The organism is Kitasatospora humi, from assembly GCF_020907985.1.
GTDB lineage: Bacteria > Actinomycetota > Actinomycetes > Streptomycetales > Streptomycetaceae > Kitasatospora > Kitasatospora humi.
This window is the reverse complement of the sequence record NZ_JAJJPA010000008.1, coordinates 115,344-170,390: the sequence shown is the minus strand read 5'-3', so window position 1 is coordinate 170,390 and position 55,047 is coordinate 115,344. Positions and strand designations below refer to the sequence as shown.

61 protein-coding genes, 1 tRNA gene and 1 pseudogene (2 of these 63 running past the window's edge) are annotated in these 55,047 nt (G+C 72.3%); 29 read left to right on the top strand and 34 right to left on the bottom strand.

Annotated elements, in window-relative coordinates:
- The 9 genes from LN042_RS11280 to LN042_RS11240 form a co-directional block, all read left to right on the top strand.
- Positions 1–1,119: the 3' portion of a hypothetical protein gene (locus LN042_RS11280; protein WP_230051001.1), read on the top strand. 2,337 nt of this gene lie to the left of the window's left edge; only the last 1,119 of its 3,456 coding nucleotides appear in the window; the start codon falls outside the window, past its left edge; the stop codon is at positions 1,117–1,119.
- A 48-nt stretch (positions 1,120–1,167) separates the two neighbouring features.
- Positions 1,168–1,662 carry a hypothetical protein gene (locus tag LN042_RS11275; RefSeq protein WP_230051000.1) on the top strand — a complete coding sequence of 165 codons (495 nt, stop codon included), beginning with the start codon at positions 1,168–1,170 and terminating at the stop codon, positions 1,660–1,662.
- Positions 1,663–2,040: 378 nt separating this feature from the next.
- Positions 2,041–2,487, top strand: a complete 447-nt coding sequence (locus LN042_RS11270; protein ID WP_230050999.1) for a hypothetical protein — start codon at positions 2,041–2,043, stop codon at positions 2,485–2,487.
- Positions 2,484–2,774, top strand: coding sequence for a hypothetical protein (locus tag LN042_RS11265; protein WP_230050998.1), 291 nt, complete (start codon positions 2,484–2,486; stop codon positions 2,772–2,774). The genes LN042_RS11270 and LN042_RS11265 overlap by 4 nt, the downstream gene beginning before the upstream one ends.
- A complete protein-coding gene (locus LN042_RS11260) occupies positions 2,771–3,436 on the top strand; it encodes a glycoside hydrolase domain-containing protein (RefSeq protein ID WP_230050997.1) in 666 nt (221 codons plus the stop codon). Before LN042_RS11265 ends, LN042_RS11260 begins: the two co-directional genes overlap by 4 nt.
- Positions 3,437–3,443: 7 nt before the next feature.
- Complete coding sequence (locus LN042_RS11255; protein WP_230050996.1) at positions 3,444–3,827, top strand: hypothetical protein; 384 nt, start codon at positions 3,444–3,446, stop codon at positions 3,825–3,827.
- Positions 3,824–4,189 carry a hypothetical protein gene (locus LN042_RS11250; protein ID WP_230050995.1) on the top strand — a complete coding sequence of 122 codons (366 nt, stop codon included), beginning with the start codon at positions 3,824–3,826 and terminating at the stop codon, positions 4,187–4,189. Before LN042_RS11255 ends, LN042_RS11250 begins: the two co-directional genes overlap by 4 nt.
- Before the next feature lie 197 nt (positions 4,190–4,386).
- Entirely contained in the window at positions 4,387–5,172 is a 786-nt protein-coding gene (locus LN042_RS37675; protein ID WP_230050994.1) for a phage antirepressor KilAC domain-containing protein, read from the top strand.
- 30 nt (positions 5,173–5,202) lie between these two features.
- Positions 5,203–5,595 (top strand): hypothetical protein, encoded by a 393-nt coding sequence (locus LN042_RS11240; protein ID WP_230050993.1) that lies wholly within the window; start codon positions 5,203–5,205, stop codon positions 5,593–5,595.
- A gap of 71 nt (positions 5,596–5,666) precedes the next feature.
- Here LN042_RS11240 and LN042_RS11235 read toward each other — a convergent pair whose 3' ends face one another.
- Both LN042_RS11235 and LN042_RS11230 read right to left on the bottom strand, forming a co-directional pair.
- Positions 5,667–6,959: a UDP-N-acetylglucosamine 1-carboxyvinyltransferase gene (locus tag LN042_RS11235; RefSeq protein ID WP_230050992.1), complete on the bottom strand. Its 1,293-nt coding sequence runs from the start codon at positions 6,957–6,959 to the stop codon at positions 5,667–5,669.
- Positions 6,959–7,876, bottom strand: a complete 918-nt coding sequence (locus LN042_RS11230) for an NAD-dependent epimerase/dehydratase family protein (RefSeq protein ID WP_230050991.1) — start codon at positions 7,874–7,876, stop codon at positions 6,959–6,961. Before LN042_RS11230 ends, LN042_RS11235 begins: the two co-directional genes overlap by 1 nt.
- Before the next feature lie 270 nt (positions 7,877–8,146).
- Between LN042_RS11230 and LN042_RS11225 the strand changes: the two genes are divergently transcribed.
- Entirely contained in the window at positions 8,147–9,517 is a 1,371-nt protein-coding gene (locus LN042_RS11225) for a tetratricopeptide repeat protein (RefSeq protein WP_230050990.1), read from the top strand.
- On the opposite strand, the gene LN042_RS11220 is transcribed toward LN042_RS11225, so the two are convergent.
- The 5 genes from LN042_RS11220 to LN042_RS11200 form a co-directional block, all read right to left on the bottom strand.
- Positions 9,505–10,005 (bottom strand): NUDIX hydrolase, encoded by a 501-nt coding sequence (locus tag LN042_RS11220; RefSeq protein WP_230050989.1) that lies wholly within the window; start codon positions 10,003–10,005, stop codon positions 9,505–9,507. The genes LN042_RS11225 and LN042_RS11220 overlap by 13 nt on opposite strands.
- A gap of 130 nt (positions 10,006–10,135) precedes the next feature.
- Positions 10,136–10,453 (bottom strand): hypothetical protein, encoded by a 318-nt coding sequence (locus LN042_RS11215; RefSeq protein WP_230050988.1) that lies wholly within the window; start codon positions 10,451–10,453, stop codon positions 10,136–10,138.
- A 37-nt stretch (positions 10,454–10,490) separates the two neighbouring features.
- On the bottom strand, positions 10,491–10,784 hold the full coding sequence (locus LN042_RS11210) for a hypothetical protein (RefSeq protein ID WP_230050987.1): 294 nt from the start codon (positions 10,782–10,784) through the stop codon (positions 10,491–10,493).
- A gap of 131 nt (positions 10,785–10,915) precedes the next feature.
- Positions 10,916–11,365, bottom strand: a complete 450-nt coding sequence (locus LN042_RS11205; RefSeq protein WP_230050986.1) for a GNAT family N-acetyltransferase — start codon at positions 11,363–11,365, stop codon at positions 10,916–10,918.
- Positions 11,366–11,376: 11 nt separating this feature from the next.
- Positions 11,377–12,546, bottom strand: coding sequence for a helix-turn-helix domain-containing protein (locus tag LN042_RS11200; protein WP_230050985.1), 1,170 nt, complete (start codon positions 12,544–12,546; stop codon positions 11,377–11,379).
- A gap of 280 nt (positions 12,547–12,826) precedes the next feature.
- Between LN042_RS11200 and LN042_RS11195 the strand changes: the two genes are divergently transcribed.
- The 4 genes from LN042_RS11195 (at position 12,827) to LN042_RS11180 (ending at position 14,818) form a co-directional block, all read left to right on the top strand.
- Positions 12,827–13,351, top strand: coding sequence for a hypothetical protein (locus tag LN042_RS11195; RefSeq protein WP_230050984.1), 525 nt, complete (start codon positions 12,827–12,829; stop codon positions 13,349–13,351).
- Entirely contained in the window at positions 13,348–13,536 is a 189-nt protein-coding gene (locus LN042_RS11190; protein ID WP_230050983.1) for a hypothetical protein, read from the top strand. The genes LN042_RS11195 and LN042_RS11190 overlap by 4 nt, the downstream gene beginning before the upstream one ends.
- A 94-nt stretch (positions 13,537–13,630) precedes the next feature.
- Positions 13,631–13,876, top strand: coding sequence for a DUF397 domain-containing protein (locus tag LN042_RS11185; protein ID WP_230050982.1), 246 nt, complete (start codon positions 13,631–13,633; stop codon positions 13,874–13,876).
- Positions 13,877–13,969: 93 nt separating this feature from the next.
- Positions 13,970–14,818, top strand: a complete 849-nt coding sequence (locus tag LN042_RS11180) for a JmjC domain-containing protein (protein ID WP_230050981.1) — start codon at positions 13,970–13,972, stop codon at positions 14,816–14,818.
- A 590-nt stretch (positions 14,819–15,408) separates the two neighbouring features.
- Here LN042_RS11180 and LN042_RS36910 read toward each other — a convergent pair.
- Both LN042_RS36910 and LN042_RS11170 read right to left on the bottom strand, forming a co-directional pair.
- The gene (locus tag LN042_RS36910) at positions 15,409–15,645 is read right to left on the bottom strand and encodes a helix-turn-helix transcriptional regulator (RefSeq protein WP_230050980.1); all 237 of its coding nucleotides are present in this window, start codon (positions 15,643–15,645) and stop codon (positions 15,409–15,411) included.
- A gap of 486 nt (positions 15,646–16,131) precedes the next feature.
- Positions 16,132–16,205, bottom strand: a tRNA-Thr gene (locus LN042_RS11170).
- A gap of 256 nt (positions 16,206–16,461) precedes the next feature.
- On the opposite strand from LN042_RS11170, the gene LN042_RS11165 reads away from it, so the two are divergent.
- The 3 genes from LN042_RS11165 to LN042_RS11155 all read left to right on the top strand — a co-directional run bounded on the left by LN042_RS11165 (position 16,462) and on the right by LN042_RS11155 (position 19,097).
- On the top strand, positions 16,462–17,553 hold the full coding sequence (locus LN042_RS11165) for an ABC transporter ATP-binding protein (protein WP_230050979.1): 1,092 nt from the start codon (positions 16,462–16,464) through the stop codon (positions 17,551–17,553).
- Positions 17,554–17,683: 130 nt separating this feature from the next.
- A complete protein-coding gene (locus LN042_RS11160; protein WP_230050978.1) occupies positions 17,684–18,139 on the top strand; it encodes a hypothetical protein in 456 nt (151 codons plus the stop codon).
- 211 nt (positions 18,140–18,350) lie between these two features.
- Positions 18,351–19,097 (top strand): nucleotidyltransferase family protein, encoded by a 747-nt coding sequence (locus tag LN042_RS11155; protein ID WP_230050977.1) that lies wholly within the window; start codon positions 18,351–18,353, stop codon positions 19,095–19,097.
- A gap of 61 nt (positions 19,098–19,158) precedes the next feature.
- Here the strand turns inward: LN042_RS11155 and LN042_RS11150 are convergent, their stop codons facing one another.
- The 6 genes from LN042_RS11150 to LN042_RS11125 form a co-directional block, all read right to left on the bottom strand.
- Positions 19,159–20,883 (bottom strand): DoxX family protein, encoded by a 1,725-nt coding sequence (locus tag LN042_RS11150; RefSeq protein WP_230050976.1) that lies wholly within the window; start codon positions 20,881–20,883, stop codon positions 19,159–19,161.
- Between the two features lie 243 nt (positions 20,884–21,126).
- Positions 21,127–22,119 carry a 23S rRNA (guanosine(2251)-2'-O)-methyltransferase RlmB gene (rlmB, locus tag LN042_RS11145; protein ID WP_230050975.1) on the bottom strand — a complete coding sequence of 331 codons (993 nt, stop codon included), beginning with the start codon at positions 22,117–22,119 and terminating at the stop codon, positions 21,127–21,129.
- A gap of 159 nt (positions 22,120–22,278) precedes the next feature.
- On the bottom strand, positions 22,279–23,673 hold the full coding sequence (cysS, locus tag LN042_RS11140; RefSeq protein WP_230050974.1) for a cysteine--tRNA ligase: 1,395 nt from the start codon (positions 23,671–23,673) through the stop codon (positions 22,279–22,281).
- Between the two features lie 174 nt (positions 23,674–23,847).
- Positions 23,848–24,354, bottom strand: coding sequence for a 2-C-methyl-D-erythritol 2,4-cyclodiphosphate synthase (gene ispF / locus LN042_RS11135; protein WP_230050973.1), 507 nt, complete (start codon positions 24,352–24,354; stop codon positions 23,848–23,850).
- Positions 24,344–25,066, bottom strand: a complete 723-nt coding sequence (gene ispD / locus LN042_RS11130) for a 2-C-methyl-D-erythritol 4-phosphate cytidylyltransferase (protein WP_308191792.1) — start codon at positions 25,064–25,066, stop codon at positions 24,344–24,346. The genes ispF and ispD overlap by 11 nt, the downstream gene beginning before the upstream one ends.
- Positions 25,067–25,358: 292 nt before the next feature.
- Complete coding sequence (locus LN042_RS11125; RefSeq protein WP_030244332.1) at positions 25,359–25,841, bottom strand: CarD family transcriptional regulator; 483 nt, start codon at positions 25,839–25,841, stop codon at positions 25,359–25,361.
- Positions 25,842–26,242: 401 nt separating this feature from the next.
- Between LN042_RS11125 and LN042_RS11120 the strand changes: the two genes are divergently transcribed.
- Positions 26,243–26,935, top strand: a complete 693-nt coding sequence (locus LN042_RS11120) for a putative periplasmic lipoprotein (protein ID WP_230050972.1) — start codon at positions 26,243–26,245, stop codon at positions 26,933–26,935.
- 94 nt (positions 26,936–27,029) lie between these two features.
- Here LN042_RS11120 and phoP read toward each other — a convergent pair whose 3' ends face one another.
- On the bottom strand, positions 27,030–27,725 hold the full coding sequence (gene phoP / locus LN042_RS11115; RefSeq protein ID WP_230050971.1) for a two-component system response regulator PhoP: 696 nt from the start codon (positions 27,723–27,725) through the stop codon (positions 27,030–27,032).
- Positions 27,722–28,999: a sensor histidine kinase gene (locus tag LN042_RS11110; protein WP_230050970.1), complete on the bottom strand. Its 1,278-nt coding sequence runs from the start codon at positions 28,997–28,999 to the stop codon at positions 27,722–27,724. The genes phoP and LN042_RS11110 overlap by 4 nt, the downstream gene beginning before the upstream one ends.
- A 273-nt stretch (positions 29,000–29,272) precedes the next feature.
- On the opposite strand from LN042_RS11110, the gene phoU reads away from it, so the two are divergent.
- Both phoU and LN042_RS11100 read left to right on the top strand, forming a co-directional pair.
- Entirely contained in the window at positions 29,273–29,965 is a 693-nt protein-coding gene (phoU, locus tag LN042_RS11105; protein ID WP_230050969.1) for a phosphate signaling complex protein PhoU, read from the top strand.
- A gap of 135 nt (positions 29,966–30,100) precedes the next feature.
- The gene (locus tag LN042_RS11100) at positions 30,101–30,259 is read left to right on the top strand and encodes a hypothetical protein (RefSeq protein WP_230050968.1); all 159 of its coding nucleotides are present in this window, start codon (positions 30,101–30,103) and stop codon (positions 30,257–30,259) included.
- Between the two features lie 177 nt (positions 30,260–30,436).
- Here LN042_RS11100 and LN042_RS11095 read toward each other — a convergent pair whose 3' ends face one another.
- Positions 30,437–31,195, bottom strand: a complete 759-nt coding sequence (locus LN042_RS11095) for a phosphoglyceromutase (protein WP_230050967.1) — start codon at positions 31,193–31,195, stop codon at positions 30,437–30,439.
- 305 nt (positions 31,196–31,500) lie between these two features.
- Here LN042_RS11095 and LN042_RS11090 point away from each other — a divergent pair.
- A pseudogene (locus LN042_RS11090) lies at positions 31,501–32,547 on the top strand (MDR family MFS transporter); the annotation flags it as partial.
- A gap of 112 nt (positions 32,548–32,659) precedes the next feature.
- Here LN042_RS11090 and LN042_RS11085 read toward each other — a convergent pair.
- Together LN042_RS11085 and mshA are read right to left on the bottom strand one after the other, a co-directional pair.
- Entirely contained in the window at positions 32,660–33,217 is a 558-nt protein-coding gene (locus LN042_RS11085; RefSeq protein ID WP_230050966.1) for a type III secretion system chaperone family protein, read from the bottom strand.
- Positions 33,218–33,520: 303 nt separating this feature from the next.
- Positions 33,521–34,891, bottom strand: coding sequence for a D-inositol-3-phosphate glycosyltransferase (gene mshA / locus LN042_RS11080; RefSeq protein ID WP_372495711.1), 1,371 nt, complete (start codon positions 34,889–34,891; stop codon positions 33,521–33,523).
- A 164-nt stretch (positions 34,892–35,055) separates the two neighbouring features.
- Between mshA and LN042_RS11075 the strand changes: the two genes are divergently transcribed.
- Positions 35,056–35,889 carry a class I SAM-dependent methyltransferase gene (locus tag LN042_RS11075; RefSeq protein WP_230050965.1) on the top strand — a complete coding sequence of 278 codons (834 nt, stop codon included), beginning with the start codon at positions 35,056–35,058 and terminating at the stop codon, positions 35,887–35,889.
- A 196-nt stretch (positions 35,890–36,085) separates the two neighbouring features.
- Here LN042_RS11075 and LN042_RS11070 read toward each other — a convergent pair whose 3' ends face one another.
- Positions 36,086–36,646, bottom strand: a complete 561-nt coding sequence (locus tag LN042_RS11070) for an O-acetyl-ADP-ribose deacetylase (RefSeq protein WP_230050964.1) — start codon at positions 36,644–36,646, stop codon at positions 36,086–36,088.
- Positions 36,647–36,870: 224 nt separating this feature from the next.
- Between LN042_RS11070 and LN042_RS11065 the strand changes: the two genes are divergently transcribed.
- Complete coding sequence (locus tag LN042_RS11065) at positions 36,871–38,589, top strand: PP2C family protein-serine/threonine phosphatase (protein WP_230050963.1); 1,719 nt, start codon at positions 36,871–36,873, stop codon at positions 38,587–38,589.
- Positions 38,590–38,618: 29 nt separating this feature from the next.
- On the opposite strand, the gene LN042_RS11060 is transcribed toward LN042_RS11065, so the two are convergent.
- The 6 genes from LN042_RS11060 to LN042_RS11035 all read right to left on the bottom strand — a co-directional run bounded on the left by LN042_RS11060 (position 38,619) and on the right by LN042_RS11035 (position 45,120).
- Entirely contained in the window at positions 38,619–38,957 is a 339-nt protein-coding gene (locus tag LN042_RS11060) for a DUF2516 family protein (RefSeq protein WP_230051088.1), read from the bottom strand.
- Between the two features lie 179 nt (positions 38,958–39,136).
- Positions 39,137–39,679: a hypothetical protein gene (locus tag LN042_RS11055; RefSeq protein WP_230050962.1), complete on the bottom strand. Its 543-nt coding sequence runs from the start codon at positions 39,677–39,679 to the stop codon at positions 39,137–39,139.
- A gap of 28 nt (positions 39,680–39,707) precedes the next feature.
- Positions 39,708–40,064: a helix-turn-helix domain-containing protein gene (locus LN042_RS11050; protein ID WP_230050961.1), complete on the bottom strand. Its 357-nt coding sequence runs from the start codon at positions 40,062–40,064 to the stop codon at positions 39,708–39,710.
- Between the two features lie 546 nt (positions 40,065–40,610).
- Positions 40,611–41,738, bottom strand: coding sequence for a DNA polymerase III subunit beta family protein (locus LN042_RS11045; protein WP_230050960.1), 1,128 nt, complete (start codon positions 41,736–41,738; stop codon positions 40,611–40,613).
- Between the two features lie 47 nt (positions 41,739–41,785).
- Entirely contained in the window at positions 41,786–41,959 is a 174-nt protein-coding gene (locus LN042_RS11040; protein WP_230050959.1) for a hypothetical protein, read from the bottom strand.
- Positions 41,956–45,120: a DEAD/DEAH box helicase gene (locus LN042_RS11035; RefSeq protein WP_230050958.1), complete on the bottom strand. Its 3,165-nt coding sequence runs from the start codon at positions 45,118–45,120 to the stop codon at positions 41,956–41,958. The genes LN042_RS11040 and LN042_RS11035 overlap by 4 nt, the downstream gene beginning before the upstream one ends.
- A 157-nt stretch (positions 45,121–45,277) precedes the next feature.
- Between LN042_RS11035 and LN042_RS11030 the strand changes: the two genes are divergently transcribed.
- From LN042_RS11030 to LN042_RS11015, 4 genes are all read left to right on the top strand, one after another.
- Complete coding sequence (locus tag LN042_RS11030) at positions 45,278–45,913, top strand: YceI family protein (RefSeq protein WP_230050957.1); 636 nt, start codon at positions 45,278–45,280, stop codon at positions 45,911–45,913.
- A gap of 108 nt (positions 45,914–46,021) precedes the next feature.
- Positions 46,022–46,945 carry a LysR family transcriptional regulator gene (locus tag LN042_RS11025; protein WP_230050956.1) on the top strand — a complete coding sequence of 308 codons (924 nt, stop codon included), beginning with the start codon at positions 46,022–46,024 and terminating at the stop codon, positions 46,943–46,945.
- A complete protein-coding gene (dmpI, locus tag LN042_RS37975; protein ID WP_372495710.1) occupies positions 46,905–47,240 on the top strand; it encodes a 4-oxalocrotonate tautomerase DmpI in 336 nt (111 codons plus the stop codon). Before LN042_RS11025 ends, dmpI begins: the two co-directional genes overlap by 41 nt.
- A gap of 127 nt (positions 47,241–47,367) precedes the next feature.
- Positions 47,368–47,589, top strand: a complete 222-nt coding sequence (locus tag LN042_RS11015; RefSeq protein ID WP_230050954.1) for a hypothetical protein — start codon at positions 47,368–47,370, stop codon at positions 47,587–47,589.
- Between the two features lie 20 nt (positions 47,590–47,609).
- Here the strand turns inward: LN042_RS11015 and LN042_RS11010 are convergent, their stop codons facing one another.
- Entirely contained in the window at positions 47,610–48,578 is a 969-nt protein-coding gene (locus tag LN042_RS11010; protein WP_230050953.1) for a LysR family transcriptional regulator, read from the bottom strand.
- Positions 48,579–48,715: 137 nt separating this feature from the next.
- On the opposite strand from LN042_RS11010, the gene LN042_RS11005 reads away from it, so the two are divergent.
- The gene (locus LN042_RS11005) at positions 48,716–49,912 is read left to right on the top strand and encodes an MFS transporter (RefSeq protein ID WP_230050951.1); all 1,197 of its coding nucleotides are present in this window, start codon (positions 48,716–48,718) and stop codon (positions 49,910–49,912) included.
- A gap of 198 nt (positions 49,913–50,110) precedes the next feature.
- Here the strand turns inward: LN042_RS11005 and LN042_RS11000 are convergent, their stop codons facing one another.
- Positions 50,111–50,644, bottom strand: a complete 534-nt coding sequence (locus LN042_RS11000) for a GNAT family N-acetyltransferase (RefSeq protein WP_230050949.1) — start codon at positions 50,642–50,644, stop codon at positions 50,111–50,113.
- Positions 50,645–50,854: 210 nt separating this feature from the next.
- Between LN042_RS11000 and LN042_RS10995 the strand changes: the two genes are divergently transcribed.
- Positions 50,855–51,661: a TetR/AcrR family transcriptional regulator gene (locus tag LN042_RS10995; protein WP_230050947.1), complete on the top strand. Its 807-nt coding sequence runs from the start codon at positions 50,855–50,857 to the stop codon at positions 51,659–51,661.
- Positions 51,662–51,664: 3 nt separating this feature from the next.
- Here LN042_RS10995 and LN042_RS10990 read toward each other — a convergent pair whose 3' ends face one another.
- From LN042_RS10990 to LN042_RS37670, 5 genes are all read right to left on the bottom strand, one after another.
- Positions 51,665–52,303, bottom strand: a complete 639-nt coding sequence (locus LN042_RS10990; protein WP_372495709.1) for a PHP domain-containing protein — start codon at positions 52,301–52,303, stop codon at positions 51,665–51,667.
- Between the two features lie 56 nt (positions 52,304–52,359).
- Positions 52,360–52,440 (bottom strand): hypothetical protein, encoded by an 81-nt coding sequence (locus LN042_RS37970; RefSeq protein ID WP_372495716.1) that lies wholly within the window; start codon positions 52,438–52,440, stop codon positions 52,360–52,362.
- A 250-nt stretch (positions 52,441–52,690) separates the two neighbouring features.
- Positions 52,691–53,953, bottom strand: coding sequence for a GNAT family N-acetyltransferase (locus LN042_RS10985; protein WP_230050943.1), 1,263 nt, complete (start codon positions 53,951–53,953; stop codon positions 52,691–52,693).
- A gap of 95 nt (positions 53,954–54,048) precedes the next feature.
- The gene (locus tag LN042_RS10980; RefSeq protein ID WP_230050942.1) at positions 54,049–54,552 is read right to left on the bottom strand and encodes a hypothetical protein; all 504 of its coding nucleotides are present in this window, start codon (positions 54,550–54,552) and stop codon (positions 54,049–54,051) included.
- A 366-nt stretch (positions 54,553–54,918) separates the two neighbouring features.
- Positions 54,919–55,047, bottom strand: the 3' end of a protein-coding gene (locus tag LN042_RS37670; RefSeq protein WP_308191790.1) for an MBL fold metallo-hydrolase. Its footprint extends 306 nt past the window's final position; the window shows 129 of its 435 coding nt (coding positions 307–435); its start codon lies off the right edge, out of view — the gene reads right to left on this strand; it ends in the stop codon at positions 54,919–54,921.

Here is a 55,047-nt window from a genome sequence, read left to right as displayed (position 1 = left end):
GAGACATCGGCGGCCCGCGCCCAGCGGATCCTGACCATGGCGGGGTACGGCGGCACACTGTCCGCGCAGTCCGCAGCAACGCCCATGGGCGGAGCCAACCTCGGCGGCGTGGACGCGATGTCGGCCCTCCAGCTGGTCGGTGACACCGAGGCCGGGCAGGTCTACGTGGATGCAGCCGGGACGCTGTGGCTGACCGGCCGCCGGTGGCGATACCTCCAGACCGTCCCCGCTGTGGTCCTCGGCGAGCACCAGGCCGCCGGAGAGGTGCCGTACCTCGGTGACTTGCACCTCGACTACGACACCACTCACATCTACAACCAGGCGCAGATCACCAACGTGGTGCCGCCTGGGGCTCCCGAGCAGGCAGTGGCCAGCGCAGTGAACACGGCGTCGGTGACCGCCTACCTGCCGCGGACGCTGCAGCGCAGCATCAACGTGCAGGACTCGACGCAGCCGCTGAGCGCCGCGCAGTACCTGGTGCAGCAGTACGGGCAGCCGCAGGGCCGCGTGCAGCAGCTGACGATCAACGCGTCAGCGAACCCCGCCCTGTGGGCCACCGTGTTGGCCTTGGGCTTCGGACAGCTGGCCACGGTCAACAGGCGGCCGCCGTCCGGCCCGGGCGCGGCAGCGATCAGCCTGTCGCAGTTCGTCGAGAAAATCACCTGGCACGGCGACGACCAGGGCGCGCTGACCCTGGAGTTGGAGCTCACCCCGGCTGCACCGTTCATGGGCTGGTGGGTGCCAGCGCCGATGCACACCACTCTCGCCCTGGCCGCGACGGCCGGCAGCAACACCATCACCCTGTCCCCGCTCAACGGGGCCGCGAGCAACCCGGCGTCGGCGGCGTTGCCAGCGGGCACCGTGCTGACCGTCGGGTACGGCACGGCGACAGCCGAGCAGGTGACGGTGCTGTCGGTCGCCGCGACGAGCCCGGGCTACACCAGCGTCGCGGTCACCCTGACCGGCAACCTCGCCTCCAACCACGCCGCCGGACTTGTGGTGTGCCAGCCGGTGCCAGCCGGGGTGACGCTGCCCGCCGCAACAGCCGCCGCCTACCCGACCGCGTTCGACGCCCTCAACACCATCACCACGACCACCGGCCCGCGAGCCGCCTACTGACCTGGAGGCCCGATGGCCCTGGCCCGCCCTACCCCGTACAGCTGGTCCATGGGGGACATCGGGACCATTCCGATCCTCAACGGCATCCGCGACGGGTTGCTGTGGGGCCAGAATCCGCCGGACTTCGTGGGCTCCCAACTGTCGGCGCAGGCCATCCCCAATCTGACATGGACGCCGATCGCGATCGACACGAACGTGTTGGATAGCTACGGCGGCCACTCCACCACCACCAACAACAGCCGTTACACCTGTCAGAGCGGCGCGGCGGGCTGGTACACGGTCTGCGGCGTCGTGGCCTACGTGCCGAACAGTTCGGGCTTCAGGACGGCGCGGATCCAGGTCAACGGGTCGTCCATCAACGGCCTGATCGCGTACGGCCCAAACGACGGTACAGCCGAGGCAGCAGTCATCACCCCGACCCGGGACGTTTTTTTGAACGCCGGCGACTATGTGGAGGTGGCCGGCTGGCAGAACTCCGGTGGCTCCCTGAATACGGCTGTGACCCTGTCCAGTGGGCTGTGGGTGAGGTGGTCTCATGCCTGACGCGCCGTTTGCTCTCACTGTCGGTCCTCGGTGCGGCGCGTGTGGTGCTGCTGCGGTGGTGCAGTGGCAGCGTCGTGCAGCGTCAACGGAGTTGGGGTCGATGCCCGACGCCGACACCGTGATCGCCGTGTTCGGGTGCGCTGAGCACGCGATCGACGTGGACCACGCCGCCCGGGTGCACGCCGCCAACTGCTCGGCGCCGTGCCCTGATCACCTCCCGCTGTGCGACTGCGAGCCCGAGCCACTCCCCGCTCCGGAACCTCACAGCGGTCCGACGGTCACGCTCCCATCCGGCTGGACCATCCCAGCCCCACCCACCGCCTGATCTGACCCACCTGCCGCCCCGCACGCTGGCGGGGCTTTCGCATGCCCGGAGGCATGATGCCCACCCATGACCACGAGGTCGCTGCGCACGACCAGGCGGCCACCCACCGGTACGTGATGCACTACCCGGCCCACGCCCCGCGCGCGGGCGATCCGCACTACGCCGCGTTCGAGGCCTACCGGCGACACACCAAGGAGTCTGCGGTGTGCTTCGTCGGCGAGCGCGCCGGCAGCGGCTCGTGCTCGGCGGGCCCGCTGGAACTGCACCACGCGGTGCTGGAGTTCGCGACCGCGAATGCGGCTGACCCGGCCGCACTGCACCGGGACTTTCCGGAGATCGCCGAAGACGCGACGGCCGAGGAGATCGCCACCTGGCTGGAGTCGAGCCCCGGCGAGTTCCGCTGGCTGTGTGCCTTCCACCACCGCGGGCACGGCGGCGCGCACACCGCGTCACACGCGGACTGGACCGCGCAGTTGTACGTGCCAGGACTGATCTCGTGATCCGGGTCGCGGCGGCCGTGGACCGCCTGCTCGCGGCGGTGGAGCGGGTGTCCATCTCCCGTTGGCACATCCTCGCGCTGCTCGCCCTCGGGGCCGGCCTGCTGACCCAGGGCGGCAACCAGGCGTTCGAGTCGGTTGGCGGCAACTACACCAACGTGATCTCGGCGACCGTGTCGTTGCTGGTGCTGGCCGAGGCAAAGGCGGCCGAGCGGCGCGCCGCCGATCGGCACGAGGACATCAAGAATCACGTCACCAGCACGTCGCAGGGTGAGGAGGCAGCGGAGTGACCGCAGGTGTCGACTATGCATGGGGCCATCCGGGCGGTGCCGCGCTCCAGGCCGCGGGCATCCAGTTTGCGGCCCGCTACCTGAGCCACGACCAGTCCAAGGCCTTGGACAGGGCGGAGGCCGACGACCTTGCGGCGCACGGCGTCTGGAGCGTCGTCGTGTTCGAGGACGCCGCCGAGCGGCCGCTGTCCGGGCGGGCCGCGGGTGTGGCCGATGCCCAGATGGCGTCCGCACAGGCGATCGCCGCTGGCATGCCGGACGGCCGCCCGATCTACTTCGCCTGCGACTTCGACGTGACGCCGCAGCAGCAGACCGCGGTGAACGACTACCTGGCTGGCGCGGGCAGCGTGCTCGGCCCCGGCCGAGTCGGAGTCTACGGCGGCTACTGGACCGTCTCCAGGGCGCTCGACGCCGGTGTCGCGATGTGGGGCTGGCAGACGGTCGGCTGGTCCGGCGGCCAGTGGGACCCGCGGGCCCAACTCCGCCAGCTCGGCAGCACGGTGACGATCGGCGGCGTCGACTGCGACACGGACACCGCACAAGCCGAGGACTACGGCCAGTGGATGCCTGGCCGGGTGCCCAACCCGCCTGCGGCGCCGGTCCCCGCCCCCAAGGCTGTTCCAGCGCCCGATCGGCGCCGTCTCGACGAGGAAATGAGGTGAGCCCCCGATGGCTCTGATGATGGGCAAGGTCGAGCCCGGGTTCGGCTGCGATGCGGCCGGCAACCCGCAGCCCGGCCTGGTGCACAATGCCACCGTGCTGGTGCTGCCGCCGGTGTGGGACACCGATCCCGAGATTGGTTGGGGCCGGGTGTTCTACGCCTTCGGATCGGACTTCGGTGACGCCCACCTGCGGGTCGCGGTGCACAACTCCAACAGCAACGGCGGCTGGCGGGTCAGCACGATCACCGTCAAGTCGACGGACCCGGTGGCCAGGGTTGATGCCTGGGCGGGTGACGACAAGATCAGCATCTGCCGTATCCCGACCAGCGCAACCGACAAGGCTGACGCGGTGCCGGTCGGCTACCGGGTCGAGGCGGTGCTGAGGGCATGACGGCACCGGTCCCGGAGGATCCGGCGACCGCCCTGGCACTGGAGCGACTGCGGGGTGTGGTGGGCGAGTCCTTCGCCGAGATCAAGGGCAGCCTCGCTCTGCTCGTCCAGCGTTCGGATCAGCACGACCAGGCCCTCAGGCAGCACCGGGCTGATACAGAACGGGCGTTGGACCAGCAGCGCGCTGAGCTCACCGGCCTCGACCAGCGTCTTGGTGAGGTGGAGCGGGTGCAGGCGGCCAGCGCCGATGTGCGGCCGCGGGTTGATGCGCTTGAGGAGCGTCGCTGGCCCTTGGGGCCGATCGTCGCTCTCGCGGCGGTACTTGCTGTTGTGGTGGCCGTGGTCCCGTTGCTGCTTCGCTGAACTACCTGCCCCCGCCTCGGCTTCGGCCGGGGCGGGGGCAGCTTCGTCATGTTCGGGCCCGCGCGGGGCCTCGTGTAACAGTTCGGCCGCTCGGTAGTTGAGAGGGGGTGCGGGTGTTCGAACACCCGAGGCGGCAAGGGCCGCCCGCTTCACCGGACGGCCCGAGCAGTCCCACCTACGCGACAGGGAGGACCACCGTGAGCACCATCATCCCCTACACCTTCCCCGAGACCAACCAGCCGGTCCGCGTCGTCGTGATCGATGACGAGCCGTGGTGGCTCGCGGGTGACGTGTGCGCCGCGCTCGACCTCACCAATGTGGGCAATGCCCTTGCGCGGCTGGACGACGACGAGAAGGGTTCCATCCGCCTGGCGGATGGAACCCCGGGCAACCCCAACCGGGCGATCGTGAACGAGCCGGGCCTGTACTCGCTGATCCTGCGGTCCGACCGGCCGGAGGCGAGGGCGTTCAAGCGGTGGGTCACGCACGAGGTGATCCCGTCGATCCGCCGCACCGGTTCGTACAGCTCGGCGGCGCCCCGGGAGATGACGAAGTTGGAGGCGCTTCGGGCGGCGATCGAGTCGGAGCAGGCCCGCTTGGAGGCGGAGGAGCGGGTGCGGGCGCTGGAGCCGGCCGCGGCGGCGTGGGATGCGCTGGCGTCGGCGGCCGGCGACTTCTCGCTGCGGGATGCGGCGGCCATCCTGTCCCGGGACCCGGCGATCAGCACGGGTCAGAATCGGCTGATGGTCAGTCTGCGGGGGCTGCGGATGGTGGACGGTAGCGGCGTGCCGTACGCGCGGCATGTGGATGCGGGCCGCCTGGTGTCGCGGGTCCGGGCGTACGAGCACCCGCACACGGGGGAGGCAACGCTCGGCCGGCCGCAGGTGAGGGTGACGGTCCTCGGCCTGCGGTATCTGCACGGGCGGCTGGGTGGCGCGGCGCCGCTGCGGTTCGACCAGCTCCCGCTCGATCCGGCAGCGTGAGGCGAGGTTGGTTACGGCTCGGCCACGGCTGTGGCGATCTGGCTGACGACCGGCGGCGGTGGCGCGACGATGCGGGGCATGACCTCGAAGCCGCCGAAGCCACCGTCCGGTTCATACATCCGCATCTCCCCGTCGGGAGAGCTGAGCGCGCCGAAGGGTTGGGGGCAGTGGCGGGCGCCGGCCGCCGAGGTGACGGTGCAAACCGTGGACAACACCGGCCGCCGGGTGACGGCGACCCGGGCCGTGATGATGGGACCTTTGGCGTTGGCTGCCAAGAAGCGGTCCGGCACGGTCTCCGTCATCCTCACGCGGGCGAGTGATGGCGACACGCTGGTGCACGAGGTGAGGGCCAAACTGGCGGAGGCGGTGCTGACGTGGGCGGTGGCGTTCAACGCCTGGCGCGACGCGGTCGCTGACGGCTGACAGTTACGCCGGCGCCCCCGTCGCGGCACTGGCCGGGCGGGGGCGCTGCGTAATTTCCGTCCTGCGACCGCCTACATCACCCTGGCGCCAAGCGCGGCAAGCTTGGGCAGCAGGCCGGCGTAGCCGCGTTGCAGGTGGTACATACCTCGGATGGTAGACGTACCTTCGGCTGCGAGTGCGGCGATGAGCAGAGCAGCCACCGCGCGGATGTCCTCCCCGGCCACATCGGCGGCGATCAGCGGGGCCGGGCCGTGAACGATGATGACCGGGCCGTTGGCGGAGACGTTGGCGCCGAAGGCCCGCAGCGGGCCGACGTGAGTGGCGCGCTGGGTGTAGATCCGTTCCTCGATCCGGGACGTGCCCGCGGCTTGGGTGAGGAAGGCGGTCAGCTGGGGCTGCATATCGGTGCACGTGGCGGAGTTGGTGGCTGTCTGCACGGCTCGGGGGCCGCCCGGGCAGCGTGCGAGCGTGCCACCGTTCACCGGGGCCAGCTCGATTCCGGCGTCTGCGAGAACAGCCACCAGCCCGGCGGGGAATCCGCTGATCGGGAAGTTGTCCAGGTGGACGGTGCCGCCGGTGATTGCGGCGGCCAGGGCGAGGGTGGCGGCCTCCAGTCGGTCCGGTGGGACCTGGAAGACGCCGCCGGTGATCCGGTCGGTTCCGGTGACGTGCAGGGCTGTGGTGCCGTCCCAGGTGATGCCGACCCCACCGGCCGCGAGCATCGAGGCGGTGATCATGACCTCGGGCTCGGTGTTGGGGTTGAGGATGGTGGAGGTGCCGCGGATGCGGGCGGCCAGCAGCATCGCGGTGACCGTGGCCCCGAGGCTTGGGCCCCAGGAGCGGGTGGCGGCGTCGGTCGTGAACGGTGCCGAGGCCCAGCTGTTGATGTGGGCCTTCACGTGGGTATTGGTGATAGTCAGGGTGGCGCCTGCGGCTTCCATGGCGGCCAGGTGCCGGTCGATCCGGCGGTGGCAGAAGGCGTCGCCGCCGGGGAGGGGGAAGGTGACGTGTCCCGCTCGGGCGAGCAGGGCGGCGGCTATGACGGCGGTGGTGCGGATGCGCCCGCCGAGTTGATCCGGGATGGCGGGGTACCAGGCGGCGGCCGGGGTGGTCTGGAAGCGGTCACCGATGGCTTTGGTCGGGGTGCCGGTGTGGTTGAGGATCTCGGCGCAGACCAGGGTGTCCAGGATCTCCGGGGTGCCGGTCAGGGTCAGCGGTTCGTCGGCCAGCAGGGCGGCGGCGTACAGGTGCAGGGCGATGTTTTTGCTGCCCTGCACCGACGCCGTGCCCTCCAGCCGGTGGCCCCCGGTGATGTGGATGGCGGGGTTGTCGGTGATGAGCGGCGGATGGGCCTGGTCGGTCATCAGTCCGTGCCTCCGACCAGGGTCGACATCGCGGCGCGGGAGCGCTCATGGAGGCTGACGGCCAGGGCCTGATCCAGGGGGAGGTAGTCGATGGCCCCGTAGGTGATGTTGAAGAGGGCCATGTCGGCGGTGAACGACTGGATTTCGTTGATCCGGGCGGCGGCGTGGGTGATGGTGCCGCGGCCGGCGGTGCGGATGACCGCATCGGCGAGCGCTCGGACGCTCACCGCGCGGCCGGAGCCGCAGTTCACCACGGGCAGCAGCGCCGGGGTCTCGAGGATGCGCGTGAGCATGCTGATCGCGTCGCCGATGTAGGTCAGGTCCCTGGACTGGGTGCCGTCACCCTCGATCGTCAGCGGGCGATCCTGGACGGCGGCGTCGATGAAGGCTGGGACCACGGCATCGGCGCCTTCGTCGGGGCCGAAGGTGTTAAAGAAGCGGAGGACGCCGATCTGGCGCCCCTGTGCGAGCTGAGGCCGGTAGACGTCGGCCAGGTGCTCGGTGGTGACCTTGCCTGCAGCGTACGGGGAGCGGGGGGCGTAGGGCGCGGTCTCGGCGAGCGGGCCGGGTTGCTGCCCGTAGACCTCGCAGGTGGACGCCAGCAGCAGGCGCCGGGCTCCGGAAGCGGCGAAGGTGTGGATCACGTGCCGGTCCACGGCCGTGTTGTGTTCCAGGGCGCCGACGTCGAAGCTCGCCGGGACGGACTTGAGCGCGGCCAGGTGCACGACCGTGTCGACGTCGTCCAGCTCCTGCGCGGTCAGCGACCGGACGTCGCGGGTCTGGAGGCCGTCCGGGTGCTGACGCGGGGAGTCGACCGAGAGGTTGTCCAGCGGGGTGACCGCGTGCCCGGCGGCGCGCAGGTGCGCGGTGAGGGCGGAGCCGATGAAGCCTGCGGCTCCGGTGATCAGGAGGTTCATGGTGGTCTCCCGTGATGTGGTGGGCGAGGCCCTCGCCTCGACGGCGTGCCGGTCCTCGCAGACCGGATAATGACCACAGGACGTAGTCGGCCGTCAGCTGGCTGTGCCTGTTCAGGGGGATAGGAGACCGCGTGTCCGCCCGCGGCCGGAAGACGGCGGAAGTTGCCCTGGGGTGCCCGCAGTTGCCTCCGGTTGCCTTGCTCGTCCGACCCCTTGCCCGCTCGCACGCACCGCATGAGACTGGTTGGCCATCCGTGTGCGGGAGGATCGATGACTACCAGCGTCGGCAGGAAACTCGCCTACGTACTGGCACGCCGCAACAGCACCGCCGAGGCCTACCTGGCCCGCATCGCCGCACGACACAAGGCGCTTGGCCTGGGGACCATGGCCGCCGGCAAGTCGAAATTCACCCGCTGGAAGAGGGGCGTCGTACCCGAGCTGCACGCGCAGCTGGCGATGGCCAGCTTGGAGGGCGTCCCGGAGCAGGAAGTCCTCGACCGTGGCTGGCCGGCGTGGCTCGACCTGGTCGTCGCCGATCCCGACGACGGTCTGCTCCTCGATTCCCCTTGGACCACCGCGGGTACCGTCACAGCACTGGAGAGGGTGGGAGCACAGATGGACGGTCGCGATCGCAGGAACTTCCTCATCACCTCGGGCGCGGCGCTGAGTTCTGTCGCCACCAGTTGGGCGGCCGCGCCGCCGGCCCGCATCGCCCTGCCCCGCCAGGGACGGCGTATCGATGCCGCCGTTCCGGCATCCTTCCACGCGCGACTGGCCGCGCTGCGGCGTCTGGATGACCAGGTCGGCTCCGGCCAGGTCTACGGATCGGCGGTCGGTGAGCTCAAGATGATCACTTCCGTGATCAAGGAGTGTTCCTACACTGAGGTCGTCGGCCGCCGACTCTTCGCCGCCGCTGCCGAGGCCTCACGTTCAGCGGGCTGGACGGCCTACGACAGTGGCCACCACGCCGTCGCTGAGCGGCACTTCGCTGCCGCCCTACGTGCCGCAGCCAGTGCCGGGGATCCGACCGTCGGGGCCAACACACTCGCTTTCTGGGCTATCCAGCACTACAGCACGGGAGACCCGCGCGGCGCCGTCGCGCTGGTCGAGGCCGCCCAGACGAAGGCCCCCCAGGTCGGCTCCGCGCGGATGACCGCGATGCTCCACGCGCGTGCATGCCGCGCCTACGCCCACGCTGGCGACCAGCGGGCTGCCGACCGTCAGGCCAATGCCGCACTCGATGCCTATAGCAACGCCGGCCCGCTCAGCGAAGATCCCGACTGCGTCTACTGGTTCAACCTGGGCGAAGCGCTCCAGTTGCTTGGCTCGTCCGCGTTGAATCTCGGGCAGCCCCGCCGTGCTCTGCAGCACTTCGAGGAGGCCACAGCCCACAGCAGCGGTGACGCCTACGATGGAGCCGCGTTCCCTCGTGGCTTCGCCATCTACCTCGCCCGCCAGGCCGACGCCCGACTCGCGCTCGGCGACGTCGATGGCGCCGTACATACCGCTCATCGGGCTGTGGAGCACATGGGCGGTGTCAGTTCCTCGCGCGGCACCAACACGCTCAGCGACCTGCGGGCCAAACTCGCCGCACATCAGGATGCCGCGAGTGTTCGGGACTTCCTCTCCTACACCAGCTGAGCCGAAGCGGAGGCCGGCACAAACCAGGCCGCGGGTTGGTCCTCCTCGGCCAGCGTGATGAAGTTCCGCATCCGCTGGCTCATCGGCGGCAGGGCGTCCAGAGCAAACCAGCCAACCTCCACTGACTCGTCGTCCGCGACGCGGGGCACCTGCCCCGGTTCTGTGGGACGGCATGCGAAGACCAGCTCCAAGTACTGGGCCAGGTCACCGTTGCCATGCCGCACCTGCGGGGAGACCGTCGCGGCCACCAGCCGCTCCACCTCCACCCGGATGCCGGTCTCCTCCTCTACCTCGCGGACCACCCCTGCGGCCGGCTGCTCACCCGGCTCCAGGATCCCGCTCAGCGGCGTCCAGAGGCCGGCGGCTGAACGGCGCTGCAGCAGAACCTGGCGGCACTCGTTGATGACGACCGCGTCCACCCCTGGGAGCCACAGCAGGTGATCGGGGCCGACTGCAGCTCGTAGAGATGACACGAAATCAGGAATCATGAAGCCACCGTAGACCGGGAAGGGCCCTCGGGCGGGGCGTTCGCGGCACTCCCCGCAGGCGGACGACGGTCGCCGAGCAATGTACGAAGCGCCCGGCTCGGCCGGGGGCGCACGGGGCGCATCGTTGTACTCAACTGCTGCTGGCCCGGGCCGCGGCCTGGAGTGCTTCCCAGGTCTGCGGCCAGCAGCGCTCCTCGAAGGCTCGGGCGATGGTGGGGTGCCGGCGGACCTGCCACATGAGGTCGTCGCGCGCGGCTCGGAGTTGCTTGTAGCGGGCGCTCTCTTCGTCGGTCCAGGTGACGCGATGGACGACTTGCTCGGGCTCCGGGTAGGCGGCGCGGCGGCGGGTTTCGACGGCTGTGACGTATTCGGCCAGCGCGTTTTCGGCGGCGATGCGGTCACGCTGGAGCTGGACCAGGTCGTCGGGGATGGGCAGGGCGTCGGGCACGGTCGGATCCTAGGGTGCGGGTCGGACGGGTGAGCGGCTACGCGCCGAGGCCGGCGGCGTCGATGCCGTCTGGGGTGAGGGGCTGGAGGGTGGTGGGGTCGTGGCGGAGCCAGGCCCAGCCGTCGCCGGGATCCTGCGTCTGCCGCCAGCGGACGTGCGCGACCCAGCCGGTTGGGAGCCGCCGCCACTGGGTGAGCAGGGCGGGCTGCCAAGCGCCTTCGACGTGCACAATCACGATCTGCCATGCGTCCACGGTGGGGTGCTGGCCGGGTCCGGCCATCTCGGCGCGGTCGGCCGGTTGTGCGTCGGCGGGGCAGGTCGGGCGGTACACGCAACCATTATCGCTCAATCGTTCGAATGCATCTGGCGCCCTTGCCCGACTAACCGGCTGAGTGGCACCAACGCCAGACGCCCCGCCCGGCTTCGGCCGGGCGGGGCGCTTCGTCGTGCCCGCACGCCACTTCAGACGGTCGAGCGGTAGAAGACCTTGCCCTGGTGCGGCTCGACGCCGAGTGCGGCGTACAGCTGCAGCGCTGGCGGGTTATCCCGGTCGGCCGTCCACTCAACACGACGGCAGCCAGCAGCACGGGCCTCAGCATGCACGGCGTCCATCAGCTGTCGGGCGACACCACGGCGCCGGTGGCCAGCGCGCACGTACAGCTCCTTCAAGTACAAGCTCACGTCCGCGCCGGCGGCAGGCCAGAGACGGCTGACCGATGCGAGCCCCACGACCTGGTCGCCGTCGCGCGCCAGAAGGACTCGTGCGGCTGGCCAGTCGCTGAAGAGCGCCGCCGCGACGTCGGTAGCCGGCGGCGCGATGCGCTCCCCGCCGTAGTACTCCTCGACCTCGCCGAGGATGGTGGCGATCTCCTCGGCGTCGCCGGCGGTCGCGAGCGTGATGTCGAATCCCATCTGGCTGCCTCTCATTCAGCGGAGGGCAGTGCCAGCAGATCATGCAGCACCCGCACCTCCGGCAGTCGTCGGTCGGTCGTCGGCACGCTATCCGCAAGTTCACGCGCGCGGTAGAGCAGAAGCGCCGACCGGTGCTCGACCGGCATCGCCTCAATCGTCTCGACAGCCAGGGCGGCACCGTCTGCCAGGCGTCCGTCATGCGTGAGGCACTCGGCCCGGTCGAGCTGGACCAGGGCGCGGTCCAGCCGCTGTTCGGCCGGGTACAGCTCCAGGGCCCGCTGCTGCTGCTCCCAAGCGCGGCTGGTTTCGTGTAGGAGCGTCCAGGCACTCCCGCTGTGGAAAGCCAGTTGGGCGCCGTCGTAGCCGAGCGCGCTTTGCTGCTGGTCCTCGGGGGCGAGCCGGGACAGGGCACGCTCGGCGCGGCGCAGCGCCTCCGCGGTATCGTCCCTGCGTCCGGCGCGAGCGTGAACCCGGGCCTCCAGGGGTGCAGCGAGCGCGTCAGCGACGCACGGCAGGCCGCCGGCCAACTGCTGGGCACGTACCGCGAGCTCTAGGGCACCAGCGAAGTCACCGCCGTAGTACAGCTGGTAGGACTCCTGAGCATAGATCCAGGCGAGTACCGGTCGGTCCTCGGCTTGAGTGGCGGCGGCCCGGCCAGTGCGCCACCAGTCTCGGGCGCCCGGGTCGCCGAGCCGGAGCAGGGTGAGAGCGAGAAGGCCGGAGAGGGATGCGCAGGCGGCGAGCAGTCGGCGCCGTATGGGTGGTGGCTGTCGGTGCGCCAGGAGCGCACGCAGGTCGCCGAAGTCGGCCAGAAGGTCGTCCAGCAGCTCGCCCTCGGGGCGGTAGCGAGTGGCGCGGCCGTGCCGGGCGATGGTGAATTCCCACTCGTCCAGGGATACGGTCGTCACCTCGCCGGCGGCGAGCTGATCGGCGAATCCCGCCTGTAGCTGGGCGGCACGAGTAGCGGCTGGCGTGCCGGGCGGTGACGCGGCCAGCGCGATGAGCTGACCGCCCGCATCCAGCGCGTCGTCCAGGGCCTCCGCCATGGTGGTGGTGGGCTGTCGCCGACCACTCTCCAGGTCGGAGACGGTGCTCTTCCCGCAGTTCGCGAGCCGGGCGACGTCCCGCACGGACAGCGTGCCGCGGAGCCGGCGCAGTGCTTCGCCGAAGGTCTCGGCCATCGTGGTGCCCCCTTGTCCCGCGTGTCCGCACCGGTGCGGACAGGTGCGGACAGCTCGCCCATCGTCACGGCGCGTGTCCGAGTCGAGACTACTCCCGAGGCCGCGGTGAGGCGGCGATCTCGCCTGGAGGTAGGTTGATATGACGGCTGATCACCAGCCTGACACTGCACTGCCGGGCCCGGTCCATCTCCTGAGGCCCGACCAGCCCCTGTGCGCCTGCGGCAATGAGGACGCGCCCTTCCGCGGCGAGCTGCGGACCGTCCGGGTTCCGCCTGGCGCGGTGCGGGACGAGCGTGTCTGGCGGTGTGCGGAATGCCACCGGCAGCACCGCGCCGAACTGGCGGCCGCACAGTGGGCGGGAATGCCGGCGGCCAACTGGCTCGCTGGGGTGGCCGGTCCGGGGAAGCACGACGTCGTCATCGCCTGGGGCAGCAAGCCCGAGCAGCCCGAGCTGCTGCCGTGCGGGGTCCGCTGGCACGCGGTACGCATGGCCGGACACATCGGCAAGCCCGTACTCGACCGGCTGCTCTCCGACGGCGCTTCCGTTGGCCCGGTTCTGCGTGCCGGTCGCACCGGCGCCCTGTACTGGCTGCTGCCGGTAGAGGTCGACGCCCGCGCCCGCTGGGCCCAGCTGCCCGTCCGACTCCTCACCAGCAGCAGCTACCTGGCCGCCCCGAGTCCGGACAGCCACGCTCATGAGCCGGCTGGGTGGGTGCACTGGCCGGAGGTCACGGGGACTCTGACGTCGCCAGAGCTGCTTGCCACCGCCATCGAGCGCGAGCTGTATGCCGGGGCCAGCCGATGAGCAAGAACAGAGCCACGAAGCCGGTGATGACCGGCTACTGCTACGACTGCAAGGAGTACACGGAGGGCACCTACCACTCGATGGTGGGTGACCAGTACGCGTACGTCGTCGACCACCCCGGCTGCCCCGGGAAGCCGCCGCCGGAGAGCACTCGACCGCGCCGGTACCAGCACAGCACGAAGTGACTGCGCCTCAGTCGCGCCAGATCTCCCGTGTCGAACCCGGCGCGGGCCCGGCCTGCCCAGCCGACAGGCCGGATCACACTGACGTAGGAGCAACATGAGCACCGCCATCACCGTTGAGGGCTACGACCCGACCGGCGCGCCCGGCCTGACCTGGATCAAGTCCTCCAAGTCCAACCAGCAGCACCTCGACGACTCGATCGGGTTCGCCGTCGAAGGTGACAACTTCCGGATCGGCGTCACCACCGACCCGACCCAGGTCCCGCTGACTGTCACCAGGGCCAAGCTCCTGGCCATGCTCGAAGGCGCGAAGGCCGGCGAGTTCGACCACCTGGTCGCCTGATCATCCGGCAGTGAACGGGGTGGCCCCGGAGGCGGAAGTCTGCGGGGCCACCCCGTGCCACCGACCCCATCACACTGCGCGGAGGAATTCCACGTGAGCGTGCTCACCCAACTCGTCGACAACCCCCGAGAGTTCCTGACCGGTTGGCCGACCGAGCCGACGGTCTACGAGCGTGACGCCGATGAACTGGCCCAGCTCTTCAGCCGCAACGATGCGCGCCGGATCATCGCCGACCCCATCCTGCGCTCGATCGAGCTCGGTCACGTCCGCGATGGCGCGCTCGTGGCGGACGCCCCCGATGCCGACCACCCGACTGCAACCCTGGTCCTCAACGGCCTGCACCTCACCTGGCCCCCGTTGCGCGACGCTTCACGGCAACTGGCTGCCGAGCTGGGCCACCCGGTCACCGCGAACGTCTACAGCACCCCGCCGCACGCCTCGGGTTACGGGCCCCACTGGGACACCCACCACGTGCTGCTCGCCCAAGTCGAGGGCGCCAAGACGTGGCGGCTGCACCCGCCGATCGTCGCCGACCCCCTCGATATCGTCCACCGCTGGACGAAGGTCGGGTTCACCCCGGAGCAACTGAAGCAGGTCCGCGCGGACGCCGACACCATCACCCTCACCGCCGGCCAGGTGCTCTACATCCCCCGCGGCTGGGTTCACTTCGGACACACCACCGAACGGCACGCCCTACACATCACCTTCGGCGTCCAGCTTCTGACCCGGCACTGGGTCCTTCGCCAGTTGCTGGACCAGGCCACGGAGCACCCTGCGCTCCGCGCAGCGTTGCCGCCGGGGCTCAGCTCGCGGCCGGCCGAGAACGTCGCGAGGGACTCGCTGACGACGCTGGCGGACTGGCTTGACCTCCTGGACCCAGCGGTCGTCGGCCGCCGACTCCAGAGTGATCAGCAGCTCGCCGTGCTTGGGGTGACCCGCTGAACAGCCGTGGCCCGTCCTCGTCCAGCTGGGGCAAGCACCGCCGCAAGTGCGCCGGCTGCGGCGCCTCCGGCCCCCGCTTCCGCGACCACCACGCAGGCGCCGATTGGTGCGAGGGCTGCATGCGCACCGTTGTCCTCGGCCCGAAATGCTTCTGGTGCAAGAGAAAGCCCCCCGATCTGCGGGATCTGGACACGGGCCACCAGTGGTGTGCGGGATGCGCCAGGGACACCGTGCACGCTGGGGATCCGTTCCTGCTGTACGAGGAGCTGACCCCGGAGGCAGCGCAGTACACCGCGGTGCTGGGGCAGTGGGGATACCACCGTCAGCCGCCGGCCGAGTAAGAACCTGACCTCTAGGAACGGAGTACCGCCACCATGGCCACCCCACCCCCGCCGTCTCCGCCGGAGCTGTGTGCCGTCTGCGGACGCCCCGTCAGCGAGTGCGGTCGGCAGCACTTCGTGTGACCTTATGGCCAACTGGGGCCCTGCGGACCTGGGTGTGGCCGTCGTGCATCGTGGGGTGCGCTGGCTGCTCGGCCGAGCGGGCGGCCAGACTGCGCGCGTGTCACAGCGCGTCGTAGGCGCAGGCGGCTACTCGTCTCGGAAGAGCCGCCACAGCGGCACCCCCAGGGTTTCAGCGATGAGGCCGAGCGCATCGAGTGACGCCGAGTGGGTTGCCAGCTCGGTGCGGTAGACCGTGTGGCGGGCGATCCCTGCCTCGTGGGCGAGCTGCTCTTGGGACAGGCCGCGCTGGATGCGCAGGTCGCGGATGCGGTGTCCGACCTGGACACGCTGCGCGATCAGCCAGTCGGGCAGGTCGGAAGGCACCTAGTCACGCTGGCTGGTCCATGATCGAATGTCTGCCGCAAATATGCGGCAAATGCCCACCTGAGGGGACATGAGCTGCCCTGCTGGCACAGCCGGCGGGGCTACGGAGCGGGTGGTGGAGGTTGCGTATCCCCTGCCGCCCGTTAGATGCCGCAAGTCGGCATCCCGCCCCGGCACCGAAAGGCGCCGGGGCGGTCTAGTCTTTACGCAAGAGGACCCCCGTCGCTTTGCTCGACGGGGGTCCTCACGTGGTCCGGCCCGGTTGTCCTCCCCAGCCGTCCCACGGTACGCGAAGGGGGCGTATCCGGCCGCACACGGCCGCCCCTACGGTCATCACTCTACGCGATCTTTCCAAATTGAACAGGGGGATGGTTGAACCGTGTCCAACTCCCCAGGGGCGTTGTGGATTCTTTGCGGACTCTCAAGATCAAAAGGAGCCTCGAATCATGATCGCGTTCGAGGCTCCCCGGCTGATCAGATGCCCTGAGCCCCCTGTCGGGTTCGAACCGACGACCCCCGCTTTACAAGAGCGGTGCTCTGGCCAGCTGAGCTAAGGAGGCACGGTGACCGTCCGCTGCGAGCCACGGCGGCACCGGGTGGCAGTCTACCGGGGAAGCCGGGGCGGCGGGGGCGGATTCGGGGTGTGATCGGACTGGTACGCGATTGGTGGGGAAGCGGGGGCTGACAGGGGGCGCAGTGGCGGGTAGCCTCAGCCGGAGCCGTTCACATACTGGTCTAGACCACTATGGGCGGCGGACAACCCAGCCTTTACTCGGATCGTCCGGCACGTTCCTGCCGGTGAAGGAGAGCACCATCATGGCTTCTGTCACCTACGACAAGTCGACCCGCCTCTACCCGGGCAGCACCAAGCCCGCGGTCGACGCCCTGGACCTGCACATCGAGGACGGCGAGTTCCTGGTGCTGGTCGGCCCCTCGGGTTGCGGCAAGTCGACCAGCCTGCGGATGCTGGCCGGCCTGGAGGACGTCAACTCGGGCGCCATACGGATCGGCGACCGCGACGTGACCAACCTGCCGCCGAAGGACCGGGACATCGCCATGGTGTTCCAGAACTACGCGCTCTACCCGCACATGACGGTCGCCGACAACATGGGCTTCGCGCTCAAGATCGCGGGCGTCAACAAGGCGGAGATCCGCAAGAAGGTCGAGGAGGCCGCCAAGATCCTCGACCTCACCCAGTACTTGGACCGCAAGCCCAAGGCGCTCTCCGGCGGTCAGCGCCAGCGGGTCGCGATGGGGCGCGCGATCGTCCGCGAGCCGCAGGTCTTCCTGATGGACGAGCCGCTCTCCAACCTGGACGCCAAGCTGCGCGTCTCGACCCGCACCCAGATCGCCGGCCTGCAGCGCCGCCTGGGCATCACCACGGTCTACGTCACCCACGACCAGACCGAGGCCATGACCATGGGCGACCGGGTCGCGGTGCTCAAGGACGGCCTGCTGCAGCAGGTCGACACCCCGCGCCGGATGTACGACAAGCCCGCCAACGTCTTCGTGGCCGGCTTCATCGGCTCGCCCGCGATGAACCTGATCGACGTTCCGCTCGTGGACGGCGGCGTGAAGTTCGGTGGCTCGGTGATCAACATCGACCGCGAGCACCTGGCCGGGGCCGGCAACGACAAGAACGTCACCGTCGGAATCCGCCCGGAGCACTTCCAGATCGTCTCGGGGGGCGGCATCGAGGGCGTGGCCGTCACCGTCAACGTGGTCGAGGAGCTCGGCGCGGACGGCTTCGTCTACGGCACCACCAAGGTCGGCGGCGAGGACAAGGACATCGTGGTGCGGGTCAACGGCCGCCAGGTGCCGCAGAAGGGCGAGACCATCCACGTGGTGCCGGCCGGCGACGAGACCCACGTCTTCTCCACCAGCACCGGCGCCCGCCTCGGAAACTGACTGAGCGTCACCATTCGGGTCGAACACAGACCCTGGCCCCGTCGGACATCCGTCCGGCGGGGCACCGTGTTGTCACTCATACGTGTGACGGAGTGTCCGCAAACCCTCACTCGGCGCTACCCTCACTGGCGTGAAGCAGCTCGTGCGCCGCATCGGCCAGACCATCGCCCTCACGCTGCCCGTGGTCCTGGTGACCACCGGCACGCTCGCCGTGACCCGGGTCGCCTGGGCCCCGCCGACCAGTGACGACCAGCAAGTGGTCGCCGCCGCCAGCGGCACCGCACCGGGCATCGGCAAGGTCGGCCCGGCCGGCGCAGGCAGCACCGCCGACCACGGGTCGCTCTCCCCGGTGGACGCGCTCCGCACCGATCTGCTCTCCGAGCTGCGCTCCCAGGGCGCGCCCGCGGCGCTGGACCTGCTGGAGCGCAGCATGCAGCAGCAGCCCTCGCTCACGCCCTACTGCACCACGCTGGCCAAGGAGTTGGGCCGGGCCACCGTGAAGCTGTACCAGGGCGACGTGCAGCGGGCCCGGTCCTTCGCCCGCCCGGTCTGCGACGGCTCCTTCGCCGCCGGCCTGCAGGGCTGAACTCGCCGGGAGCCAGCGCCCCAGGAGGGTCGAAGGTCTGAACCCGCCGGGGGCCGAAGTCCACGTGGGTCGAAGGCTCCCGGAGCCGGCTCCCCACGCGACCTGGGGCCCTCGGTGCGCGCCGGTGCCCCAGCGCCCCGGCGCGCACCGAGGGCCACAGGTTGGACCCGAAGGCCTGATCCGCCGGGCCCGGTGGAGCTACCCTGCCCCCATGACCGGCACCCCGACCCCCTACGCGCCCGGCACTCCCCCCGTCACGCAGGCCGTGATCCTCGCGGGCGGCCAGGGTTCCAGGCTGCGCCCGTACACCGATGACCGGCCCAAGCCGCTGGTCGAGATCCCCGGCACCGGCACCCCGATCCTCGGGCACCAACTCGCTTGGCTGGCCGCGGAAGGCGTGACGGACGCGGTGGTCTCCTGCGGCCACCTCGCCGACGTGCTGCAGGACTGGCTGACCGCGGCCCAACTGCCGCTGCGGGTGAGCACGGTGGTGGAGTCAGAGCCGTTGGGCCGGGGCGGCGGGCTGAAGTTCGCCGCCGCGGCGCTGCCCCGCCCCGAGGAGCCCTGGTTCGCCACCAACGGGGACATCTGGACCAGGTTCAGCCTGCGCGAGATGGCCGACTTCCATCATGAGCGAGACGCCCTGGCCACCTTGGCCCTGGCCCGGCCGCGGATCCCCTGGGGAGCCGTGCAGACCGACCGGTTCGGCAATGTGCTGGACTTCATCGAGGCGCCGCCGTCGCCGTTCCTGATCAACGCCGGGCTCTACGTCTTCGCGCCGGGCTTCGCCGAGTTGCTGCCGGACGCGGGCGACCACGAGCGCACCACCTTCCCGCAGTTGGCCCGGGCCGGGCGACTGGCCGGCTACCAACTCCCGCAGGGCGTCTACTGGCGCGCCATCGACACCGCCAAGGACCTCATCGAGGCGGCCAAGGAGCTCGCTGATTCGAGTAATTGACGGCTGGACGAACGCAGTCGGTCCCTCCTGCGGACAGGAGGGACCGACTGCGTTCCCGGCGTCAGACCACCGGCCGGGCTCCCGAAGTGCCCTGCGACATCCCCAGGGTGGAGGGCAGCAGTCCGCTGCCCAGCACCCCGCCGATCAGCCCGCCGCTGCTCGGACTGGGCTTCGCCGTCCGGGTGCCACCGGCGGTGCCGGCGGTGCCGGGGGAGGTGACCGGCGCGCTGCCGGCGCTGCCCGTCGAGCCGGCCGAACCGGTGCTCTGGGTCGCGCCGCCGCCGTTGCCCGAGCCCTCGGTGGCACGGGCGCTGCCGGACGGATGCGGCCGCCGGGAGCTGTTGGGCGAGGCCGGGGTCGACGGCGACGGACTGGCCGAGCCGGACGGGGAGGACGAGGCCGCTCCGGACGGCTTGGCGGCGGCACCGCCCGTGGGCGCGCTCGGGGCGTGCGGATGGTCCGTCCCGGGCGCGCTGGTGACGGCGGGCCAGACCGGTGTGCCGTAGTCGCTCGACGGCACCTGGCCCGGCCGGGGCTGCCCGTTGCCGCGCACCGCCGCACCGAGCAGCGAGCCGAACAGCAGGCTCACGCCGATCACCACGGTGGCCACCACGGTGCCGCGCCGCAGCACCCGGCGGCGCAGCGCCCCGGGCGCCTGCGGCCCGTAGCGCCGCCAGGCCTCCAGCGCCAGCCGGCCGTCCAGCGAGGCGTACGGCGCGCCGGCGATCAGCAGCGGGCTCCACGCCGCCAGCAGGATCAGGTCGGGCGTGTCGTACGCGGGGACGGCCTGCCAGCTGACCGTGAACAGCAGTGCCGTGGAGAGCAGCATCGACGCCCCGGCCGCCAGCCGCTGCCACAGCCCCAGCAGGGTGAGCACCCCGACGACGACCTCGGTGAACGACACCCCGAGGCCGGCCCCGACGGGGTGCGCCATGGCGAACTCCAGCAGCGGCTGGGCCGCCTTCCACGGGTGCAGCGAGGCCAGCCAGCGCATCATCGAGCCGCGGTTGCCGCCGTCGAAGTACACCGGGTCGCAGAGCTTGCTGAGGCCGGCGTAGACCGAGAGCGAGCCGAGCAGCACCCGCATCGGCAGCAGCACCAGACCGAGGTCGACCCGGCGGCCCGGGTACCAGGCGTGCCGACTGGGCTCCCCGGCGGTCGCCGAGTGCTCGGGCAGCTCGCCGCTGGGCTGCCAGCCGGGCCGGGGCAGTCGGGTCGGGGTCGAGCCGCCATCACCGGACGACTGGCGCGGCACGCCGCCGCGCGCCGGACCGGGGCGGTAGCCGCCGCCGACCGGCGCGGTGTCCCAGCCGGGCACCGTGTCCAGCCGCTGGGTGGTCTCGGCGTCGGCGTCGACCAGGCCGACCGAGCCGACCGGTTCGGCCAGGCCGACCGAGCCCATCGGTGTGCCACCGCCTCCGCCCACGGCGGCGGCGCCGCTGCGGGCGGGCCCGCCGACGGAGGCCATCGAGTGCAGCCGTACCGCGTCCAGCAGCTGAGTGGCCGCCAGGTCACCGGGGGCAGCTTGGCCGCTCCAGGTCACCGCGGTCACCCGGCCCTTGCGCCGGCCCGCGCCGCGGCCGACGGCCGGTGCGCTGTCCGCCGCGCCGGCCCTGACCAGGCCGGGCCGGCCGCCGTAGCTCATCGAGGCGTACGGCCGCCCGAAGGAGTCCGCGTACGGCACGGCGGGGGCCGGTGGCGCGTCGATCAGGGGCGCGACCGGTCCGGCCAGCCGGATCCGGAAACTGACCTGGGTGCTGCTGAGCCGGGACGGATCGCTAGGCACCCGGACCGTGCTCAGGGCGGGCTCTTCCGCTATCCCTGCCGCTTGGCCCAGCCGCGGGCGACGACGTGTTCTGGTGTCCACACCAGCTCTAACCGGGTGTCGCCCGGTTAGGACACTCCTGAGAGTGCAACCGCAAAGATCGCTGACGGATGCTGTCACCCTCGCGCACGACGGTGACAGCATCCGTCAGAGGCGAGCGGAATCCGGACTCAATCGAACTCGGGTTCCGCAAACGCCAGAACGTCAGCTCTTGGCGCGCAGCCGGGCCGCCTCGTAGAGCACGATGCCGGCGGCCACACCGGCGTTGAGCGACTCGGTCTCACCCGGCATCGGGATCCGCACCCGCAGGTCGCAGGTCTCCGAGACCAGCCGGGAGAGCCCGCGGCCCTCGCTGCCCGCGACGACCACCACGGGGCCGGTCAGCGCGTCCAGGTCACCGATCTCGGCCTCGCCGTCGGCGGCCAGTCCGACCACCATCAGTCCGGCCTTCTGGTAGGCCTCGAGCGCCCGGGTCAGGTTGGTCGCCCGGGCCACCGGCAGCCGGGCCGCCGCACCGGAGGAGGTCTTCCAGGCGCCGGCGGTCATGCCGGCTGCCCGCCGCTCCGGGATCACCACGCCGTGCGCGCCGAACGCGGCGGCCGAGCGGACCACGGCGCCCAGGTTGCGGGAGTCGGTCACCCCGTCCAGCGCCATGATCAGCGCGTCCTGGCCGGCGTCCGCGGCGAACTCCAGCAGGTCATCGGGGTGCGCGTAATCGTACGGCGGCACCTGGAGCACCAGGCCCTGGTGGTTGAGGCCGCCGGTCATCTGGTCCAGCTGCGGGCGCGGGGCCTCCATCAGCGGGATGCCGCGCTCATTGGCGGCGTGGAACGCCTCGCGCACCCGGTCGTCGGTGTCGATGAACTGCATCACGTAGAGCGCGGTGGCGGGCACCCCGCCCTGCAGCGCCTCGACCACCGAGTTGCGCCCGACCACGAGCTCCGCGCTGCCCGCGCCGCCGCGACCGCCCCGGCCGGCACCGCCGGCCCGGCGCATCCCGGCGCGGGCCTTGGCGTCCCGCTCGCGCTTGAGCGCCGCGTTGGCGGCACGCTGCTTGGGGTGGCCCTTGCGGGCCTCGGCGGGCGGGGTCGGCCCCTTGCCCTGGAGTGCCTTCCGGCTGTGGCCGCCGGTACCGACACTCGCGCCCTTCTTCGATCCGGGGTTGCGGCGGTTCCTGCGCTGGCTGTTGCCGGCCATGGTGTGGCTTCCTGTCTTTCGCCGAAAATCTGTCTGCGTCATGCCGAAGGGCCGTACTCCTGGAGAGTACGGCCCAGCGGCGCCCAGTGCGCGAGCGCGGGGCTACTGGTCGGCGCCCGGCGCACGGCACCTACGGGGTTCCGTGGGTGCCGGGCGGGGCTACTGGTTGTTGAGCGTCCAGCGGGGGCCGGACGGAGTGTCCTCGATCGCCAGCCCGGCCAGCCCCAGCTGGTCGCGGATGGCGTCCGCGGTGGCGTAGTCCTTGCGGGCCCGGGCCGCCTGGCGCTGCTCCAGCACCAGGTGGACCAGCGAGTCGACCACGCCGTGGAGGTCTTCGCCCTGCTCGGTGCCGGCCCACATCGGGTCCAGCGGGTCGAGGCCCAGTACACCGAGCATCGCACGGACCTCGGAGACGCGGGCGACCGCGTTCTCCTTGTCGTCCGCGGTGAGCGCGCTGTTGCCCTGCCGGACCGCGGTGTGCACCACGGCCAGCGCCTGCGGCACGCCCAGGTCGTCGTCCATCGCCTCGGCGAAGGCCGGCGGTACCTCGGCGGCCGGCTCCACCGGGCCGCAGCGCTCCACGACGCGCTGGATGAAGCCCTCGATCCGGCTGAAGGCGGCCTCGGCCTCGCGCAGCGCCTCCTCGCTGTACTCGATCATCGAGCGGTAGTGCGGGCTGCCCAGGTAGTAGCGGAGCACGATCGGCCGCCAGCGCTTCACCATCTCGGAGACCAGCACCGAGTTGCCCAGCGACTTGCTCATCTTCTCGCCGGACAGGGTGACCCAGGCGTTGTGCACCCAGAAGTTGGCGAAGTCGTCGCCGAACGCCTTGGACTGGGCGATCTCGTTCTCGTGGTGCGGGAAGATCAGGTCCAACCCGCCGCCGTGGATGTCGAAGGCGCGGCCCAGGTACTTGTGCGCCATCGCGGAGCACTCCAGGTGCCAGCCCGGACGGCCGGGGCCCCACGGGGTGTTCCAGCTCGGCTCGCCGTCCTTCGCCGCCTTCCACATGGCGAAGTCGCGCGCGTCGCGCTTGCCGGTCTCGCCCTCGCCCTCGGGCTGCAGCAGGTTCTCCAGCTTCTGGTTGGAGAGCCGCAGGTACTCGGGGAACGACTTGACGTCGAAGTAGACGTTGCCGTCGGCCGCGTAGGCGTGGCCCTTGGCGATCAGCGCCTGCATCATGTCGATCATCTCGGGGACGTGACCGGTGGCCCGCGGCTCGACGGTCGGCGGCAGGCAGCCGAGGGCGGTGTAACCGTCGTCGAAGGCACGCTCGTTGGCGTAGGCGATCTGCCACCAGGGCAGACCGAGCTCCTGCTCCTTCTTGAGCACCTTGTCGTCGATGTCGGTGACGTTGCGCACGTAGGTCACGTCGTAGCCACGGTGGGCGAACCAACGGCGCATCATGTCGAAGTTGAGGTTGGAGCGGATGTGCCCGATGTGCGGGGCGCTCTGCACGGTCGCGCCGCACAGGTAGATCGAGACGCAGCCCGGTACAAGCGGGACGAAGTCGCGTACCTGGCGGGTGCTGGTGTCGTACAGGCGAAGGCTCACAGCGTCCAGGGTAGTGGGAAGCGGGCAGTGCCCCGCCACCTTTGCGGACGGACGTGACGTCCGCGTGAACCGGAATGACGCACCGTGGCCGACCGGAGCCTCCCCGCTCCGGTCGGCCTGCGCGGTTCCCTCCGGTCGGCCCGCACGGTCAGCCCCTCGGTGCGACCGGCACGGTCAGCCCCTCGGGTAGACCAGCGCGGTGGCCAGTCCGACCAGCCCCTCGCCGCGGCCGGTCATGCCGAGCCCGTCGGTGGTGGCGGCGGAGAGCGCCACCGGCGCCCCGGCCGCGGCCGACAGCACCTTCTCGGCCTCCGCCCGCCGGCTGCCGATCCGCGGCCGGGCCCCGATCACCTGGACGGCGATGTTGCCGATCTCGAAGCCGGCCTCGCGCACGATCCGGGCCGCCTCGGCGAGCAGCGTGGTGCCCGCCGCACCGGCCCACTCGGGGCGGTCGGTGCCGAAGTGCGTTCCCAGATCGCCGAGTCCGGCCGCCGAGAAGACGGCGTTGCAGGCGGCGTGCGCCACCACGTCGCCGTCCGAGTGGCCGGCCAGCCCCCGCGGGGCGTCCTCCCAGTGCAGTCCGGCGACGTGCAGCGGCACCCCGTCGGCGAATGCGTGCACATCGGTGCCGATCCCGACGCGCGGCATCACGAAGGGAGTTGACACGGATTCAGAAGCCATCGGAAGCCCTCCGTCGGGTGAGTACCGCCTCGGCCAGCACCAGGTCCAGCGGCCGGGTCACCTTGAACGCCTCCTCGTGGCCGGGCACCACGACCACCTGGCCGCCGTACCACTCGACCAGCCCGGCGTCGTCGGTCACCGCGGGGCCGCCGCCGGACTCCGCCTCGGCCAGCGCCTTGGCGTGCACCTCGGCCAGCAGCTCGCGGCGGAAGCCCTGCGGCGTCTGCACGGCCCGCAGGGTGGCACGGTCCGGCGTGTCGAGCACCGGCTCGGGCCGGCCGGGCCCGGCGGGCCCCACCCGCTTGACGGTGTCGGCCAGCGGCACCGCCGGCACCACCGCCCCGGCACCACCGCGCACCGCGCCGATCACGGCGTCCACCACCTCGACCGGCACCAGCGGCCGGGCCGCGTCGTGCACCAGCACGATCTCGGTCTGCTCGGGGATCGCCGCCAGGCCCAGGCGCACCGACTCCTGGCGGGTCGCCCCGCCGGCCACCACCCGGATGTCCTTGCCGTCCAGCCCGTGGCTGTCCAGCAGGCCGACCACCTCGGCCACCCCGGCCGGCGGCGCGGCCACCACGACCAGACCGACCGACCTACTGCGCGCCAGCGCCCGCACGGCGTGCACCAGCAGCGGCGCACCGCCCAGTTCGCGCAGCGCCTTGGGCGCTCCCGGCCCGAGCCGCTCGCCCCGCCCGGCGGCGGGGACCACGGCAGCTGCCACTACTCCTGTGGTGTTCAGGTTTCACTCCTTCGCCGAAGTGGGTATGGCCCTGGCGTACCCGTCAGACGGTGCACCGGACCCCTTCCACCCGGCGCCGCCTCTCGGGTACCGGGCCGCATCTCGGGCTTCGAGTCGACTCTCGGGCACCGAGTCGATGTGCCCCCGGGCATGCCGCAGCGCCCGGACTGCCACGGCATCACATCTGGACCAGCTGATCCACAGTGACACAGCAGCACCGGGCGCTGTGCTGACGCACGGCAGCGCGCGGGCGCCCTGCGTACTACGAGGCGAGCACCTCGTCGAGCAGCGTCTCCGCCTTGTCCTCGTTGGTGTTCTCCGCCAGCGCCAGCTCGCTGACGAGGATCTGCCGCGCCTTGGCGAGCATCCGCTTCTCGCCGGCCGACAGGCCGCGCTCGCGCTCCCGGCGCCACAGGTCGCGGACCACCTCGGCGACCTTGATGACGTCACCGGACGCGAGCTTCTCCAGGTTCGCCTTGTAGCGGCGAGACCAGTTGGTGGGCTCTTCGGTGTACGGCGCGCGCAGCACCTCGAAGACCCGGTCCAGACCCTCCTGGCCGACCACGTCGCGCACGCCGACGAACTCCGCGTTCTCCGCGGGGACGCGCAGCGTGAGGTCTCCCTGCTGAACCTTCAGCACCAGGTAGGTCTTGTCCACACCTTTGATCTGGCGAATTTCGATGGCCTCGATCAGTGCAGCCCCGTGATGGGGGTAGACCACCGTGTCGCCAACCTTGAACGTCATGTGACAGGACCCCTTCCGTGGCTTTCCAGAATAACACGCTTTTCCGTCCACCCGAAGGGCGTTTTCGCAGGTCAGGGCCGGTCTCGGGGCTTGACAAGGACCCCTGCGGCATGCTGCGGCCACCGCCTTGGAGCGGCTTCTCGCAGGTCGGAGGCCCTTCCCGGCGCGAGCCAAACCTCACGCAACAGCCCGGAAACCCGGCATTCGATCTTGAAGTCGTCACCGGATATTCACCGTTTCACGATCGTGATCTGATCCCACGGCGGTTCCGGAACCCCTGCCACCGCCACAGGCCGGGTGCTGCGCCCGCGACACGGGGACCACCCCGTGAGGGGCGGATAAGTGCTGTCGGTACGCTGGGCGCTGACCAACCGACACGCGATCAAGGAGATACCGCCGCCGTGAGCCGCAGCCTTCGACGCGGTGGCAGTGCCGCCATCGTTCTCGCCTTCGCCGCCGTCTCCCTCTCCGCCTGCGCCGCGGGCCCCAGCTCGGCCACCCTGCAGGTCAAGCCGAACACCCCGGCCACCTCGATCGGCTCCACCCTGAAGCTGAACGGCATCGTCGTGGTCGTCGACCCGTCGCAGACCAGCGGCGAGGCCGGCCCGGCGAACGTCACGGTGAACATCAGCAACACCGGTGCTGCCCCGGAGACCCTGCAGTCCCTGACGGTGGCCGGTACTGCCGCGACCTTCCAGGACGCCACCGGCGCCGCCCTGCCCGGCGGCATCGTGATCCCGCCGCTGGGCGCGGTGGCCATCGGCGGCCAGGGCCAGCCCACCGCCCGCCTGGCCAACGCCACCCTGACGGCCGGCGGCTACGCGCCCGCCACCTTCACCTTCTCCTCGGCCGGCAAGGTCGACGTCAACGCCGCGGTCGCGCCGGCCAACGGCCCCTACGAGTCGTACGGCCCGTCCTCGCCGTCGGCCTCGGCGAGCGCGTCGGCGTCCGCCAGTGCTTCCGCGACCGCCTCCGCCACGGCCCCGACCACGCCGAACGGCCCGACCGCCACGGCGAGCGCCACGGGCTCGGCCCCGGCCTCCCCGAGCGGCAGCTCCTCCCCGAGCGGCAGCGTGAGCCCCTCGGCGCACTGAGCAAGAAGTGCGCGGGGGCTCATCCGCCCCCGCGCACGCCAAGGGCCGCACCCCTTTCGGGAGCGGCCCTTGACCGTTCGTCGCCCGATCCGGCTTACGGCTCGAACTTGTAGCCGAGCCCACGGACCGTCACCAGGTAGCGCGGGGCCCCCGGGTCGGGCTCGATCTTGGCGCGCAGCCGCTTCACGTGCACGTCCAGGGTCTTGGTGTCGCCGACGTAGTCCGCGCCCCAGACCCGGTCGATCAGCTGCATCCGGGTCAGCACCCGGCCGGCGTTGCGCAGCAGCATCTCCAGCAGGTCGAACTCCTTGAGCGGCAGGTCGACCTTGGCGCCGTCGACGGTCACCACGTGCCGGTCGACGTCCATCCGCACCGGGCCCGCCTCCAGCGCGCCCGGGCCGCCGCCGTCGTTGCCGATCCCGCCGTCCTCGCCGCGGCGGCGCAGCACCGCGCGGATCCGGGCGACCAGCTCCCGGGTCGAGTAGGGCTTGGTGACGTAGTCGTCGGCGCCTATCTCCAGGCCGACCACCTTGTCGATCTCGCTGTCCTTGGCGGTCACCATGATCACGGGCACGTTGGAGCGCACCCGCAGCTGGCGGCAGACCTCGGTGCCGGGCAGCCCGGGCAGCATCAGGTCGAGCAGCACCAGGTCGGCGCCGTTCCGTTCGAACTGCTCCAGCGCGTCGGGGCCGGTGGCGGCCACGGCCACCTCGAAGCCCTCCTTGCGAAGCATGTACGACAGGGCGTCGCTGAACGACTCCTCGTCCTCGACCACCAGTACTCGGGTCACGATCGGGCCTCCGGGGCAGGAAGGGGGGTGGGTGTTGCGGGTTCGTCGGGCGCCGCCGAAGCCGGCGCCGGGTTCTGACCGGCGGGCAGCCGGATGGTGAAGGTGGAGCCCTGTCCCTCGACGCTCCAGACCGAGACGGTGCCGCCGTGCGAGGCCGCCACGTGCTTGACGATGGACAGGCCCAGGCCGGTTCCGCCGGTGGCCCGGGACCGGGCCGGGTCCACCCGGTAGAAGCGTTCGAAGATCCGCTCGCGGTCCTTCTCCGAGATGCCGATGCCCTGGTCGGTCACCGAGATCTCGATCAGTTCGCCGTCCGCCTCGCCGATCGCGGCGGCGCTGGCGATCCGCCGGGTGGCGATCGCCACCCGCGTCCGCGGCGGGCTGTAGTTGACGGCGTTCTCGACGAGGTTGCCGAGTGCGGCGGCGAGCTGGCCGCGGTCGCCGTGGATGTGGAGGCCGGCGATGCCACCGGCCGCGATGTGGATCTGCTTGGCCGCGGCCTGCTGGCGGCAGCGGTCGATCGCCTCGGCGATCAGCTCGTCCACCGCCACCGGCTCGGGTTCCATCAACAGCCGGTCGTCCTGCACCCGGGAGAGATCGATGATCTCCTGCACCAGGCTGGCCAGCCGGGTCGCCTCGATCTGCATCCGGCCGGCGAAGCGCTGCACCGCCTCCGGGTCGTCGGCCGCGTCCGCGACCGCCTCGGAGAGCAGCGACAGGGCGCCCACCGGCGTCTTGAGCTCATGGCTGACGTTGGCCACGAAGTCGCGGCGGACCGCCTCGATCCGGCGCCGCTCGGTGAGGTCCTCGACCAGCACCAGGACCAGCCGGGAGCCCAGCGGGGCCACCCGGACCGAGACCGAGAGCGGCTCGCCGGAGCGCTGCACGCCCGGGCGCGGCACGTCCAGCTCGGCCTGGCGGATCTCCCCGTCGCGCCGGGTGGAGCGGGCCAGTGCGAGCATCGGCTCGACGGCCACCGCGCCGCCGCGGACCAGCCCCATGGAGTAGGCGGCCGAGCTGGCCTTGACCACCTCGTCACCGTCTCCGAGCACGATCGCGCACGAGCGCAGCACCGAGAGCACGGTGTCCACGCCCGGTGGGAGCGCCGGTTCCTGGAGCGGCGAGCTCATCGCCGCGGTACCGCCGTTCCGCCTGCTGCTACCGCCGCCGCGGTGCTGCTCGCGCTCGCTCCAGCGGAATGCGATGGAGGCGGTGAGGCCGACACCGAGCCCGGCGATGGCGCAGGCAGCGGCGGCAGCCACATTCACGTCCATGCGGACCAGCGTAAGCGCATCCGACCGGCGCTTTGAAAGCCAGGAAACAAGGCATCGGCCACGCGTTGCCGAGAATTCACCTTCAGGTAGCCGCTGATTCACCGCCCCGGCCGTGCCGCGTCGTTCGGACGGCCCACTCTGGTGGAACGCAGCCCGTGTGGGTCCTTGGCGCGCGTACCATGCGCGCCACCAGCAGCGGCCGACCCGCCCCCGGGGGCGCGGCGGCCAGGTCGGCACCGCCACCGACACAGCTAGTGAGGAGAAGAGAAGCGCATGCGCGACACGTACCACGAGGAACTCGACTCGATCGGTGACGGCCTGGTCGAGATGGCCCGGCTGGTCGGTTCGGCGATGGGCCGGGCCACCACCGCACTGCTCGACGCCGACCTGACCCTCGCCGAGAGCGTGATCGCGGCCGACGAGAAGGTCAACGCCCTCCACCACGACCTGGAGAACCGGGCCATCGACCTGCTGGCCCGGCAGCAGCCGGTCGCCACCGACCTGCGGATCGTGGTCACCAGCCTGCGGATGAGCGCCGACCTGGAGCGCTGCGGCGACCTGGCCCGGCACGTCGCCAAGGTGGCGCGGCTGCGCTACCCGGCCCACGCCGTCCCCGGCGACCTGCACCCGATCGTGCTGGAGATGGGCCAGCTCGCCCAGCGGCTGGTCGCCAAGGCCGGTCAGGTCATCGCGACCAAGGACGTCGAGGCTGCGCTGCAGCTGGAGCGCGACGACGACGCGATGGACGAGCTGCACCGCGAGCTCTTCGCCCACCTGATCGACGACCGCTGGCAGCACGGCATCGAGACCGGCGTGGACGTGACCCTGATCGGCCGCTACTACGAGCGGTTCGCCGACCACGCGGTCTCGGTGGCCAAGCGGGTGGTCTTCCTGGTCACCGGCGAGCACGCGGGCGAGTACGTGCCGGACGACTACCCGGTGGACGCCGACGCCCCGGCCGAGTAGCGCCCGGCTGGGGGCGCACGCCCGGCCGACTCTCCACCTCGGTGCGCCCGTTGACGCTCCATCAGGGACGGGTCTTCACTCGATGTCAGACATCGCCGAACAGGCCGTCTGTTCGATCGAGGAGGGCACCTCATCATGACCACCAACCACGCCCGACCCACCTCCGCCGAGACGGCGCCGCAGGAGATCCTGCTCGGCGCCTGCGGCTGCAGCCCGGGCTGCGGCTGCGGCTGCCAGTCCGGTGCCCCGTGCCAGTGCGGCGGTGCCGACGGCGGCTGCTGCGGCGAGCACTGAGCCCGAACGACAACGGCCCCCGGTCCCGCGCGAAGTGCGCGCAGGTCGGGGGCCGTTCCACGACGCGCCGGTGGGCGGCCGGCCGGCCCCGGAAACGCGCCCGCAGACGCCCCGGAACGCACCCCGGCCCCCGATCCGCGCCATCCGCGCAGGTCAGGGGCCGGGTCGGCAAGTGGCTTACTTCTTGCCCTGGTTCTTGACCGCCTCGATCGCGGCGGCGGCTGCCTCGGCGTCCAGGTAGCGGCCGCCGGCGGTGACCGGCTTGAAGTCCGCGTCCAGCTCGTAGACCAGCGGGATGCCGGTGGGGATGTTCAGCCCGGCGATGGCCTCGTCGGAAATGCCGTCCAGGTGCTTCACCAGCGCGCGCAGGCTGTTGCCGTGCGCGGTGACCAGCACCGTCTTGCCCGCGGCCAGGTCCGGCACGATCGCGTCGTACCAGTAGGGCAGCATCCGGGTGACGACGTCCTTCAGGCACTCGGTGCGCGGCCGCAGCTCGCTGGGGATCTCGGCGTAGCGCGAGTCGCGGGCCTGGGAGTACTCGGAGTCGTCGGACAGCGCCGGCGGCGGGGTGTCGTAGGAGCGGCGCCACAGCTGGAACTGGTCCTCGCCGAACTCGGCCAGGGTCGCCGCCTTGTCCTTGCCCTGCAGCGCGCCGTAGTGGCGCTCGTTCAGCCGCCAGCTGCGGCTGACCGGGATCCAGTGCCGATCGGCCTTGTCCAGCGCGATCTGCGAGGTGCGGATCGCCCGGCGCAGCAGCGAGGTGTGCACCACGTCGGGGAGCAGGCCCTCGGCCGCCAGCAGTTCGCCGCCGCGCGCCGCCTCCTTCTCACCCTTCTCGTTGAGGTCGACGTCGACCCAGCCGGTGAAGAGGTTCTTCTGGTTCCACTCGCTCTCGCCGTGGCGCAGCAGGATCAGTCGGTAGGTCGTGTCAGCCATGGCCGACAGCTTAGTCCGTCGGAATAAATCACTGGCCTGACCCCGGGGCCGCTTGTAATGTGTGCTCGTCAGCTGAGCCACTTACATGAGCCACCTACGCCAGCTCCGTGTCCCGACTGCGGCGCCCCACTCGCCCGTCGGGGCACCCGCCACCCCGGGAGCCTTGTGTGACCACCGCCGCCCCAGCCCTGCCGACCCGGCTGCGCAGCGCCCTGACCGAGTCGGTCGGAGGGCTGCCGGCCGAGTTCTGGTGGCTCTGGCTGTCCACGCTGGTCAACAAGCTGGGCGCGTTCGTGACCACGTTCATGGCGCTCTACCTGACCACGGAACGCGGCTACTCGGCCTCGTACGCGGGCATGGTGGTCGCGCTGTACGGGCTCGGCGCGGCGGTCGGCTCGCTGATCGGCGGGGTGCTGGCGGACCGCCTCGGCCGGCGGCCCACCGTGCTCGCGTCCCAGCTGCTCACCGCCGGCTGCACGGCGGCGCTGGCCTACACCAGTGGCCGCCTGCTGATCGCCGCCGTCGCCCTGCTGACCGGCCTGTGCGCCAACGCCGGCCGCCCCGCCATCTCCGCGATCATCGCCGACGTGGTCCCGGCCGCGGACCGGGTGCGGGCCTTCTCACTCAACTACTGGGCGATCAACATCGGCTTCGGGGTCTCCGCGGCGGTCGCCGGACTGATCGCACTCGGCGGCTTCCGGCCGCTCTTCCTGGCCGACGCCGCCACCACCGCGCTCTGCGCCATGGTGGTGTTCGCCAAGGTCCGCGAGTCGCGGCCGACCGCGCCCGAGCCCGGGCGACGGGACGAGGCGCCGCAGGTCAGCCTGGGCACCGTCTTCCGCGACCGGCGGTTCACCGCGTTGGTGTCCATGACCTTCCTGTTCGCGGTGATCATGCAGCAGGGCAGCAGCACGCTGGCGGTGGTGATGGGCCGGGAGGGCCTGAGCACCACCCAGTACGGCCTGGTCATCGGGCTCAACGGACTGCTGATCGTGGTGCTGCAGATCCCGGTCACCCGGCTGATCCGGGGCCGGGACCGCGCCCGGGTACTGATGACCGCCGCGCTGCTGGCCGGCTGGGGCGCGGCGCTCACCGCCCTGGCCGGCACCTCGGTGCTGCTCTACGCGCTGAGCGTGGCGGTCTGGACGGTCGGTGAGGTGGTCCAGGTGCCCACCAACATGAGCCTGGTGGCCGAGCTCTCGCCGACCCACGCCCGCGGCCGCTACCAGGGGGTCTCCTCGCTGGCCTGGTCCGGGGCGTCCTTCGTCGGCCCGGCGGCCGGCGGGCTGCTGTTGGACCACGCGGGAGCGGGCGCGGTCTGGGGCGGCTGCGCGCTGATCGGCACCGCCGCGGGCGTGGGCTACCTCCTCGTCGGCCGCCGGGCCGACGCCACGGCGACCGCCCGCACCACGGCGACCGCCGCCCGGACCACCACGGCGGCCGCCGACCGACGACCCGGAGCGGCTACGCCTGCTGCTCCGGTGCGGTCGCCTGCTGCTCCGGGCCGGTGGGCTGCCGTTCCGGGCCGGCCAGGTGGGCGAAGGCGGTCAGGTTGCGGGTGGACTCACCGCGCTTGGTCCGCCACTCCCACTCCTTCCGGATCGCGGTGGCGAAGCCCAGCTCCAACAGGGTGTTGAACGGCTCGTCGGCCGCATCCAGCACGGTGCCGAGCAACCGGTCCACCGCCTGGGCGCTCAGCGCCTCCAGCGGCAGGCGACCGGTCAGGTAGACGTCCCCCAGCGAGTCCAGCGCGTAGGCGACGCCGTACAGCCGGGTGTTGCGTTCCAGTAGCCAACGGAACACCGCCTCGTGGTTCTCGTCCGGGCGGCGGATCACGAAGGCGTTCACCGAGAGGGTGTGGTCGCCGATCCGCAACGCACAGGTGGTGCTGAGCTTGCGGGTGCCGGGGAGGGTCGCCACCAGGGTGTACGGGTCGGCGGCGGCCGGCTCCCAGCTCACTCCGGTCTCGTCCAGCGCGGCGGCCAGCAGGCCGCGGGCCTCGTCCTTGGTACGGGTTGCCATGGCGGTGACGCTACCGGCTGGTAGGCGCCGCTGCCGCCGTTTGCGACCGGCGTCCCACCGCTCGGCGTGTCACACGCTTGGCGGCTCGCGCGACCGGCCGTCCCCCACCCGACGGCCCAAGCGCTCAACGTCCGTACACGACCGGCCATCCCCCGTCCGACGCCCCAAGCGTTCAACGTCCGTGCACGACCGGCCATCCCCCGCCCGACATCACAACCGACCAGCACCCGGCGACCGACACCCTGGTCCGGCCTCCCCGTCCGGCAGCTCCGGCAGCACACACCGTCGGCGGCCTCACCGCGGTCAGCCCGAGCGCCGCCGGGCCAGGCTGAGCAACCCGGCCGGTCTGCTCATCGCGCCCGAGTAGACCTCGGCGGTGGCCGCGGCCGCCGCGCCCCAGCCGAAGCCCGACGCGTGAAGGGCCGCCGCCGCGCCCTGCCGGGCGACCAGCTCGGGACGGGTCAGGTACGGTTCCAGGGCCCGCGCCCAGTCGACCGGGTCGTGCCCCGTCACCAGGGTGCCCGTCTCGCCGTCCTGCACCGCCACCGGCAGCCCGCCGACCGCGGCCGCCACCACCGGCGTGGCGCACGCCTGGGCCTCCAGGGCCACCAGGCCGAAGGACTCGCTGTGGGAGGGCATCACCAGCGCCGTCGCGGCCCGGTACCACTGGGCCAGCTCGGACTGGCCCACCGGCGGATGGAACCGCACCACGTCGCAGAGCCCGAGCTGGGCGGCCAGCTTCTGCAGGCCCTTCGGCTCGGCCAGGCCGCTGCCGGACGGACCGCCCACCACGGCCACCACCAGCCGCTCGCGCAGCTCGGGACGGCGCGCCAGCAGTTCGGCGACCGCCTTGAGCAGCACGTCCGGCGCCTTCAGCGGCTGGATGCGGCCGGCGAACAGCAACACGACGGCGTCCTGCGGCAGGCCCAGCCGGGCGCGGGCGGCCTGCTGCCCGCCCGGGCCGCCGGGCTCGAACCGCTCCAGGTTGACCCCGGGGTGCACCACGGCCAATTGGTCGGGCCTGGCCGCGTAGTGGAAGGCCAGCTCGCGGGCCTCGTCGGCGGTGTTGGCTATCAGCCGGTCCGCGGCCTCGACCACCTGGGTCTCGCCGATCACACGGGCCGCCGGTTCGGGGGTGTCGCCCTCCGCCAGCGCGGCGTTCTTCACCTTGGCCATGGTGTGCATGGTGTGCACCAGCGGCACCCCCCAGCGCTCGGCGGCCAGCCAGCCGACCTGCCCGGAGAGCCAGTAGTGCGAGTGCACCAGGTCGTAGTGGCCCGGCCGGTGGCCCGCCTCGGTGCGCAGCACGCCGTGGGTGAAGGCGCACAGCTGCGTCGGCAGGTCCTCCTTCACCAGGCCCTCGTAGGGGCCGGCGGTGACGTGCCGGACCAGCACGCCGGGGGCCAGCTCGACGCTCGGCGGAAGGTCGGAGGAGGTGCTCCGGGTGAACACCTCCACCTCTATGTCGAGCGTGGCCAGCCGTTTGGCGAGCTCGACGATGTAGACGTTCATCCCGCCGGCGTCGCCCGTGCCCGGCTGGTGCAGTGGAGAGGTGTGGACGCTCAGCATCGCGATCCGGCGCGGCCGGCGGCCGCGGGTGGCGAAGGCGTGCAGTCGCCCGCGCGACGCGGACTGCCGGTCGCGCCTTGCCGTCGACACGGGGTGCTGGATCACCTGACTGCAACCTCTCTCGTCTGGCCCGACCCCTCTACTGGGTTCAACAGGCGCACAACCCCCTGAGGGGAGCCGGAATTCCCGCACGCCTCCGTGACCCTCGACTCAGTCGCCCGGCGCACCGGGCGGATGGCGGCCGGCCCGCCGCCGCGTACCCTGCGGGCATGGCTTCATCGTTCGACCCGGGCGCGTTCGGGACGCGGACCGCCCGGCCCGGCGCCCGGCCGGTGGGAACCGTCACCCGGGGGACCACCAACACCAACCGGCTGCGTCGGATGGACCGCTGGATCGTGCACACCCTGGGCGGGCGGTTGCGCCGCGCCGACGCCGCCCCGGTCGCCGTGGACCTGGGCTACGGTGCGGCGCCGTGGACGGCGGTGGAGCTGTACGGCCGGCTGCGCACGGTCCGGCCGGACGTGCGGATGGTCGGCATCGAGATCGAGCCCGCCCGGGTGGCGGCCGCGCTGCCGTACGCCCGGCCGCCCGGCCTGACCTTCCGCCGGGGCGGCTTCGAGGTGCCGCTCGACGGGGCCGACGCCCAGCTGATCCGGGCCGCCAATGTGCTGCGCCAGTACGACGAGGAGGCGGTGGAGGCGGTCTGGCAGCGGCTGTGCGGTCGGCTGGCGCCGGACGGGCTGCTGGTCGAGGGCACCTGCGACGAGATCGGGCGCCGGCACGTCTGGGTGGCGCTGGGGCCGCAAGGACCGCGCACGGTGACCTTCGCGGCGCGGCTGGCCGGCCTGGAACGGCCCTCCGACCTGGCCGAACGGCTGCCCAAGGCGCTGATCCACCACAACGTGCCGGGCCGGCCGGTGCACGCCTTCCTCACCGACTTCGACCGGGCCTGGGCGGCCGCCGCGCCGTACGGGGCGTTCGGGGCGCGGCAGCGCTGGGTGGCCGCGTGCACCGCGCTGGGCGGGCACTGGCCGCTGGTCGACGCGCCCTGCCGGTGGCGGCAGGGCGAGGTCACGCTGCCCTGGTCAGCGCTGGCGCCCTGACGCCACCGCGGTGCCCGGCGGGCTCGAAGCTTCGAGCGGCTCCGCCAATTCACTCGAACGAGTTATCGAATTGCCCTGGCATGTTGACGCCCCGTCAGGCCACCATGGAGGCAGTTCACCTGACGCTCCTTGATTCGAACAGAACGTTTGGGCCAGCCCGCCCCACCAGATGGCATGGGCGGGCCCGCCCGCGCGACTACTCCCGCACCACCGCCGGGCCGCCCAGCAACTCGTCCCGCACCCGCTCGAAGGTCCCGTGGGCCTCGGCTCCGAACAGCACGAACCGCACCTCCTCCAGTCCGCCGGCACTCCCTGCCACTTCGGCCAGCACGGTCGACAGCGCGATCCGTGCCACCGACTCCATCGGCCAGCCGTACACCCCGGCCGAGATCGCCGGAAAGGCCACCGATGCGGCCCCCAGCTCCACCGCGAGTCGGAGCGACTGCCGGTAGCAGGACGCCAGCAGCTCCGCACCCTGCTCGAACGCGTACGCCCCGTAAACCGGGCCGACGGTGTGCACCACATGCCCGGCCGGCAGCTTCCCGGCCGTGGTCGCCACCGCTTGCCCCGTCGCCAGTCCACTGCCGTAGTGCCCGGCCCGCAGCGCCCGGCACTCGGCGAGGATCTCCGGGCCACCCGCCCGATGGATCGCTCCATCCACGCCACCGCCGCCCAACAGGGACGAGTTGGCGGCATTGACCACCACATCGACGCTCTGCTTCGTGATATCACCCTGAACAAGTGTGACCTGTGTCACCGTCAGCTCCCCGGGCTCGGTCACGGGTCCGCCCGACCCGAGTCCCCACACGCTAGCCGTCAGCCCCGCCACCAGCGTGGCAATAACCACATCCACGCCGACCAGCCAAGGAAATCCCCGGAGATCACGTTATGGTCGCGAAAGGCTCCCTGACTCGCGGTGCCGCGCGGGCACTACCCGTGGACCGCAGCCGTTACCCCGTCAGGGAAGAGGAGGAATCATCCGTGCCCGCTACGGGAGACGGGCAAGGACACGGCTCCAACAGCCGGTCCGGCGCCCCGGCCACCGCTGGCGTCCGCCAGCGCGTCGCCGCGCCATGCCCTGATCCGACCGCCACGGTGGTCGGCGAGGACGAGCTGAACGGCATGAACGGACTGCACTCCATCCACGGCCTCGACTCCCTCGAGGAGCTGGGCCGCCTCGGCAGCACCGCGGCGCTCGGCGACCTGAGCGGGGTCGCCGACGCGGCCCGGCTGCCCCGTCGTGCCGCCGACGGCGCGGGCGCCCCCGAGCCGACGGCCGGCGTCGCGCTGCCCGCTCCGCGCGCCACCGCCCGCCCGGTGACCGGGGACCGCGCGGCGGGCCCGCTCAAGCTGCTGCTGATCGAGAACGACACCACCGACACCCGGCTGATCCAGGAACTGATCGCCACCGGCGGCACCACCTTCGAGCTGCACCGGGCGCACGGGCTGACCGCGGCCGCCGGACTGCTGGCCGGGCAGCGGCGCGGCCGGCCGGCACTGGTCGACTTCAGCTGCGTGCTGCTCGACCTGGGCACCCCGCCCACCGACACGCCCGGCGGCCCCGGCGCCACCGACCGGACGGACCCGCTCGACGGGCTGCGCGAGGTGCTCCGACTGGCCCCCAATGCGGCCGTGGTGGTGCTCACCGACGCCGCCGACAACCAACTGGGCGCCGCCGCCGTGGCTGCCGGCGCCCAGGACTTCCTCACCCGGGGCGCCACCGACGGTCCGCTGCTGGCCCGTGCCCTGCGGTACGCGGTGGAACGCAAGCGGGCCGACGAATCGCAGCGCCGCCTGGTCGAAGCCGAGCTGCGCGGCCAGGAGAACGCCCGGCTGCAGCGCCATCTGCTGCCCACCCCGCTGCTGAACGGCGCCGATCTCTCGTTCACCCGGCGCTACCGCCCGGGGCGCCGTCGCGCCCTGCTCGGCGGCGACTTCTACGACGCGGTCCGCACCGACGACGGCACCGTGCACGTGGTCATCGGCGACGTCTGCGGGCACGGCCCCGACGAGGCCGCGCTCGGCGTCGCACTGCGGATAGCGTGGCGCACCCTGGTCTTCGCCGGGCTCACCGGGCAGACGCTGCTCACCACGCTGCAGCACGTGCTGGAGCACGAGCGCCGCAACGAGGAGATCTTCGCCACCCTCTGCATGCTGGTCATCACCCCCAGCGCCCCGCCGGAGCACCAGGCGGGCCCGCACCGCCAAGCCGTGACCGGCGGCCCGGCGACGACCGACCGGCCGGCGCCGGGGATCGGCCAGCAGCCGCTGCCCTCCGAGGGGCCGGCCGTCGAGTACGCCCAGCTCTACCTGGCCGGGCATCCGGCGCCGCTGCTGCTCTCCGGCAGCGAACGCCCGGTGGTGCTGCCCAGCGACAACGCCGGTCCGGCGCTGGGCCTGCTGCCCTGCGACGACACCGAGGCGGTCTGGCCGCCCTACCACCTGGAGCTGGCTCCCGGCTGGAGTCTGCTGCTCTACACCGACGGTCTGATCGAGGGCCGGGTCGGCGCGGGTTCGCGGCGGCTCGGTCAGGACGGGCTGCTCTCCCTGATCGGCGACCACCAGGCCCACGGCCTCACCCGCGGTCGGTTGGTGGACGGCGCGCTCGCCGAGGTGGAGGAGCTCAACGGCGGCGCGCTCACCGATGACGTGGCCGTGCTGCTGCTGGAGCGCCACCGGCCGCATCAGCTGATGGGCTGACCACCGGTCAGCCCATCAGGATCCGCCGGTCACCAGCGGCCGCCACCCTTCCGACCGAGCGAGCGCAGCGCCCTGCCGAGCCGGTCGGCCGGGCCGCCGCGCCCGCCGGTCAGTGCCCGGATCGCGGGGCGCACGTCCACCAGGTAGACGATCGCGGCCACCAGGCCGGCCAAGGTCAGGAAGCTGCCGATGGGATTGACCCCGAAGATCAGGTCGAGCGCCAGCGCCAGCCCCAAGACGATCAGCCAGAAGCCCTTGGTCTTCTTGTCCGCCGCCCGGTAGGCGTCCTCCCGCCGGGTCGCCGCGTCGATGAAGGCGAACGCCTTGAGCAGCAGGATCACCGCGGCGAGCCACTCGAACGGGTTCATCCAGTCAAACGTGTTCAGGACCACCGGGTCTCCTCCCGCGCACCGCGCCACCGTCGCCCCAGGTGACTTCCCACGGCGATCTGCCTCAACCCTGCCACGCCGGAGCGGCTTCCGGGCGGTCTCTTGTCGCCGTCCTTGCTCACCGACCTTCGGCCACCGACCGGCGCTACTGGCCGGCGCTACTGGCCGGCGTCCGGGCTCTTCCGGGGCCGGGCGGTCTTCTTGGCGGCCGGCTTGGAGGTCTCGGCCGGCTCGCCCCCGCCCGCCTCGCCCTCCTCGACGTCCACCGGCACCGACTCGGCCCGCTCCACCGTCACCGACTCGCCGCCCGACCGCGCCGGGCGGGCCACCACGACCTTGCCTCGTTCCGCGAGCTCGTCGTAGACCTCCTTGGCCTTGATCGCCAGCCCGGCGGCCAGGCCGGCCTGCTGCAGCGCGAACTCCTGTGCCTTCTCCTGCAGCGACTTCAGGTCGGTGGGCAGCGCGGTGACCGTGCCGACCACCCTGGCCTGGGCGTCGACCAGCTTGCCCTGCGCCTCCTGCAGCCGGGCCACCGCGGCCTCCTGGGCGGCCTTGCGGTCGGCGGCCAGCGCCTCGACCCGGCCGGGCACCTCGCGCAGCTTCTGGTAAGCGAGGTCGCCGGCACCCGCGAGCGCGTAGAGCGGCGTGGGGTCGCTCAGCGTCTTGCGGATCTCATTGCGGATCTCCTCGGTGCTGGGCATGGATCGTCCTCTCCGCCCCGGGCCGGGCTCAGCCCGCGGCTGCCTGGTTCTCGGTCACAAAAGCCTCGTACACGGCCAGCAAGGCGTGTTTCTGCTGTTCGCTGATCGCCGTGTCCGCGAAGATCGCGGCCCGCAAGTCGACTCCACCGGCCGGGCGCTCCTCGAGGATGCCGGCCTGCACGTAGAGCGTCTCCGCCGAGATCCGCAGGGCCTTCGCGATCTGCTGCAGGATCTCCGCGCTCGGCTTGCGCAGTCCTCGCTCAATCTGGCTGAGATACGGGTTGGACACACCCGCGGCCTCGGCCAACTGGCGCAACGAGTACTGCGCGTTCCGCCGCTGCTCGCGGATGTAGTCACCCAACGAACTGACGTTCAGTGAAGCCATGAGCCCATGCTAACCGGAGCGCTTGCAAATGCAAGCACGCCACGCCACCCACAACACCCGGCCGGAGCCCGTGCGCCAGGGACGTGCCGGCCGACGGCGGTTTCAGGCCTGGCCGGCGGCGCGGGTGCCGCTGGTGGTGGCGGGCGGCCCGGGGCCGGTCGCCGAACGAGGGCTTGCAGCCCTCCTGACAGCCGCACCCCTGGAGGAAGTAGCGCACGCAGCGCGGCGCCGTGTAGGCCCGCAGCCGGCGAAAGGCAGTGTGCTCAATCCGAAGGCCGCCTCGCTCTTCCTGACCCGGCTGCCGCAGTTCATCGACTCGCTCCACCGACCGGCGCCGCAGGTCCTGCTGCCGGCCACCGCCCAGGTCGCGCTGGTCTCCGCGCGGCTGCTCGCCCGGACGCTCGTCCTCGCCCGGGCGATGTCCTTCGCGACCGGCGCGGCGCGGGCGGTGCCCGGCGCGCGTCAGCGCCGCCGCGCTGGCGGCGCTCGGCCTCCGCTCGGCCTCCGCTCGGCCTCCGCTCGGCCTTCGCCTGACGCGGACCGGGCTCAGGAGACCCGGACCGGCATCAGGATCGAGAAGTTGCCCGCTTCGCCCGAGGCCGCGCGGATCGCGAGCGGGCCCAGGCCGCCGTTGAGCTCCAGCACCAGTTGGCCGGGAGCCCCTGCGGCCAGGGCGTCCAGCAGGTACTCGCGGTTGACCGCCACCCGCAGCTGCTCCTCGGTGGTGGGCGTCATCGCCTCGCCCGCCACCACGTTGAGCGCACCGGTCCGGTCGACCGCCAGCACGGTCAGCGGCACCTCGGCCGCCGGCCGCTCCCCTACCGGCTGCTCCGGGGTGAACGGCCGGGTCGGGCCGGCCAGCACGGCGCGGCGCAGCTCCGCGCCGTCGATCTCCACCCGGTGGGTCTGGTCCAGCCGGAGCAGCCGGCGGTAGTCCGGGAAGTCCAGGTCGAGCCGTTCACCCGCGACCGCACTGCCGCCGGCCTCGGCCCGCAGCTCGCCGCCCGCCAACGTGAGTTCCAGTTCGCCCGCACCCTGCTCGGCCAGCGCCCGCATCCGGTCCGCCAGCGCGGCGGGCACCAGCGCGGAGAACTCGGTTCCCGGCTCGGTCCGGACCGGTGCCCGGCCGATCGCCAGCCGGTGCCGGTCGGTGGCGACCAGGGTCAGCGTTCCGCCGTCCAGGTCGAAGAGGATGCCGCCGAGCATCGGCAGCTCGGGGTCGGCGCTGACGGCGAAGCGGACGGCGGCCAGTGCGGCGGCCAGCTCGGCGCGGCCGACGATGAGGCGGGCGGCGGCGGAGGTGGAGGCGGTCATCGGTTGCTCCCTCTGGTCGATCAGTTCTCGAACGGCGGAGAGTTCGCGACGCGCGTCCGCGAGGCCGGCTTCCAGCAGCCGCAGATGGGCGTCCAGCACCCGGTGGGCCACGGGGTCGCCGGGCGGCGCCGCGAGCACCACCCGGATCTGCGCCAGCGGCAGACCGAGCCTGCGCAGCCGGTTCAGCAGCCGGGCGGCGGCCAACTGCTCGGCCGCGTACCAGCGGTAGCCGGTCTGTGGGTCGACCCAGGCGGGGCCGAAGACATCAGCGCCGTCGTAGAACCGCAGGGCGCTGACACTGAGCCCACTCTCCCTGGCCAGCTGGCCGATGCTGCGCATTCCGCGCGTCGCACTCTCCATGTCGAGGACTCTGGGGGCTCGACCGGCTCGAGGGTCAAGCGGGCCGGTCATCCGGTCAGCGCACGGTAGACCGGCACCAGCAGCTGCGCGAGGTCGCGGTCACCCACGGTCACCCCGCTGGCGGCCAACCGTTCGAACGGCAGCGGCTCCGCGCCGGCCTGTTCGGCGGGCTCCCGGCGGAGCGTGAAGTCGCCGCTCCAGAAGTCATCGGGGTCGGTCACTCCGCAATCGCCTCCTCGGTGAGGGTGAGCAGCTCCCGCAGCTCATCCGTGCTCAGTTCGGTCAGCCGACGCTCCCCCCGCGGCAGCACGCTCCGCGCCAACTCCCGCTTGCTGTCGATCATTTCGTCGATCCGCTGTTCCACGGTGCCCGCGCAGACGAAGCGGCGGACCTGCACCGTGCGGTGCTGACCGATCCGGTGGGCGCGGTCGGTGGCCTGTTCCTCGACTGCCGGGTTCCACCAGCGGTCCAGGTGCACCACCTGGCCGGCGGCGGTCAGGTTGAGCCCCGTGCCGCCCGCCTTGAGGGAGAGCAGGAACACCCCCGGCCCGTCGTCCTGCTGGAACCGCTCGACCAGCTCCGCCCGGCGGCGGGCGCGCAGCCGCCCGTGCAAATGGAGCACCTCGGTGCCGAGGCGGGCGGCCAGGTGGGGTTGGAGCAGTGCGCCGAACTCCGCGTACTGGGTGAAGACGAGGGTGCGCTCCCCGGCGGCCAGCGACCGGTCGAGCAGTTCCTCCAGGCGGGCGAGCTTGCCGGAGCGACCGGCTACCACCGAGCGGTCGTGCAGCAGTTGGGCCGGATGGTTGCAGACCTGCTTCAGCCGGCCGATCGCTCCGAGCACCGCGCCCTTGCGTTCCACGCCCTTGAGTCCGCGCAGCCGGTGCAACAGGTCGGCGACCACGGCCTGGTAGAGCCCGGCCTGCTCGGCGGTGAGCGGGCACCACACCGTGCTCTCCTGCTTGGGTGGCAGCTCCGCCGCCACCCCGGGGTCGCCCTTTCGCCGCCGCAGCACGAACGGCGCGGTACGGCGCCGCAGTTCGGCGATCCGCTGCTCGCTGCGGTGCTGCTCCACCGGCACCGCGTAGCGCTCCCGGAACGCGGCGGCGGAACCGAGCAGTCCGGGGTTGGCGAAGTCGAGGATCGCGTGCAGCTCGGACAGCCGGTTCTCCACCGGCGTGCCGGTCAGTGCGATCCGGTGGCCGGCGGGGAGCGAACGCAGCGCCCGGGCCTGGGCGGTGGCGCCGTTCTTGACGGTCTGCGCCTCGTCTGCGATCACCCGGCGCCACTGGATCGCGCGCAGCTGCGGAGCGTCGCGCTGCAGCACCCCGTAGCTGGTGATCACCAAGTCGGCATCCGCCACGGCGAGTTGCAGGGCCTCGCCGGTGGGGCGGCCAGCGCCGTGCTGCACGTGCACCCGCAGCATGGGTGCGAACCGGACAACCTCCCTGCGCCAGTTGGCCACCAGGGACATCGGGCAGACCAGCAGCACGGGGTCGTCCTGGCCGGCGTCCTGCTCCAGGGCCAGCAACGCGAGGGTCTGCACGGTCTTGCCGAGCCCCATGTCATCGGCCAGCACCGCGCCGAGCCCGAACCGGGTGAGCGAGCGCAGCCAGGCGACGCCGCGCTCCTGGTACGGGCGCAGGGTGGCGCCGAACGCTTCGGGCAGCCGGAGTTCGCCGTCCCCGGGCACGTCGTCCCCTTGCTGCAACAGATCGCCGAGCACCCCGGTGGCCCGCAGTGCGCCGATCGGCAGGCCGGCCACCAGGGCACCCGGGTCCAGCGCCAGCCGGAGCAGTGGACCGGCCGGGCCACTGCCGGTGCCCTCGCGTTCCAGGAAGCCGACGGCGGCGGCGATGCGCTCGGGGTCGGCCTCGATCCACTGCCCGCGGATCCGGACCAGGCCGCGCTTGGCCGCCGCCAGGTCGGCGAGCTCGGCGGCGGTGAGCGGTTCGCCGTCCAAGGCGAGCTGCCACTGGAAGGCGACCAGCGCGTCGTGGTCGAGCCGGGTCGCCCGGTCCACGGCGCTGGGTGTGCCGGGACGCACGGTCAGCGCCAGCCCCAGTCGGGGTGGCCGCTGCCACCAGCCGGGCAGCAGCACCCCGAATCCGGCCGCGGCCAGGGCGGGCGCGGCCGTGCGCAGGAAGTCCAGCGCACCGGCCCGGTCGAGGCGCAGCTCGGTGGGCTCGGGGCCCAGCTCGGTGGGCTCGACGAGGCGCAGCTCGGTGGGCCGCACCTCGCGCAGGGCCGAGGCCAGGGGGGCGCAGCAGCGGGCGGCCCGCTGGAGTTCGGCCAGGTAGGCGGCGCGCGGATCGGCGGTGTGCCGGGCCAGGGCGGCCGGTGCCGGTCCCCCGACCCGCAGCTCGGCGGCCGGGACCAGCAGTGAGGGCTCGTCCACGGCCTGGACCAGCAGGTCGACCCGCCAGTGCTCACCGACCGCCCGCCCCTGGGGGTCGAGCGGGTCGGGCCCGAGCGGCTCGACCAGGCGCAGGCACAACCGCAGCGCGCCGGTGCCGGCGGCCCCGTGCCAGGCGGCCAGCTCGGCCGCCAGTTCGGCGGCGGGGGCGTTCAGCTCCTCGTCCGGGGCGCGCGGCGGGATCCGGCCGTCCGCCGCCAGCAGCGCCGCGAACCACCGCTCGGCGAACCCTGCGCCGTCAACGTCCAGCCGGGGAAGTCCGGCTGGCCGCTCGGCAAGCGCGACGCGCACCTCGCGGTCGGTCAGTACGGCCAGCGCCTCCACCAGCAGCTCGTCCGCCGACCGTTCCCCCCGCACCACCGGCGGGCAGCCGGCGGCGAGCGCACGGGCCTCCCGGTGGTCCGCCGCCGTCGGCGCCGGCTGCCATTGGGCGTGGGCGGCGCCCCGCACCCACGTCAGGCCCGGCAGCACCCGTCCGGCACCCGCGAGCCGCCAGGCGAGGTCGTGGACACCGGTCAGCCAGCGCAGCGAAGCCCCGTATGCGACGTCCACCCGGCCCAGCTCGGGGAGCTCGGCACTGGTCAGCGCCCAGCGCGGGTCGAACAGCTCGCCCAGCAGCTGGGCCGCCTGGGCCGGTTCGAAGACCAGCACGGGCACCCGCCAGTCCCGCCGGCAGTCGGCGTGCCGAGCCCCGCCGCCGAGCAGCTCGGGCGAGGGCACCGGCGTGCCGCCCAGTCCGGGCAGCGTGAGCGTGAGCCAGCGCTCGGCCGCCTGCCCGGCCAGCCACTCCAGGCCGGGCCCGATCCCGCCGAGCAGCCGGGCCAGCAGCTCGGCCGGGCCGGCGAACGGATGCGTGGGGACGGCGCGGCCCGGCGCCGCCTCCCGGGCGCGGCCGACCGCCCGGGCGTCCTCCACCCAGAGGGCCACTCCGCCGCCGTCGGGCAGCCAGCGGGCGTGCACGGCGAACACCGGCTGCCGTCACCTCCGCTTCCGCCGCCGCAATCGACCTGATCCCGGCGAGCCTAACCAGTGCGTCGGACATTTCACGGCTGTAGTTGAAGCTTGAACCAAACCGCGCTACTGTGGGACTCAGGAAGTTGAACACTAAACCAAATCAGGAGTGATCATGGGCATCTTCGGCCGCAAGTCCGCCACCACCGCCACCACCGCCCCGGCCACCGCCGGCGCCGCCACCGTCGCCACACTCGACGCACCGTCCGCCGACCTGGCCCACCTGACCGGCGACTACACCATCGACACCACGCACAGCCGGATCGGCTTCAGCGTGCGGCACGCCATGGTCACCAACGTGCGCGGCGAGTTCGCCGACTACCAGGGCACCCTGCACCTGGACGGCAGCAACCCGGCCGCCTCCAGCGCCGAGCTCAGCATCAAGGTGGAGAGCATCGACACCGGCAACGAGCAGCGCGACGGCCACCTGCGCACCAGCGACTTCTTCGAGGTCGACAAGCACCCGGAGATCACCTTCCGCAGCACCTCCGCCCAGCAACTGGACACCGAGACCTACCGGATGACCGGCGACCTCACCATCAAGGGCGTCACCCGCCCGGTCGTACTGGACCTGGACTACACCGGCAGCGCCACCGACCCGTACGGCATCCAGCGGCTCGGCTTCGAGGGCCGCACCACCGTCGACCGCACCGAGTTCGGCCTGACCTACAACGCGGCGCTGGAGACCGGCGGCGTACTGATCGGCGAGAAGGTCAAGCTCAGCTTCGACATCTCCGCCGTCCGCGCCTGATCGTCCGGCCGTGGCCGACGCCGTCCAACCGCCGCGCTACCCCGTGGTCCCCGGATCCGCCGATGCGGCAGGATGACCGGGGATCAGGGAGCGGGGGGAGGACCTGCGGTGGAACTGCGACAGCTGCGCTACTTCGTCACGGTGGCCGAGGAACTGCACTTCGGCCGAGCGGCCGAGCGGCTGCTGATCGGCCAGCCCGCCGTCAGCCAGCAGATCCGCCGCTTGGAACGGGAGTTGAAGGTCGAGCTGTTCGACCGGACGCCCCGCACCGTGCGTCTGACCACCGCCGGCCAGACCTTCCTGCCCGCCGCCCGCGCGGTGCTCACCGCCGAGGACGCGGCCCGCGCCGTCGCCGCCGATCTCGCCACGGGCAGCCTGGGCGTGCTCCGCCTGGGCACCATCACGGGCCTCGGCGAACGACTGGACCGGATCCTGGACGCCTTCGAGAGCCAGGCGCCCGGCGTACGGCTGGAACTGGTGGCGCTCCCGGCCCGCGAACGCCTGGCCCAGGTCGCGGACGGCCGCCTGGACGCCGCCTTCGTGCGCGGAACCATCCCCGCCCACGCCCCCGAACTGACCCGACTGCCGCTCTGGCAGGACCCCCTGGTCGCCGCCATCCCGGCCCGCCACCCGCTCGCCGCGCGCGACACCGTGGAGTTCGCCGACCTCGCCGAGCTTCCGCTGCGGCTGACCGAGCGGCGCGACAACCCGTCCCTGGTCGACCTGGTGCTGAACAGCTGCCACGCCGCCGGCTTCGAGCCGATCCCGGGCCCCGCCCCCAGCAGCGCCCTACAGGACACCCTGGCCGCCATCGGCTCCGGCACCCCGATGTGGACCGTGGTCTACGCGACCAACGCCAAGATCATGCGGATCCCCCGGATCGCCTTCGTCCCCTTCGCCGCCCCCGGGCTCGCGCTACCCACCAGCCTGGCGCTGCGGCCGGGCCCGCTCTCCCGCGAACTCGAGCTGCTGGCCACCACCTGCCGCGCCGATGCGTCGGTCGGCGCCGCCTGCGGCGATCAGGATTCGTGATCGCTACCAGAGCGAATCGGGTCTGGGTCCCACCCCCCTTGCCGCGGTGAACTGGTCTCCGTCAGCAGGTCGCCCGGAACAGCCGGGAGGACCGCGAACCAAGGAGCAGACCATGCCGATCGTCACCGTGCAGCAGGGCCCCCGCACCGTCGAGCAGAAGCGCGAGCTGCTCGCCCGGATCACCGACGCCTTCGTGGACACCCTGCAGGTCCCGGCCGAGAGCGTCTCCGTCTGGATCCACGAGGTCCCCACCGACAGCTGGGGCCAGGGCGGCAAGCTGCGCGCCGACGGCTGAGCGAGCGCTCGCCGCGCCCCCATGAGCAAGCGCTCGCCCAGCCCCACCGGGCCACGACCGGCCCGAGCCCGTTGAGCAAGCGCTTGCTCACTACGGTGGTCCGCTGGCCACCGACCGGGGAGGCCGCATGCCGCAGTGGCGCGGCGTCGCCGACCGGGAGGCCTATCGCGAGTCGTACCTGGCGCGGCGCGACCAACTGGCCGACGCCGCACACCGTGGCGAATGGACGGCGGTGCTCGCCGCAGCCGACTCGCCCGAGCGGGCCAACGCCCACCGGGTCGTCGGGCACTCGGGCCAGACCCACCACATCACCCCGGACGGCTGCACGCTGGCCGAGCACGGCTGGTGACCCGGTTTGCGGCAGCCCGCTTACGAGCCGGCCAGCAGTGCCTCGTCCTCGGCCGCCAGCCAGCACCCCGGTGGGCGCGTCAACCAGGCTTCCGCTGTTGCGAGTCGGGCGGCCTGCTCGATCAGCAGGGCCACCCCGTCGGCCGGTGGGCCCGGGCGGCGCACCAGGCTCACCAGGGTCAGCGGCACCGGTTCCACCAGCGGGCGGGTGACCACGCCCGGCAGCCGAGGACCGCCGGTGGTGGTGAGCATCGGCACGGCGTGCTGGGCGAGGTAGCGCGCGGTCTCGGCCGGCCCCACCGGCGGGGTCAGCGGAGGTGCGGCGGTCAACCCGTGGGCGCCGAGCAGCCGTTCACCGAAGGCCGTCCACTCCGTGGTGGCCGGGTTGCCCGCGCAGATGTCCACGGGATGCCCGACCAGCTCGGCCAGCCGGATCGCCGCCCGCCCGGCCAGCGGGTGCCCCTCGGGCAGCAGCAGCGCCACCTCCTCCAACCGCAGCGGCACGTAGGCCAGTTGTTCGCGCAGCACGGTCGGCAGCCCGTTGAACCAGCCGAACGACACGTCCAGCCGTTCGGCGAGCAACTCCCTTGCACCGGCGGCGAGTCCACCGTGGTAGCGGGCCAGCAGCTGGAGCTGCGGGTCGGCGGCCCGGGCGGCGGCCAGGATCCGATCCACCGTCAGGTCATCGCCGGTCACCGCACTGTTGAGGTCGACCAGCACCGGGCCCCCGCCAGGCGGTGCCAGCATCTCGTCCTGCAGGGCGAGGAACCGTCGCGCCTGCGGCAGCAGCCGCTCCCCCGCCGCGGTGAGTGCCACGCTGCGGGTGGTGCGGGCGAACAGCTCCCGGTCCAGCAGCCGTTCCAGGGTCCGGATGTCCCGGCTGAGCGCCTGCTGCGCCACGTGCAGCCGCTGGGCGGCCTGCCCGAAGTGCAGCGTCTCGGCGGTGGCGACGAAGCCTCGCAGTAGACGGGGGTGCAGGTCGGCGGGCATGCGCGGAGCGTACAAGGGGCTCCACGGGATTGACAACGCAACTGTGTCAATGGCGCCGAACAGGTGTTGGACGGCCCGGGGAGGGGCGGCGAGGCTTGGGGCATCCCAAATCCCCCCAACGGACTTGCTGGAGCCTCGTGTTCTCCTCCTACCGCCAGGTGCTGGCCCCGACCGGCTCGCTCGCCTTCACGCTCCCCGGGCTGCTCGGCCGGCTCGGCTACGCGATGCAGGGCGTCAGCCTGCTGACCGCCGTCGCGGCGCGCCGCCACTCCTATGCGCCGGCCGGCACCGTCGCGGCGGCGGCGATGGTCGGCGTGGCCGTCGGACTGCCGTTGCTCGGCCGGCTGGTCGACCGCCACGGGCAGCGCCGGATCACCCTGCCGGCCGCGCTGCTCACCACGCTGCCGCAGCTCGCCCTGGTGCTGCTGATCCACCGGCAGGCGCCCACTTGGGCACTGGCCGCCGCCGCCTTCGCCTCCTCCTTCGGCCCCAACCTGGGCGGCATGGCCCGGGCCCGCTGGGCTCACCTGCACCAGGACGACCCGACCACCCTGCAGCGCGCCAACGCCCTCGAACAGGCCCTGGACGAGCTGTGCTTCATGACCGGGCCGGTGCTCGGTGCGCTGCTCTGCAGCTGGCAGCCGGAGGCCGGACTGCTGGCGATCTCGGTGCTGACCACGGTCGGCGGTGTGCTGTTCGCCGCCGAGCGGCGCACCGAGCCGCCGATCGCGCCGGCCACCGACAGCGCTGGGGTGCGCCCCCGGGCGCATGGAGTGCCCGCGCTGCTGGCGGTGTTCTTCGGCACCGGGATCCTGTTCGGCTCGCTGGAGATCACCACGCTCGCCTGGACCGGGGCGCACGGCCACGGCTGGGCGGCGGGCCCGCTGCTGGGCCTCCAGGCGGCCGGCTCCTGCGCGGCCGGGCTTGCCTTCGGGCTGCTGCCGGCACGCGGCGGCACGGTGCGCCGACTGCTGCTCGGGCTGACCGCGATGACGGCACTGCTGCTGCTCCCGCTGGGTGCGGTCGGCTCGGGTGGCGGCCTGGCGCTGCTCGCTCCGGCGATGCTGCTGGCCGGCAGCGGGACCGCGCCCACCATGGTGAGCGGCTTCACCCTGCTGCAACGCCTGCTCCCCGGCAGCGCCTTGAACACGGGCATGGCGGTGGCCGTCGCGGCGATCGTCACCGGCAGTTCGGCCGGCTCGGCGCTCGGCGGCCTGCTGATCCAGCACACGGCTCCGGGCACGGGCTTCGCCCTCCCGGCCGTCGCCGCCGCGGCCGCACTGCTGATCGCCCACACCGCGCGGCGCCGGCTGCGTCCGGCTCCCCGGGGATGAGCGCGGGCGGCCGGGAGGCGCGCCCGCAGTTCGCCACCGGCCACGGGTGCAGTCAGGCGTCCGTGATCGGCTCCCGCCGACCCGCGACGGCGGCCGGCTCGCAGGCGGCAGGCGAGCGCCGGCCGGACGTCGGCGGCCGGCGGGGCGGTCCCCGGCGTACTCGCATCCCGCAGCTCGCGGGCGGCTACTCGCGGGCGGCTACGGGCGGTCCCAGGTGTACTCGTACTCCGGCAGCTCGCCGCCGCCCGGGAACGGTGCCGACCCCTCCTTGCTGCGGCGACCGCCGGCCTTCTCGTAGAAGGCGACGGCGCGGCGGTTGTCGCGCAGCACCTCCAGGTACAGCGGTGCGCCGGGGTGCTGCTCGGCCGTCCAGGAGCGGGCGGCGGCCAGCAAGGCCGTGCCGATGCCGCCGCCCGTCAGTCCGGGGCGCACGTGCAGGCTGTCCAGCAGCACCCGCCCGTCGGGCTGCGGCACCAGGTACCCGAAGCCCAGCACGTCCGCCGTCCCGGCCCGCTCGGCGATCAGCAGGTGCGGGGTGTTCTCCGCCGGCCCGTAGTCGGCGGTCAGCCGGATCTCCCACAGCTCGCGCCGTGACCCAGCGAGGTCGGCGCCGAGCGCTTCCGCTGGAACGATCCCGGCGTAGGCGGTGCGCCGGCTCTCGGTATGCAGATCGGCCACCGCGAGGGCGTCGGCAGCGGTTCCGGGGCGGATCGTGACGGCGGTGTCGATCATTGGAGGATCCTGACACAGGATCAGCCTTGAACGCATTCAAGTTCTCCCACTAGAGTCGGGGGCGCTGTTTTGAACGCGTTCGAACCGGGCGCGGAGGGGACACCCGGTTCGAACGCGCCCCCGCGCACCGACGCCGCCCCCGCCTGCCCGGATGCCACCCCCGCCTGCCCTGGAACCTCTCCCGATGCCGTCCGGATAGGCTCGGTGACCGTGGACGAGCAGACGGGCAGCACCCCCAGCACCGGCGACCCCACCGAGGGCCCCGCCCAGGACCCGGCGTCGGCGTCGGCGTCGGCGGCCGAGCTTCCGGGTGGCCGCGCACGCCCCAAGACCGGCAAGAGCGAGCAGACCCGGGCCCTGATCCTGGAGACCGCCATGCGGCTCTTCCAGGAACGCGGCTACGAGAAGACCACCATGCGCGCCATCGCCACCGAAGCCGGCATCTCGGTCGGCAACGCCTACTACTACTTCGCCGGGAAGGAGTTCCTGATCCAGGGCTTCTACGACCGGATGACCATGGAGCACGCCGCCGAAGCCCGGGCGCGGCTGCGCGGCCACACCGACTTCGCCAAGCGGCTGGAGATCGCCCTGCTCGCCTGGATCGACTGCGCCGCGCCCTACCACGAGTTCGCCGCCCAGTTCTTCCGCACCGCCGCCGACCCGAACAACTCGCTCAGCCCGTTCGCCAACGAGTCGCACCGCGCCCGCACCACCGCCGTCGACCTGTTCCGCGACGTCCTCACCGGCTCCGACCTGCGCACCAAGCTCGACGCCGAACTCACCGAGCTGCTCCCCGACATGCTCTGGCTGCACCTGATGATCACGGTGCTCTACTGGGTCTTCGACCGCACCCCCGACACCGAACGAACCCGCGCCTTCGTCCGCCGCTCCACCCCGATGGCCGCCCGGGTGATCCGCCTCTCCCGCTACCGCGTCTTCCGCCCCATCGTCCGGGACGCCAAGGGCCTGATCCAGGACTTCATCCTCCCGACCATGGGCGCCCGCGCGGGGAACTGACCATTAGCCGCAGCGCCAGAAGTCGTACGGCTCACGGGCGGCGCGGAAACCGGCGGCTTCCGCCAACCGCACGGCCTCCCCGAAGTCCCTGGCGACCGCGTCCGGACTGTGCGCGTCACTGGCGAAGGCGATGGCCCGCCCGCCTTCCTGGCGCCACCACCGCAGGACCAACGGGTCCAGCGGCATCCTGGTGTTCACTTCGAGGACCTTGCCGGCCGCGGCCAAGCGGCTCAGGACCTGGCGGTACTCGTCCTCGAAGTCCCGCGGATCGTACGGCTTCGCGTCCAACGGCCAGTGGCGGACGGGGTAGTCGATGTGCGCGAGCACCTCGAACCGATCGAACTGCTCGATCAGCCGCACGGTTTCGTGCAGGTAGTCCCGCACGACCTGCTCCGGTGGCTGGTGCTGGTAGCACTCGGACACCTCGGTGAAGCCGGCGCCACCGGCGGTCGCCGCCGAGTGCACGGAGGCCAGCACCCGCTCGAAGCCACCGGTGTCCAATAGGGATTCGGCGCGCGAGGCGTGCCAATGCGGTTCGCTCAACTCGACACCCGACAGTATCCGCAACCCGGGATACCGCTCGCGGCAAGCCTCCAAGCAGGCTCGATAGCCGACCAGGTCGAGGGGCGGCGGAGTCAGCACTCCCTCGGCGACCAGGGCGAGCCACGCCCCGGGGACCTCCAGGCCGGGTTCCAGGTTCAGGGGGTGAGGTCCGCGTGCTCCGTGAACGCCACTGCCGGCAGGCCGAGTTCGAGGGCCCGCCGACAGGTCTGATCCATCGACCCCGTGACGGCGTCCCACGACCACTCGCTGTGCACATGGCTGTCTGCCGGCAACACGTTCGCCGCCCCTCTCCCGGTCCAGGTCGTGCTCGACATGCTCGGCCTTTCCCCTGGGGCAAGGTCAATGGGACGCGCGGATCGTGGCACGAGCACGGGCGTCGACGCGGCCGGGGGCGTCGGCTGTTCCGGCGCTACAGCATGGTCTGGCGGAAGGGTTGAGACCGGAGGCCGGCGGAACGGTCGCGGCTCAGAAGGTGTCCGGGTTGTACGCCTTCAGCGGCGTGCCGAGCAGGCGGTCCGCGGTGATGGCCGCACCCGGGCTCAGTTCGGTCAGCCGGGCGGCCGCGGCGAAGCGGACGGCGGACTCAGCGCCCAGGTAGAGGCTGCCGAGTACGGCCGCGTCGACGGCCAAGTCCGCGTCCCCGCTGGTCGGTTCGACCGTGCCCGCGCCCGTCGGATCCACCTGGAGCAGCCAGCGGCCGGACGCGTAACCCTGCCGGTCGGTGACGTCGAGCACCACGCGCCCCGGCCCGACGTAGCGGCGGGCGGCGAAGGCGGCCGGCACGTCGAGCACCCGCAGCCAGGTGTGGTCCCACTGGTCGGGGTGCGGCCTGGCGGCCCGGGGGTTGTTGAGCAGCAGCGGCAGCGGGTCGTCGGGGGCGAGCGAGGCGATGGACACGCGGCGCACCCAGTCCATCGAGCAGGCGTAGCGCCAGAGGGCCACGGCGGTCACGGTGTCCAGGGCGAGGAAGTCGTGGACCGTCAGGACGCAGTCCGGGTTGGGGCCGTCCCACTGGTCGGTGATCGAGTAGACCAGCAGGCCGGTGACGGTACCGCCGGCGTCCCGGTGGACCACCGCGAACGGCTCCTTCCACTCCGGGCCCGGTGTCTCGACGGTGCCGGTGACGTCCCGCCAGAACGCTTCGTCGCGGCCGATCGCACCGGGCCGGATGCGGCGCCAGCGCTCATGCAACTCCGGTCCGAATTCGGCGAGTTCGGCCATGCTCACGAAGTCGAGCCGGCCGGCGGTCTCGGGCAGGTCGGCGCGCAGGCCCTGCGCCTGGTGCAGGTTGACTACCAGGCCGTCCGCGCGGGTGGCGGGCCCGAAGCCGTACCTTCCGTAGATGCCGTACTCCGCCGCGATCAGGATGGCCGCCGCCTCACCGCGCTCGCGGGCTCCGGCCAGTTCCCTGGCCATCATCCGGTTGAGCAGGCCGCGTCGGCGGTGGGTCTGCTGGACCGTGACGCCCGAGACGGCGGAGACCGGAAGCAACCCGCCGCCGGGCAGGGTGAGTTCATTGGGGAAGCTGCGCAGGGTGCCCACGATCCGGTCGGCCTCGAAGGCGCCCAGGGTGCGACCCGGGTAGTGGCGCATCCGGCGGAACTCCAGTGCCTGCGGCGCTCCCGTCCGCTGGAAGCCCCTGCTCACCGCGGCGCCCCAGGCACCGAGCTCGTCCTCGGTGATGCTGCGGATCTCGATGCCGTCGGCCGGCGCCACCTGTTCGCTCATCCGTTCACCGTAGGCCGAGCGCGGCAAGCGGGCATCCGAATTACCGAGCACCCGAAGACCGAGCACCCGAATGACCACCGCCCGAGGGGACGGGATCAGCCGGCCTCCTCGTCGCCGAGCGCGTCCACGATCTCCAGGAGGATCTCCGCCTCGGTGTAGGCACCGCGGCGGGTCAGGCGGTCGATCAGGGTGGCGGCGAAGTCGCCGAGCTGCACGATCAGGTCGTAGAACTCGTCCTGGCTGCTCTCCCAGCACTGGCCCAGCACATCGGGCGGGGTGGGGCCGTCCTCGGCGAAGAAACTGCGGAGCAGCGTCATCAACCACTTCTCCTCCGGACGGCCCCGGTCCAGTGCGTCGATGAAGGCCGGCGCCCGGACTCCGCGGTGGACCGCGCCCAGCTCCAGCACGGTGGCACCGGCGATCGCCATGCCGGCCGCCAGGAACATGGTGTTGTCAATGGCGCCGGTACCCATGTCCTTCTCCATGGTGGCGGTGACGATCTGGCAGCCCGGGTGGTCCCGCCGGTTCGTCGCGGTGCGCGAGGCGGGGTCCGCACAGGCCCGCAGCAGCGGGAAGACCTGGTTCTCAAGTCGTGCCATGGGAGCATCGTGCCCGGGCGGTCGCCGCACTGTCAGGTGAACCCGATAACTCAACGCGATCGGAGCACTACGCGGCGGAGTGCCGCGCGGACGAAGCCGTCGTCCCCGATCACGCAGCCCGCGCCGGGGTCGGCATGGTCGACCCGACCGCCGAAGCGCGCCGCGGCCCGGGCGACGGCCTGCTGCGGCGTCACGGAACGGCCGACGTGCGTCACGACCAACCGGCCGGCCCGGGCCGCATGTGCCGTTTCGCCCGCGCCCCGGAGTGTGGTGCACATACTCGCCGCCAGGCGGCGGCTGCGCGAGGTCGGCCTCGCACGGCCGGCCGTCACAACCGCCGGCCGTCACACCCGCCGGCCGGCTCGGTCAGGGCGGCGCAGGGCGCGGTGTCCCCGGAGTGGACGAGCGTCCGCCGCCGGCCTCGACGCGCAGCGCGAAGGCGGGAATGCCGTGCGCCACCATCCGGCTGATCAGAGTGAGTTGACCGGTGGCCAC

Coding starts and splice junctions, on each gene's coding strand:
- LN042_RS11230 (WP_230050991.1), bottom strand. CDS start 7,876: ATGAACCTCCTGATCACCGGAGCCGCAGGCTTCATCGGCTCCGCCCTC.
- dmpI (WP_372495710.1), top strand. CDS start 46,905: ATGCGTCGGTCGGCGCCGCCTGCGGCGATCAGGATTCGTGATCGCTAC.
- LN042_RS11045 (WP_230050960.1), bottom strand. CDS start 41,738: ATGGAGAGTGCGACGCGCGGAATGCGCAGCATCGGCCAGCTGGCCAGG.
- LN042_RS11255 (WP_230050996.1), top strand. CDS start 3,444: ATGGCTCTGATGATGGGCAAGGTCGAGCCCGGGTTCGGCTGCGATGCG.
- LN042_RS11125 (WP_030244332.1), bottom strand. CDS start 25,841: ATGACGTTCAAGGTTGGCGACACGGTGGTCTACCCCCATCACGGGGCT.
- LN042_RS11165 (WP_230050979.1), top strand. CDS start 16,462: ATGGCTTCTGTCACCTACGACAAGTCGACCCGCCTCTACCCGGGCAGC.
- LN042_RS11235 (WP_230050992.1), bottom strand. CDS start 6,959: ATGACCGACCAGGCCCATCCGCCGCTCATCACCGACAACCCCGCCATC.
- LN042_RS11055 (WP_230050962.1), bottom strand. CDS start 39,679: ATGCCCAGCACCGAGGAGATCCGCAATGAGATCCGCAAGACGCTGAGC.
- LN042_RS11060 (WP_230051088.1), bottom strand. CDS start 38,957: ATGAACCCGTTCGAGTGGCTCGCCGCGGTGATCCTGCTGCTCAAGGCG.
- LN042_RS11015 (WP_230050954.1), top strand. CDS start 47,368: ATGCCGCAGTGGCGCGGCGTCGCCGACCGGGAGGCCTATCGCGAGTCG.
- LN042_RS11225 (WP_230050990.1), top strand. CDS start 8,147: ATGACTACCAGCGTCGGCAGGAAACTCGCCTACGTACTGGCACGCCGC.
- LN042_RS11110 (WP_230050970.1), bottom strand. CDS start 28,999: ATGGACGTGAATGTGGCTGCCGCCGCTGCCTGCGCCATCGCCGGGCTC.
- LN042_RS11220 (WP_230050989.1), bottom strand. CDS start 10,005: ATGATTCCTGATTTCGTGTCATCTCTACGAGCTGCAGTCGGCCCCGAT.
- LN042_RS11185 (WP_230050982.1), top strand. CDS start 13,631: ATGAGCACCGCCATCACCGTTGAGGGCTACGACCCGACCGGCGCGCCC.
- LN042_RS11075 (WP_230050965.1), top strand. CDS start 35,056: ATGGCTTCATCGTTCGACCCGGGCGCGTTCGGGACGCGGACCGCCCGG.
- LN042_RS10985 (WP_230050943.1), bottom strand. CDS start 53,953: ATGAGCGAACAGGTGGCGCCGGCCGACGGCATCGAGATCCGCAGCATC.
- phoU (WP_230050969.1), top strand. CDS start 29,273: ATGCGCGACACGTACCACGAGGAACTCGACTCGATCGGTGACGGCCTG.
- LN042_RS11275 (WP_230051000.1), top strand. CDS start 1,168: ATGGGGGACATCGGGACCATTCCGATCCTCAACGGCATCCGCGACGGG.
- LN042_RS11050 (WP_230050961.1), bottom strand. CDS start 40,064: ATGGCTTCACTGAACGTCAGTTCGTTGGGTGACTACATCCGCGAGCAG.
- rlmB (WP_230050975.1), bottom strand. CDS start 22,119: ATGGCCGGCAACAGCCAGCGCAGGAACCGCCGCAACCCCGGATCGAAG.
- LN042_RS10980 (WP_230050942.1), bottom strand. CDS start 54,552: ATGGCACGACTTGAGAACCAGGTCTTCCCGCTGCTGCGGGCCTGTGCG.
- LN042_RS11010 (WP_230050953.1), bottom strand. CDS start 48,578: ATGCCCGCCGACCTGCACCCCCGTCTACTGCGAGGCTTCGTCGCCACC.
- LN042_RS11095 (WP_230050967.1), bottom strand. CDS start 31,195: ATGGCTGACACGACCTACCGACTGATCCTGCTGCGCCACGGCGAGAGC.
- LN042_RS11200 (WP_230050985.1), bottom strand. CDS start 12,546: ATGGCCGAGACCTTCGGCGAAGCACTGCGCCGGCTCCGCGGCACGCTG.
- LN042_RS11085 (WP_230050966.1), bottom strand. CDS start 33,217: ATGGCAACCCGTACCAAGGACGAGGCCCGCGGCCTGCTGGCCGCCGCG.
- LN042_RS11270 (WP_230050999.1), top strand. CDS start 2,041: ATGATGCCCACCCATGACCACGAGGTCGCTGCGCACGACCAGGCGGCC.
- ispF (WP_230050973.1), bottom strand. CDS start 24,354: ATGGCTTCTGAATCCGTGTCAACTCCCTTCGTGATGCCGCGCGTCGGG.
- LN042_RS11030 (WP_230050957.1), top strand. CDS start 45,278: ATGGGCATCTTCGGCCGCAAGTCCGCCACCACCGCCACCACCGCCCCG.
- LN042_RS11205 (WP_230050986.1), bottom strand. CDS start 11,365: ATGGGATTCGACATCACGCTCGCGACCGCCGGCGACGCCGAGGAGATC.
- LN042_RS11000 (WP_230050949.1), bottom strand. CDS start 50,644: ATGATCGACACCGCCGTCACGATCCGCCCCGGAACCGCTGCCGACGCC.
- LN042_RS11250 (WP_230050995.1), top strand. CDS start 3,824: ATGACGGCACCGGTCCCGGAGGATCCGGCGACCGCCCTGGCACTGGAG.
- LN042_RS37970 (WP_372495716.1), bottom strand. CDS start 52,440: ATGGATCAGACCTGTCGGCGGGCCCTCGAACTCGGCCTGCCGGCAGTG.
- LN042_RS11100 (WP_230050968.1), top strand. CDS start 30,101: ATGACCACCAACCACGCCCGACCCACCTCCGCCGAGACGGCGCCGCAG.
- LN042_RS11190 (WP_230050983.1), top strand. CDS start 13,348: ATGAGCAAGAACAGAGCCACGAAGCCGGTGATGACCGGCTACTGCTAC.
- LN042_RS11155 (WP_230050977.1), top strand. CDS start 18,351: ATGACCGGCACCCCGACCCCCTACGCGCCCGGCACTCCCCCCGTCACG.